Annotated in this window: 55 protein-coding genes and 2 pseudogenes (1 of these 57 only partly in view); 36 read left to right on the top strand and 21 right to left on the bottom strand. The window is 67.4% G+C overall.

Annotation, left to right across the window (positions count from 1 at the left end; all coding sequences use genetic code 11):
- From C664_RS06160 to C664_RS06195, 8 genes and pseudogenes are all read left to right on the top strand, one after another.
- A pseudogene (locus C664_RS06160) lies at positions 1–410 on the top strand (alcohol dehydrogenase); the annotation flags it as partial.
- Between the two features lie 101 nt (positions 411–511).
- On the top strand, positions 512–1,120 hold the full coding sequence (lexA, locus tag C664_RS06165) for a transcriptional repressor LexA (protein ID WP_004255503.1): 609 nt from the start codon (positions 512–514) through the stop codon (positions 1,118–1,120).
- 32 nt (positions 1,121–1,152) lie between these two features.
- Positions 1,153–1,845, top strand: coding sequence for a translesion DNA synthesis-associated protein ImuA (gene imuA, locus C664_RS06170; protein ID WP_004255505.1), 693 nt, complete (start codon positions 1,153–1,155; stop codon positions 1,843–1,845).
- Between the two features lie 6 nt (positions 1,846–1,851).
- A complete protein-coding gene (locus C664_RS06175; protein ID WP_004255508.1) occupies positions 1,852–3,312 on the top strand; it encodes a Y-family DNA polymerase in 1,461 nt (486 codons plus the stop codon).
- Positions 3,313–3,420: 108 nt separating this feature from the next.
- The gene (locus C664_RS06180) at positions 3,421–3,999 is read left to right on the top strand and encodes a hypothetical protein (protein WP_038011104.1); all 579 of its coding nucleotides are present in this window, start codon (positions 3,421–3,423) and stop codon (positions 3,997–3,999) included.
- Positions 3,996–5,423, top strand: a complete 1,428-nt coding sequence (locus tag C664_RS06185; protein ID WP_004255515.1) for an MATE family efflux transporter — start codon at positions 3,996–3,998, stop codon at positions 5,421–5,423. Before C664_RS06180 ends, C664_RS06185 begins: the two co-directional genes overlap by 4 nt.
- Positions 5,420–5,785, top strand: coding sequence for an arsenate reductase (glutaredoxin) (arsC, locus tag C664_RS06190; protein WP_004255518.1), 366 nt, complete (start codon positions 5,420–5,422; stop codon positions 5,783–5,785). The genes C664_RS06185 and arsC overlap by 4 nt, the downstream gene beginning before the upstream one ends.
- A 242-nt stretch (positions 5,786–6,027) precedes the next feature.
- Positions 6,028–6,234 carry a hypothetical protein gene (locus C664_RS06195; RefSeq protein WP_157354007.1) on the top strand — a complete coding sequence of 69 codons (207 nt, stop codon included), beginning with the start codon at positions 6,028–6,030 and terminating at the stop codon, positions 6,232–6,234.
- 72 nt (positions 6,235–6,306) lie between these two features.
- Here the strand turns inward: C664_RS06195 and C664_RS06200 are convergent, their stop codons facing one another.
- The 4 genes from C664_RS06200 to trmA all read right to left on the bottom strand — a co-directional run bounded on the left by C664_RS06200 (position 6,307) and on the right by trmA (position 10,178).
- A complete protein-coding gene (locus C664_RS06200; protein WP_004255525.1) occupies positions 6,307–8,121 on the bottom strand; it encodes a M61 family metallopeptidase in 1,815 nt (604 codons plus the stop codon).
- A gap of 70 nt (positions 8,122–8,191) precedes the next feature.
- Positions 8,192–8,437 (bottom strand): VF530 family DNA-binding protein, encoded by a 246-nt coding sequence (locus C664_RS06205; RefSeq protein ID WP_004255528.1) that lies wholly within the window; start codon positions 8,435–8,437, stop codon positions 8,192–8,194.
- Positions 8,434–9,036 (bottom strand): lipocalin family protein, encoded by a 603-nt coding sequence (locus tag C664_RS06210; RefSeq protein ID WP_004255531.1) that lies wholly within the window; start codon positions 9,034–9,036, stop codon positions 8,434–8,436. The genes C664_RS06205 and C664_RS06210 overlap by 4 nt, the downstream gene beginning before the upstream one ends.
- Positions 9,037–9,083: 47 nt before the next feature.
- Positions 9,084–10,178 (bottom strand): tRNA (uridine(54)-C5)-methyltransferase TrmA, encoded by a 1,095-nt coding sequence (gene trmA, locus C664_RS06215; RefSeq protein WP_004255534.1) that lies wholly within the window; start codon positions 10,176–10,178, stop codon positions 9,084–9,086.
- Between the two features lie 115 nt (positions 10,179–10,293).
- Here trmA and C664_RS06220 point away from each other — a divergent pair, with 115 nt between their 5' ends.
- The 9 genes from C664_RS06220 (at position 10,294) to C664_RS06260 (ending at position 18,262) form a co-directional block, all read left to right on the top strand.
- Entirely contained in the window at positions 10,294–10,530 is a 237-nt protein-coding gene (locus C664_RS06220) for a DUF2789 domain-containing protein (RefSeq protein WP_004255537.1), read from the top strand.
- A gap of 237 nt (positions 10,531–10,767) precedes the next feature.
- The gene (locus C664_RS06225) at positions 10,768–10,953 is read left to right on the top strand and encodes a periplasmic nitrate reductase, NapE protein (protein ID WP_004255539.1); all 186 of its coding nucleotides are present in this window, start codon (positions 10,768–10,770) and stop codon (positions 10,951–10,953) included.
- Between the two features lie 73 nt (positions 10,954–11,026).
- The gene (gene torC, locus C664_RS06230; RefSeq protein WP_038011107.1) at positions 11,027–12,250 is read left to right on the top strand and encodes a pentaheme c-type cytochrome TorC; all 1,224 of its coding nucleotides are present in this window, start codon (positions 11,027–11,029) and stop codon (positions 12,248–12,250) included.
- A 16-nt stretch (positions 12,251–12,266) separates the two neighbouring features.
- Positions 12,267–14,786: a trimethylamine-N-oxide reductase TorA gene (torA, locus tag C664_RS06235; RefSeq protein WP_004255544.1), complete on the top strand. Its 2,520-nt coding sequence runs from the start codon at positions 12,267–12,269 to the stop codon at positions 14,784–14,786.
- Positions 14,783–15,481: a molecular chaperone TorD gene (gene torD, locus C664_RS06240; RefSeq protein ID WP_004255546.1), complete on the top strand. Its 699-nt coding sequence runs from the start codon at positions 14,783–14,785 to the stop codon at positions 15,479–15,481. Before torA ends, torD begins: the two co-directional genes overlap by 4 nt.
- A gap of 75 nt (positions 15,482–15,556) precedes the next feature.
- The gene (locus C664_RS06245) at positions 15,557–16,717 is read left to right on the top strand and encodes a GGDEF domain-containing protein (RefSeq protein ID WP_004255549.1); all 1,161 of its coding nucleotides are present in this window, start codon (positions 15,557–15,559) and stop codon (positions 16,715–16,717) included.
- A 340-nt stretch (positions 16,718–17,057) separates the two neighbouring features.
- Positions 17,058–17,351, top strand: coding sequence for a BrnT family toxin (locus C664_RS06250; RefSeq protein WP_004255551.1), 294 nt, complete (start codon positions 17,058–17,060; stop codon positions 17,349–17,351).
- The gene (locus C664_RS06255) at positions 17,341–17,631 is read left to right on the top strand and encodes a BrnA antitoxin family protein (RefSeq protein WP_004255553.1); all 291 of its coding nucleotides are present in this window, start codon (positions 17,341–17,343) and stop codon (positions 17,629–17,631) included. The genes C664_RS06250 and C664_RS06255 overlap by 11 nt, the downstream gene beginning before the upstream one ends.
- 52 nt (positions 17,632–17,683) lie before the next feature.
- A complete protein-coding gene (locus tag C664_RS06260; protein ID WP_004255555.1) occupies positions 17,684–18,262 on the top strand; it encodes a flavin reductase family protein in 579 nt (192 codons plus the stop codon).
- 65 nt (positions 18,263–18,327) lie between these two features.
- Here the strand turns inward: C664_RS06260 and C664_RS06265 are convergent, their stop codons facing one another.
- Entirely contained in the window at positions 18,328–19,509 is a 1,182-nt protein-coding gene (locus C664_RS06265) for an aminotransferase-like domain-containing protein (protein WP_004255558.1), read from the bottom strand.
- A gap of 92 nt (positions 19,510–19,601) precedes the next feature.
- Between C664_RS06265 and C664_RS06270 the strand changes: the two genes are divergently transcribed.
- Positions 19,602–20,033: a MarR family winged helix-turn-helix transcriptional regulator gene (locus C664_RS06270; protein WP_038011111.1), complete on the top strand. Its 432-nt coding sequence runs from the start codon at positions 19,602–19,604 to the stop codon at positions 20,031–20,033.
- Between the two features lie 20 nt (positions 20,034–20,053).
- Here the strand turns inward: C664_RS06270 and C664_RS06275 are convergent, their stop codons facing one another.
- Complete coding sequence (locus C664_RS06275; protein ID WP_004255562.1) at positions 20,054–21,850, bottom strand: EAL domain-containing protein; 1,797 nt, start codon at positions 21,848–21,850, stop codon at positions 20,054–20,056.
- Between the two features lie 203 nt (positions 21,851–22,053).
- On the opposite strand from C664_RS06275, the gene C664_RS06280 reads away from it, so the two are divergent.
- From C664_RS06280 to C664_RS06305, 6 genes are all read left to right on the top strand, one after another.
- The gene (locus tag C664_RS06280) at positions 22,054–23,064 is read left to right on the top strand and encodes a patatin-like phospholipase family protein (protein WP_004255563.1); all 1,011 of its coding nucleotides are present in this window, start codon (positions 22,054–22,056) and stop codon (positions 23,062–23,064) included.
- An 87-nt stretch (positions 23,065–23,151) separates the two neighbouring features.
- Positions 23,152–26,178, top strand: coding sequence for a hypothetical protein (locus tag C664_RS06285; RefSeq protein WP_004255565.1), 3,027 nt, complete (start codon positions 23,152–23,154; stop codon positions 26,176–26,178).
- 16 nt (positions 26,179–26,194) lie between these two features.
- Complete coding sequence (locus C664_RS06290) at positions 26,195–27,418, top strand: hypothetical protein (protein ID WP_004255566.1); 1,224 nt, start codon at positions 26,195–26,197, stop codon at positions 27,416–27,418.
- Positions 27,419–27,638: 220 nt separating this feature from the next.
- Positions 27,639–29,657: a cation:proton antiporter gene (locus C664_RS06295; RefSeq protein WP_004255568.1), complete on the top strand. Its 2,019-nt coding sequence runs from the start codon at positions 27,639–27,641 to the stop codon at positions 29,655–29,657.
- Positions 29,654–30,370 carry an alpha/beta hydrolase gene (locus tag C664_RS06300; protein WP_004255570.1) on the top strand — a complete coding sequence of 239 codons (717 nt, stop codon included), beginning with the start codon at positions 29,654–29,656 and terminating at the stop codon, positions 30,368–30,370. The genes C664_RS06295 and C664_RS06300 overlap by 4 nt, the downstream gene beginning before the upstream one ends.
- A gap of 90 nt (positions 30,371–30,460) precedes the next feature.
- Positions 30,461–31,381 (top strand): DMT family transporter, encoded by a 921-nt coding sequence (locus tag C664_RS06305; protein ID WP_004255572.1) that lies wholly within the window; start codon positions 30,461–30,463, stop codon positions 31,379–31,381.
- Positions 31,382–31,519: 138 nt separating this feature from the next.
- Here the strand turns inward: C664_RS06305 and C664_RS06310 are convergent, their stop codons facing one another.
- A complete protein-coding gene (locus C664_RS06310) occupies positions 31,520–32,023 on the bottom strand; it encodes a CIA30 family protein (protein ID WP_004255573.1) in 504 nt (167 codons plus the stop codon).
- Between the two features lie 66 nt (positions 32,024–32,089).
- Here C664_RS06310 and C664_RS06315 point away from each other — a divergent pair, with 66 nt between their 5' ends.
- Both C664_RS06315 and C664_RS06320 read left to right on the top strand, forming a co-directional pair.
- Positions 32,090–35,344, top strand: coding sequence for a response regulator (locus tag C664_RS06315; protein ID WP_004255575.1), 3,255 nt, complete (start codon positions 32,090–32,092; stop codon positions 35,342–35,344).
- Positions 35,341–36,300 carry a diguanylate cyclase domain-containing protein gene (locus C664_RS06320; RefSeq protein WP_004255578.1) on the top strand — a complete coding sequence of 320 codons (960 nt, stop codon included), beginning with the start codon at positions 35,341–35,343 and terminating at the stop codon, positions 36,298–36,300. Before C664_RS06315 ends, C664_RS06320 begins: the two co-directional genes overlap by 4 nt.
- Before the next feature lie 111 nt (positions 36,301–36,411).
- Here the strand turns inward: C664_RS06320 and C664_RS20610 are convergent, their stop codons facing one another.
- The 4 genes and pseudogenes from C664_RS20610 to C664_RS06335 form a co-directional block, all read right to left on the bottom strand.
- On the bottom strand, positions 36,412–36,666 hold the full coding sequence (locus C664_RS20610) for a hypothetical protein (protein ID WP_157354010.1): 255 nt from the start codon (positions 36,664–36,666) through the stop codon (positions 36,412–36,414).
- A 61-nt stretch (positions 36,667–36,727) separates the two neighbouring features.
- Positions 36,728–37,171 (bottom strand): bacteriohemerythrin, encoded by a 444-nt coding sequence (locus tag C664_RS06325; protein WP_004255583.1) that lies wholly within the window; start codon positions 37,169–37,171, stop codon positions 36,728–36,730.
- A 38-nt stretch (positions 37,172–37,209) separates the two neighbouring features.
- Positions 37,210–37,782, bottom strand: coding sequence for a hemerythrin domain-containing protein (locus C664_RS06330; protein WP_004255586.1), 573 nt, complete (start codon positions 37,780–37,782; stop codon positions 37,210–37,212).
- Positions 37,783–37,813: 31 nt separating this feature from the next.
- Positions 37,814–38,248: pseudogene (locus C664_RS06335) on the bottom strand (ABC transporter ATP-binding protein); the annotation flags it as partial.
- Between the two features lie 21 nt (positions 38,249–38,269).
- Here C664_RS06335 and C664_RS20520 point away from each other — a divergent pair.
- Together C664_RS20520 and C664_RS06340 are read left to right on the top strand one after the other, a co-directional pair.
- A complete protein-coding gene (locus C664_RS20520) occupies positions 38,270–38,437 on the top strand; it encodes a Rid family hydrolase (protein WP_004255592.1) in 168 nt (55 codons plus the stop codon).
- Positions 38,438–38,443: 6 nt separating this feature from the next.
- A complete protein-coding gene (locus C664_RS06340; RefSeq protein ID WP_004255595.1) occupies positions 38,444–39,676 on the top strand; it encodes a benzoate/H(+) symporter BenE family transporter in 1,233 nt (410 codons plus the stop codon).
- A 29-nt stretch (positions 39,677–39,705) separates the two neighbouring features.
- Here C664_RS06340 and modB read toward each other — a convergent pair whose 3' ends face one another.
- Complete coding sequence (gene modB / locus C664_RS06345) at positions 39,706–40,386, bottom strand: molybdate ABC transporter permease subunit (protein WP_004255599.1); 681 nt, start codon at positions 40,384–40,386, stop codon at positions 39,706–39,708.
- A gap of 8 nt (positions 40,387–40,394) precedes the next feature.
- Complete coding sequence (gene modA, locus C664_RS06350) at positions 40,395–41,141, bottom strand: molybdate ABC transporter substrate-binding protein (RefSeq protein ID WP_004255602.1); 747 nt, start codon at positions 41,139–41,141, stop codon at positions 40,395–40,397.
- A gap of 71 nt (positions 41,142–41,212) precedes the next feature.
- Here modA and C664_RS06355 point away from each other — a divergent pair, with 71 nt between their 5' ends.
- A complete protein-coding gene (locus C664_RS06355) occupies positions 41,213–41,983 on the top strand; it encodes a TOBE domain-containing protein (RefSeq protein ID WP_004255604.1) in 771 nt (256 codons plus the stop codon).
- A 103-nt stretch (positions 41,984–42,086) separates the two neighbouring features.
- On the top strand, positions 42,087–42,902 hold the full coding sequence (locus tag C664_RS06360; RefSeq protein ID WP_004255607.1) for a DODA-type extradiol aromatic ring-opening family dioxygenase: 816 nt from the start codon (positions 42,087–42,089) through the stop codon (positions 42,900–42,902).
- Positions 42,903–42,935: 33 nt separating this feature from the next.
- On the opposite strand, the gene C664_RS06365 is transcribed toward C664_RS06360, so the two are convergent.
- The 6 genes from C664_RS06365 to C664_RS06390 all read right to left on the bottom strand — a co-directional run bounded on the left by C664_RS06365 (position 42,936) and on the right by C664_RS06390 (position 48,827).
- Positions 42,936–43,748, bottom strand: a complete 813-nt coding sequence (locus tag C664_RS06365) for an ion transporter (protein ID WP_004255610.1) — start codon at positions 43,746–43,748, stop codon at positions 42,936–42,938.
- 72 nt (positions 43,749–43,820) lie between these two features.
- On the bottom strand, positions 43,821–44,783 hold the full coding sequence (locus C664_RS06370) for a TerC family protein (protein ID WP_004255612.1): 963 nt from the start codon (positions 44,781–44,783) through the stop codon (positions 43,821–43,823).
- Between the two features lie 263 nt (positions 44,784–45,046).
- The gene (locus C664_RS06375; protein WP_004255617.1) at positions 45,047–46,375 is read right to left on the bottom strand and encodes a ferredoxin reductase family protein; all 1,329 of its coding nucleotides are present in this window, start codon (positions 46,373–46,375) and stop codon (positions 45,047–45,049) included.
- A 10-nt stretch (positions 46,376–46,385) separates the two neighbouring features.
- Positions 46,386–46,877, bottom strand: coding sequence for a diheme cytochrome c (locus tag C664_RS06380; protein WP_004255620.1), 492 nt, complete (start codon positions 46,875–46,877; stop codon positions 46,386–46,388).
- A 22-nt stretch (positions 46,878–46,899) separates the two neighbouring features.
- Entirely contained in the window at positions 46,900–47,316 is a 417-nt protein-coding gene (locus C664_RS06385) for a DUF1924 domain-containing protein (protein ID WP_004255623.1), read from the bottom strand.
- Between the two features lie 170 nt (positions 47,317–47,486).
- The gene (locus C664_RS06390) at positions 47,487–48,827 is read right to left on the bottom strand and encodes a ferredoxin reductase family protein (RefSeq protein WP_004255626.1); all 1,341 of its coding nucleotides are present in this window, start codon (positions 48,825–48,827) and stop codon (positions 47,487–47,489) included.
- Positions 48,828–49,052: 225 nt separating this feature from the next.
- Here C664_RS06390 and C664_RS06395 point away from each other — a divergent pair, with 225 nt between their 5' ends.
- The 5 genes from C664_RS06395 to C664_RS06415 all read left to right on the top strand — a co-directional run bounded on the left by C664_RS06395 (position 49,053) and on the right by C664_RS06415 (position 54,003).
- Positions 49,053–49,325 (top strand): hypothetical protein, encoded by a 273-nt coding sequence (locus C664_RS06395; protein ID WP_004255629.1) that lies wholly within the window; start codon positions 49,053–49,055, stop codon positions 49,323–49,325.
- Between the two features lie 101 nt (positions 49,326–49,426).
- Positions 49,427–50,095: a response regulator transcription factor gene (locus C664_RS06400; protein ID WP_004255632.1), complete on the top strand. Its 669-nt coding sequence runs from the start codon at positions 49,427–49,429 to the stop codon at positions 50,093–50,095.
- Positions 50,064–51,410, top strand: coding sequence for a sensor histidine kinase (locus C664_RS06405; protein ID WP_004255636.1), 1,347 nt, complete (start codon positions 50,064–50,066; stop codon positions 51,408–51,410). The genes C664_RS06400 and C664_RS06405 overlap by 32 nt, the downstream gene beginning before the upstream one ends.
- A gap of 228 nt (positions 51,411–51,638) precedes the next feature.
- Positions 51,639–53,252, top strand: a complete 1,614-nt coding sequence (locus C664_RS06410; protein ID WP_232435071.1) for a phosphoethanolamine transferase — start codon at positions 51,639–51,641, stop codon at positions 53,250–53,252.
- Positions 53,253–53,256: 4 nt separating this feature from the next.
- A complete protein-coding gene (locus tag C664_RS06415; protein WP_004255641.1) occupies positions 53,257–54,003 on the top strand; it encodes a phosphatase PAP2 family protein in 747 nt (248 codons plus the stop codon).
- Between the two features lie 35 nt (positions 54,004–54,038).
- On the opposite strand, the gene C664_RS06420 is transcribed toward C664_RS06415, so the two are convergent.
- The gene (locus C664_RS06420) at positions 54,039–54,596 is read right to left on the bottom strand and encodes a cytochrome b/b6 domain-containing protein (RefSeq protein ID WP_004255643.1); all 558 of its coding nucleotides are present in this window, start codon (positions 54,594–54,596) and stop codon (positions 54,039–54,041) included.
- 58 nt (positions 54,597–54,654) lie between these two features.
- The gene (locus tag C664_RS06425) at positions 54,655–54,912 is read right to left on the bottom strand and encodes a PepSY domain-containing protein (protein ID WP_004255646.1); all 258 of its coding nucleotides are present in this window, start codon (positions 54,910–54,912) and stop codon (positions 54,655–54,657) included.
- 211 nt (positions 54,913–55,123) lie between these two features.
- Here C664_RS06425 and C664_RS06430 point away from each other — a divergent pair, with 211 nt between their 5' ends.
- Positions 55,124–56,409 carry the 5' portion of a cation-translocating P-type ATPase gene (locus C664_RS06430; RefSeq protein ID WP_004255649.1) on the top strand. 1,273 nt of this gene lie beyond the right edge of the window, so only the first 1,286 of its 2,559 coding nucleotides appear in the window; its start codon is at positions 55,124–55,126; its stop codon lies off the right edge, out of view.

Raw genomic sequence — 56,409 nt, forward strand, 5'->3', positions numbered from 1 at the left:
CCCGCCGCGCGGACGTCGCCAGCCGCGACTTCGCCCGCGCCCTCGGCGCCTGCTGGACCGGCGCCTCGGACGAGCGTCCGCCGCAGCCGCTGGATGCAGCGCTGATCTTCGCCCCCGCCGGGGAACTGGTGCCGGCCGCGCTGCGAACCCTGTGCAAGGGCGGCATCGTCGTGTGCGCCGGCATCCACATGAGCGACATCCCGTCCTTTCCCTACGACATCCTGTGGGGCGAACGCCGCATCGTGTCGGTCGCCAATCTCACCCGGCACGACGGCGACGAGTTCCTCGCCCTCGCCGCGCGCGTGCCGGTGCGTACCGAGGTGACGCGCTTCGCGCTGGCCGACGCCAACCTCGCCCTCGACCGCCTGCGCCGCGGCGAACTGCAGGGCGCGGCGGTGCTGATTCCCTGAGGCAGGCACGCACGCCGCCGGAAGTCGCGCCAAACCGGGCAATCAGTGCTTGCCGTTGGCCGATAACTGTTTAAAATTACAGCCACCACAAGGAGGCTGTCATGAGCGCCCGCAGCGAAAACCTCACTGCCCGTCAGCAGGAAATTCTCGACTTCATCCGCAGCACCGTCGAAAGCGAGGGCCGTCCGCCCACCCGCGCCGAGGTGTGCACCGCCTTCGGCTTCCGCTCGCCCAACGCCGCCGAAACCCATCTGCGCGCGCTGGCCGCCAAAGGCGCCATCCTGCTCGAGGAAGGCCGTGCCCGCGGCATCCGCCTGGCCGAGGCGCTCGGCCTGCCGCTGGTCGGCCGTGTCGCCGCCGGCAGCCCGATCCTCGCCGCCGAACACGTCGAGGCCCGCTTCCAGCTCGACCCCGCGCTGTTCTCGCCGCGCGCCGACTACCTGCTGCGCGTGCGTGGCATGAGCATGCGCGACGCCGGCATCCTCGACGGCGACCTCATCGCCGTGCATCGCAGCGCCGAGGCCCGCAATGGCCAGATCGTCGTCGCCCGACTGGACGACGACGTCACCGTCAAGACCCTGCAGCGCAAGGGCCCAGTGGTCGAACTGCTGCCCGCCAACCCCGACTTCGAACCCATCGTGGTCGACACCCGGCACGCGCCGCTGACCATCGAGGGCATCATGGTCGGCCTGATCCGCAAGGATCGCTGACGACCCTCCCCCTTCATTGCACGGAGCACATCGTGGGCCAGGTTCTCGAGCGCCTGCCGGCAGGCCTCGTGTGGCAAGGCGCGCGGCTCGCCGATGCACGGGGCGCCACCCTCCATACCGGCTTTGCCGAGCTCGACGCCGAACTCCCGGGCGGCGGCTGGCCCGCGGGCGCGCTCATCGAACTGCTCGCCGAGCATCCCGGCGTCGGCGAGATCTCGCTGCTGCTGCCGCTGATGCAACGTACGCCGCCCGAGCGCTGGATCGCCTGGATCGCCCCGCCGCTGCTGCCCTACGCCCCGGCGCTGGCCGCAGCCGGCGTACCGCTCGAGCGCCTGCTGCTGATCCAGCCCGCCACTGCCGACGAAGTGCTGTGGGCCACGCGCCAGGCCGCGGCCGGCGGCAGCTGTGCGCTAGTGCTGGCCTGGCCCGCACGCCTGGACACCGCTGCCCTGCGCCGCCTGCAGCTTGCCGCCGAAGAGAGCGCCACACCGCTGTTCCTGTTCCGCGCGCCGTCCGCCGCGCGCCACGCCTCGCCCGCAGCCCTGCGGCTGCAGCTGTCTCCGACTGCAAACGGCCTGCGCATCGACATCCTGAAGCGGCGCGGGCCGCCCGCTGCCCATCCCGTCCACCTCGCCCTGCACAACGGTTCGCTGCAGGAATCGCCGCAGGAGCGACCCGCAGCGCCGGTCCCGGCGCCGCCACCCCGCCTGACCCTGGTCGGTTGATGCGTCATGCTCTGGCTCGCCATCCTTGTCCCCGACCTGCCGCTGCAGGTTTTCACCCGCGGCCTGACGCACACCGACACGCCGTTCGCGGTCGTCGACCGGATGGGCGCAGCTCGCATCCTGTGCGCCAATGCCGCAGCCCTCGCCCTCGGCGTGCAGACCGGCCAACCGCTGTCCACCGCGCAGGCGGTCGCCCCTGCGCTGCAACTGCAACCGTGCCAGCCTGAGCGCGAAGCCACCCTGCTGGCCGAGATCGCCTGCTGGGCAGGGCGTTTCACGCCCCGCATCAGCCTGGCCCCGCCCGACACGGTACTGCTCGAAATCCACTCCAGCCTGCGCCTGTTCGGCGGTCAGTCCCACATTGAGGACCAGCTCAAGGAAGGCCTCGCGCAGCTCGGGCTGCGTGCCCGGTTCGCCTGCGCCCCCACCCCGCTCGCCGCGCGCTGGTTCGCTGCCTGCGGCCAGGGCCTGCCCGCGCGCGGCGACTGGCGCTGCGGACTGGACGCCTTGCCACTGGCGGTGCTCGGCAGCGAAGGCGACTGCTCCGCCGCCACGCTCGAACTGCTGCGCGGCCTCGGCGCACAGCGCCTGGGCGATGTCCGTGCCCTGCCCGCCGCCGGCCTTGCGCGCCGGCAGGCCCAGTCGGTCAGTCTGCTGCTGGCCCGTGCGCGCGGCGAGCAGCCAGACCCGCGCCTCTGGTTCGCGCCGCCCGAGCGTTTCCACCACGAACTCGCGCTGCCCGCCCCCACCGACAGCAGCGAAGCCCTGCTGTTTGCCGCCCGCCGCCTGTTCGCCAGCCTGGCATCCTGGCTGCAGGCCCGGCACGCGGCCATCGATCATTGCCGCCTGCGGCTGCTCCACGAGCGCCAGCCCGCCACCGTGCTCGAGATCGTCCTCGGCCAGGCCGCCAACGACGAAGCCCACCTGGCCCTGATTGCCCGCGAACGACTCGACAGCCTGGCGCTACCCACGGAAGTCTGCGCGCTCGGCGTCGACGCCGATCATCTGTTGGCCCACGTGCCTCGGGCCGACGACCTGTTCGGCGCTCCGGGCCAGGCGCGTGACCAGGCCATGCGACTGGTCGACCGCCTGCGCGCACGCCTGGGCGAGAACGCGATCCGCCATCTGGCCCCGGTCGCCGACCACCGCCCGGAAGCCGCATGGCAGACCCAGGGGCGAACGCAGCACGGCCGCCAGCGCCCGGCGACCTCGAAGGCAGCATCGAATCCGGAAGCCGTCCTCCCCGACCGCCGGCGGCCCTTCTGGCTGCTGCCACACGCAACGGTGATCAGCCCTCAGCACTACACCCTGCTCGGCGACGCCGAACGCATCGAGAGCGGCTGGTGGGACGACGGCGACATGCGGCGCGACTACTTCCTGGCACAGCGCAGCGACAACACTCTGTGCTGGATCTACCACGAACTCTCGCCACCGGGCGGGTGGTACCTGCAGGGCTATTTCGGCTGACGCGCGCGCGCTCGCACAACACGACGCCCCGCCCCGGGGCGGGGGCAGCGAACGTAGTAAACTGCGGGCTGCCCCACACGCACCCGGCCTGCCGGGCACAAGAACACGATGTCCTCTCCTTCCCAAGCTTCCATCCCCGCTCACACCACGCGCCAAAGTGCCCTCAAGGGCGACATCGCCCGCCGCCGCGCCGGGTTGGGCCTGCTGGTTTTCCTCGTCGCGCTGCCCGTGTCCTGGTGGCTGTTCAGCCGGCTCGAACCCATCTGGTCCGAGATCATGCCACTCGAAGGCGTGGCCTTCATGGCCGCGGCCACCCTGCTCGGCGCTGCGCTGGCCATCGCGCCGCTGGCCGCCGGCATCGGCTTCCTGCTCGCGATCTGGTTCGGCGTCGACAGCGTCTACCAGCCACGCACCCGCGGCTGCGCGCTGCTCGACCGCGTCATCATTGCCGCCGGGCTCGTCGTGTGGTTCGCGCCCGTCCTGGTCGCCCTCGGCTCGGCCGGCCGTGCGCTGTACGAAGGACGGGTCCATTTCGTGCGCCCGCCACGCGACTACTTCCTCGCCACCGACCCGATCGCCTTCTGGCAGGGTGTCGGCTTCTGGCTGATCATGGCCGGCCTGTTCGGCTTCCTCGCCTGGCGCTACTGGCGCCCGCGCCTGCTCCCGACCGCTGCGGCTCAGGATTGAACCCCGCCACAGTTCAGGGCAGCGCGCTGCCTGCCCCCTCCGCCGGCGCGATCACGCGCCAGCTGCTGCACCACGCCTGGCCGGTGCTCGTCGCGCAGATCCTGTCGATGAGCATGATGATCGCCGATACCCTCATCGCCGGTCGCTACGGCACGGCCGACCTGGCCGCGGTCGCAGTGGGCAGCGGGCTCTACATCTCGGTGGTGATGCTGCTCGTCGGCATCCTGCAGGCCGTGGCGCCCACGGTGGCGCACCTGTTCGGCGCCGGTCGCCTGCACGCTATCGGCCCGGCCCTGCAGCAGGGTTTCTGGCTGGCCCTGATGCTCGCCGTGCCCGGCACCCTGGTCCTCGGCTACCCGGAGCACCTGCTGCAGCTGGCCCGCGTTCCGCCGGACATCGCCGAGGGCGCCGGCGCCTACATGCAGGCTGCCGCGTTCGGCCTGCCGGCCGTGCTGCTGTACCGCACCTTCTACGCCTTCAACAACGCCGTCGGCCGGCCACGCGTGCTGATGGCGATCAGCTTCGTCGTCACCGCCACCCACATCCCGCTGGCCTGGGCACTGACCAACGGCCTGTTCGGCTTCGCCGGCCTGCCGGCGCTGGGCGGCACCGGTTGCGGCGTCTCGACCGCCATCGTTGCCTGGCTGGGTCTGATCTGCGGGTTTACGCACCTGGTCCGCAGCCCGGCCTACCGACCCTACGCGATCTTCTTCGACTGGCGCCCGCCGCGCCTGCGCGAAATCGGTACACTGCTGCGCCTCGGCGTGCCGATGGGCTTCTCGACCTTCATCGAGATCACCTCCTTCACCCTGATCGCGCTTTTCGTCGCCCGCCTCGGTGCCGAGGCCGTGGCCGGCCACCGCGTCGTCGCCAACCTCGCCGCACTGGTCTACATGCTGCCGCTGGCGATGTCGATCGCCACGCTGGTGCTGGTCGGCCAGGCCGCCGGCGCGCACGACTGGGCGCGCGCACGTGCGACGGTGCGTGTCAGCCTGTACCTGACCGCAGGCTTCGCCACCGCGATCGGCATCGGCCTGTGGCTGCTGCGCGAGCCGGTGATCGCGCTGTCCTCCACCGACCCCGCGGTGCGCGCCGTGGCGCTGGGCCTGGTCGCCTACATCTGCATCTACCAGCTCACCGACTCGACCCAGACCGTGGCCGCCCACGCGCTGCGCGGCTTCAAGGTGACGCTGCTGCCGATGTTCCTGCACACGCTGTGCTTCTGGGGCGTGGGCCTGGGCGGCGGCTACTGGGCCACCTATCACGCCTTCGGGCGCGAGACCGCGCCCACCGTGGCCGGCTTCTGGGAGGCCAGCGTGGCGGCCACGGTGCTCGCGACCGCGCTGTTCGGCTGGCTGCTGTATCGCGTCATGGGCCGCCAGGGCGACTCATGGCCGCCCCACTCAAGGAATCGAACCCCATGACCGACATCACGATCTACCACAATCCGCGCTGCGGCTCCTCCCGCAACACGCTGACGATGCTCCGCGACCGCGGCATCGAACCGCGCGTCGTCGAGTACCTGAAGACACCGCCCAGCCGCGACGAACTCGTCGCGCTGATCGAAGCGGTCGGCCTCGGCGTGCGCGGCATCATGCGTGAAAAGGAAGCCTTGTTCGCAGAACTCGGTTTGGGCGATGCGACCCGGACGGACGATGAACTGATCGACGCAATACTGGCCCATCCGATCCTGCTCAACCGCCCCATCGTGGTCACGCCGCTCGGCACCCGCCTGTGCCGGCCGCCCGAAGTCGTGCTCGAAATCCTGCCCGGCACGCAGCACTGAACGCCGCCGTCCGCTGCGCAATGATCGACCGCGCAGCGGGGGTCATTGCGGCCGTTCTGACCGTTCGACATCGAGTCGTGGCGTATTTCACCGCTTCGGCGGCGGCTGCGTCGTAGCCTTTCATCTGCGCAGAGCGGCGTGGCATTGCCCCGGACCGGCGGTTTTCCGCCTCGCCCCGCCTGCGCGAGAGGAAACCTGCCAGCCTCCGGCGCATGCTGCGCCGGCCACCCGCAACGGACGACATGACGAACGCAAACACTTCTGACCGCCGCTCAGGCAACGACCGACGTTCAGGCCAGGACCGACGGTCGACGATCGGTGGCCCGCCGAACGGAATCGGCGAGCGGCGCAAGCGGCCCGAGCCGCGTCTGCCCGAGGTCAGCGAGCTCGCGCTCTCCGACGACGAATGGCAGTCGATGTTCGGCCCGAGGACACCGCAGACGCGGTGACCCCGTCCCGTCCTGATCCGGACTTGATCGGGTTCCCGAAGCGAATCGATGTAGCGGCCGCCCGCGTTTCGCTCAGGCCGCGCCGCCCAGCCAGCCCCGACGCAGCTTCGATGCGACGGCACCGGCCTTGATCGCAGGCTTCAGGCTCACCTTGTCCGCCGGGGCCTCGGCCAGCACCACGCTGAAGCTCATCAGTTCGTCACGGCGGAACACATGCAGCTTGACCGCGTCGCCCGGACGGCGGCGCAGCAGCATTTCGTCCAGGCTCTTGCTGCCCACCTTCAGGCCGTCCAGCGCCACCAGTACGTCACCGGCCGACAGTCCAGCCGCCTGTGCCGGTCCGCCGTCGAACACGTTGGCGAGCTTTGCCTCGCCATTGCCGGCGGCCAGCTTCACGCCCAGCCAGGGTGCCTTCGACGCCGGCTCGGCGTGGTACTCAATGCCGAACCCCTTCAGCAGCCTGGCCAGCGGCAGGTCGTCCGTACCCTCCACCGTCTTCTGCAGCCAGCGCGCCAGCTTCGGTCCCAGGGTGTCGCCGCCCACCTCGCGCACCGCCTCGAAGAGGCCCGTCTCGGCCACGCCCTGCCCGGTCTGGCCGTGGCGCAGCCAGAGCAGGCGCATCACGTCGTCGAGGCTCTTGTTGCCGTCGCTGCCGGCGCGCAGTTGCAGGTCCAGCGCCAGCGCCACCAGCGCCCCCTTGGCGTAGTAGCTGACGATGGCGTTGGGTGCGTTCTCGTCCTGGCGGTAGTACTTGGTCCAGGCGTCGAAGGACGACTCCGCCACGCTCTGCTTGGTCCGCCCGTTGCCCTTCAGCACGTTCGACACCGTCTTGCCGAGCAGGCCGAGGTAATCGTCGGGCGTGATCACGCCGCTGCGCACCAGCGCGAGATCGTCGTAGTAGGAGGTGAAGCCCTCGAAGGCCCACAGCAGGCGGGTGTAGTTCTCCTGCGTGAGGTCGTAGGGCGTGAAGGCCGCCGGCTTGATGCGCTTGACGTTCCAGGTGTGGAAGTACTCGTGGCTGCACAGGCCGAGGAAGGTCTTGTAGCCGTCGGGAAGACCTTCCATGCCCTTCCACGGCAGGTCGGCGCGGCTGCACAGCAGCGCAGTCGAGGCGCGATGTTCCAGCCCGCCGTAACCGTCGCCCACCACCATGGTCAGGAAGGCGTAGTAATCCATCGGCGGCGGCGCACCGAACAGCGCGATCTGCCACTCGCACACGCGGCGCAGGTCCTCCGCCAGACGCCCGAAATCGCAATCGTGGCGGCCGGTCAGCACGATGTCGTGCGTCACCCCCGCCGCCTCGAAGTGGCCGAGCGTGAACGTGCCCATTTCCACCGGATGGTCGATCAGCTCGTCGTAGTCCGCCGCGCGATACACGCCGAAGCCGTAGGGCCGCGCAGCACCGCGGACCCCGCGCGCCAGCGGCAGCGCGGTCGCCACCTTCCAGTCACGGTAGCCGGCGCCCTCCGGTCGCTCGATGTCGACGAGGCAGGCGCGGTCGGTACGCCCCTCGACGGCCAGGAAAACGCTGGTGCCGTTGAAGAAACCGTGGGTCTCGTCGAGATGCGCGGCGCGCACCGACAGATCCCAGGCATAAACCTCGTAATGCAGGCTCAGCGTGCCGCCGGCCCGCAGCGGCGCGGCGCGCCAGCTGTGCTTGTCGAGCTTCTCCACGCGCCACGGCTGGCCATCGACCTCGGCCCGCAGGCTCACGATGTTGCGCGCGAACTCGCGGATCATGTAGCTGCCCGGAATCCACGCCGGCAGGCGGAACACCTGGCCAGCCGGATCGGGATCGCGCACGGTGCAGCTGACCTCGAACAGGTGGGCGCCGGGATGGGCGGGACGGATGCGGTATTCGATGGGGGGCAGCGCGGCGGAAGGCATCGGGCAGGAATCGGGCGAAAGGACGGGTTCAGGGCATTACGGAAGCAGCAGATGGCGGCAGGGGCGCGACTCAGGCACCGCCGCGGGGGCGGGAGCGCAGCATGTCGAGATACAGCGTCTCGACCTGCTCGCGCGCCCAGGGCGTGCGCCGCAGGAACTTGAGGCTCGAGGTGATGCTGGGCTCGTGGTTGAAACAGCGGATGTTGACCCGCCGTCCGAGTTCCGCCCAGCCGAAACGCTCCACCAGGGCGGTGAGCATCCGTTCGAGGGTCAGGCCATGCAGCGGGTTGTTGGTCTGGGCTTGAGGCTGGGTCATTGTGCCTTCCCGGCCGTCGGCACTTGGTCCTGGGGCGCAGCGGCCTGCAGCGTCCGTTCCAGACGCGCCGGATCGAACCCGCGCGTCTCCAGCCGGCCGAGCAGTCGCGCGTAGGCCTGCGCATCGACAACCGGCGTCCGCGACAACACCCAAAGGTATTCACGGCTGGGCTCGCTCACCGCGACGAGCTGGTAGCCCGGATCGAGATCGATCACCCAGTAGTCACCCCACACCATCGGCAGGAAGGACAGCGAGGCGGGCGCGAAGCGGACTTCGAGCCGCGGCGAGTCGGCCGGCCCGAGCTGGCGCGCCTGACCGATCGCCTCGGACAGGCTCCCGTCCTCTTCACGGCAACGGTTGATGACCTGTATCTGTCCGGTCGGCTGCAGGCTGTAGTCGGCGCGGGTGTCGCCGACGCACTTCTTCTGGAACCAGTTGGGATACTTGGCGATTTCGTACCACGTGCCCATGTAGCGCTGCACGTCCAGCGCGGCAATCGGCTGCAGCGGCTCGACCGCGGTCGCCCCTTCAGCGGCCGCCGGTCCCGGCTGCAGGCCGAGCGCGAACGCAAGCATTGCGAATGTCGTCTTGATCTTCATGGCGTCTCCGACTGGTTTGCTTCGCCCGCGTTCCCTGCGGCCAAGGCTCAGGCCCGGCGCTTCAGCAGCAGCCCGCTTTCCAGATGGTGCGTGTAAGGGAACTGGTCGAACACCGCTGCGGCGGCGATCTCGTGCGTGTCCTGCAGCGCAGCGACGTTGTCGCGCAGCGTGACCGGATTGCAGGAGATGTAGAGGATGCGGTCGAACCCGCGCGCCAGTTCCACGGTGGCCGCATCCAGCCCGCTGCGGGGCGGATCGACGAACAGCGTGGAGAAGCGGTAGCTGTCGAGCGCGACGTCCTTCATGCGGCGGTACTCGCGGCCACCGGCGAGCGCGTCGCTGATCTCGTCGCTCGACATGCGCACCATGGTGACGTTGCTCACGCCGTTGGCGTCGAGGTTGTAGTGCGCCGCACGCACCGAGGACTTGCTGACCTCGGTCGCCAGCACCTTGTCGAAGGCCGGCGCCAGCGCGATGGTGAAGTTGCCGTTGCCGCAATACAGCTCCAGCAGGTCGCCACCTGCGTCTGCCACCTGGCGGCAGGCCCAGCCCAGCATCTGGCGATTCACGCTCACGTTGGGCTGCGTGAAGCTGCCCTCGATCTGCTGGTAGCGCAGCGTGCGGCCATCCAGTTCGAAGGACTCGAGCAGCCAGTCGCGCCCTAGCACGATCTTCTGCTTGCGGCTGCGGCCGATCAGCTGCACGCCGAAGCGGTCCGCCAGCGCCTGCGCGGCTTCCACCCAGTCGTCGCCAAGCGGGCGGTGATAGATCAGGCACACCATCAGCTCGCCGCTGTGCGTGGCCAGGAACTCGACCTGGAACAGCTTGCGCTTGAGCACCTCGCTTTCCTGCAGGGTGTCGCGCAGGCGCGGCATCAAGTCGCAGATCGGCTTCGCCGCGGCGGGGAAATCGTCGATCAGCACGACCTTCTTGCTGTCCTCGCCGCTCTCGAACATCGCGTAGTCGATGCGTCCGCCGTGATGCCACAGCCGGAACTCGGCGCGCATCCGGTAATGCAGCGGCGCCGAGCGGAAAACCTCGGGCTCGGGCAGTCCCAGCCCGGCGAAGTCACGCCGGAAAGTCGCGAGCTTGTCGGCCAGCTGGGATTCGTACTGGGCGGGGTCGATGCGGTCGAGGGACATGGTGGCGGCTGCGGCGGCGGGGCAAAACGGAGGGGGCGGAGTATAACCCGGGCTGGATCGCGTCCCGGACACGGCTATGATTCGAGGGCACCCGCTTTCAAAGAAGGAGCGCAGCATGGAAAAGAGCACGCACAGCATGAAGGATCTTTTCGCCCAGCTCGGCCTGCCCAATGGCGACGAGGACATTGCCGCCTTCATCAAGGCGCATTCGCCGCTGCCCGAGTTCATCAAGCTGCCCGACGCCCCGTGCTGGACCACCGCGCAAGGCGCCTTCCTGCGTGAGGAACTGGCCGAGGACGCAGACTGGGCTGAGGTGGTGGATCAGCTCAACGCGGCACTGCGAGGCCGCTGAAAGCCTTCCGCCCCCAACTCTTCCCCCTTCCGCTCCCCAGACTCGGCGCCTGCGTTAACCGCATTAACACAGGCGCCGCAGCCGTTCACAAATCTCCCACCCGCGTTAACACCACATGACTATGATTAGAACGTGGTTTTTCCACCGGGCTGTCCCGGCCTGTAACGCAGGCCCCGCGCGCATCGGCATGACGCAGCGGTTCTTGTTCGGTGAAAACGTGAACACGGAGATCGAGACGTGAACAATCAACCCAGCGGGCGTGCCGCCCCGTCCGGTGCAGAGGCCTCCGGGCGCAAGAACGAGTGGCCGAGGTTCCTGCTGCTCGCCTTCGTTGGACTGCCCATCACGATGACCCTGGCAATTGCAGCCTACGGCTTCGTGGTGTGGTTCCTGCAGATCCTTTTCTTCGGACCCCCGTCCTGATCTGCCCAATCGGGACTCAGGGGCATGCGCTGCCGCACCCCCCAGGCATCGGACAACACGCAGGAGCAACATCATGAGAAACCTACTTCGGTCCCTGAGGGACCTCTTCCTCAAGCCATCGGTCAGGATTGGCCTCGGCGTGCTGGTCACCGGCGGCTTCATCGCCGGCGTGCTCGCGTGGCAGGGTTTCAACACCGCCATGGAAGCCACCAACAAGGAGGAGTTCTGCATCAGCTGCCACACGATGCACGACAACCTCCTTCCCGAACTGCAAAAGACGGTGCACTGGAACAACCGCACCGGCGTGCGTGCGCGCTGCCCGGATTGCCACGTGCCGCACAACTTCACTGACAAAGTCGCCCGCAAGATGCAGGCCAGCCGCGAAGTCTGGGGCCATCTGGTCGGCACCATCGGCACCCGCGAGAAGTTCAAGGAGCACCGCATCGTGCTGGCGCAGCGCGAATGGGCCCGCTTCTCGGCCAATGGCTCGAAGGAATGCCGCGCCTGCCATGACTACAAGGACATGGACTTCGACAAGATGCGTCCCGCCTCCCAGGTCGCGATGCGCAAGGCCGCCGAGCGCAACCAGAGCTGTGTCGACTGCCACAAGGGCATCGCCCACCAGCTGCCCGAGATGAAGGGCGCGCGCAACCCGGCCTTCGACACCCTGGTGTCGTCCGCCGCCGGCCAGAGCGTCGATACCGGCAAGGACTATTTCCTGGTCGTGCCGCAGGATCTGTACGCCGATGAAGGCATGACCAAGCGCATCGGCTCGATCGAGGTCGCCACCCAGGTCAAGGTGCTCGAGACCAAGGGCGACGCGCAGCGGGTCGAACTGGCGCTGTGGCGCAAGAACAAGGGCTACGCCCGGGTCTGGTACAGCCACTTCGGGCTCAACATCACCAGCGCCATTCTCGACAAGGACATCGCGCAGGACGCGGGCTTCGTGAAGGTGCTCGACACCAAGGAAGATCCGATGACCGGCCTCGAATGGCAGCAGGTCACCGCCACCGCCTGGATGCGCAAGGGCAGCGTGCTCGACAGCGTCGAACCGGTGTGGTCCATCGCCCGCGCCAGCTACAGCAGCAGCTGCAGCGTGTGCCACCGCCAGCCGGACGAAGCGCACTTCGACGCCAACACCTGGCCGGGCCTCTTCGGCGGCATGGTCGGCTTCACCAGCATGGATGACGACACCGCCCGCGTGGTGCTCAAGTACCTCCAGACCCATTCGTCCGATTTCAGCAAGTCGCACGGCGCCGGTTCGCCCGATTCCGCCCTGCAGACCGCGCGTCCCTGATCAGGAGTTGAACACCATGAACTACTCTCGGCGAGGTTTCCTCAAGGCCATGGCGGCCATGTCGGGTAGCGCGCTGGTCGCGCCCGGCCTGCTCACCGCCGCCCCAGCCTTCGCGGCTGGCGAGGCCACCGCAGTCAGCGACGACATCACCACCTGGAAGATCAGCGGCTCGCACTTCGGCGCCATCCGCGCCAAGGTGGTCGGCGACCGCGTGGTCGACATCCGTCCCTTCGAGCACGACAAGCACCCGACGGAAATGATCAAGGGCCTGCTCGGCCTGATCTACAGCCCGTCCCGCGTGCGCTACCCGATGGTGCGCCTGGACTGGTACCGCAAGCGCCACCTCAGCGACACCAGCCAGCGCGGCGACAACCGCTTCGTGCGGGTGAGCTGGGACGAGGCGCTCGACCTGTTCTACGAAGAACTCGAACGCATCCAGAAGGACTACGGCCCGTGGGCCCTGCACACGGCCGGCGTGGGCTGGCGCTCAGTCGGCCAGGTGCATAGCTGCGGCAACCACATGGTGCGCGGCATCGGCATGCACGGTCGCAGCGTCGGCACCATCGGCGACTACTCGACCGGCGCCGGGCAGATGATCCTGCCCTACGTGCTCGGCTCGACCGAGGTGTATTCACAGGGCACCTCCTGGGACGTGATCCTGCAGGAGAGCAAGCTCGTCGTGTTCTGGGCCAACGACCCGATCAAGAACCTGCAGGTGGGCTGGAACACCGAGACCCACGAGTCCTACGCCTACTTCGAACAGCTCAAGGCCAAGGTCGCCGACAAGTCGATCCAGGTGATCTGCATCGACCCGGTCAAGAGCAAGACGCTCAACTACCTCGGCGCCGCCGAGCACCAGTACATCAACCCGATGACCGACGTGCCGCTGATGCTCGCCATCGCGCACACGCTGGTCAAGGAAGGCCTGCACGACCAGAAGTTCCTCGACACCTACACCCTCGGTTTCGACAAGTTCCTGCCCTACCTCGAAGGCAAGACCGAGGACCAGGCCGAGAAGACGCCCGAGTGGGCGGAGAAGATCTGCGGCGTGCCCGCCGATCGCATCCGCGAGCTCGCACGCCTGATGGCCAAGCATCGCACCCAGCTCATCTTCGGCTGGGCGGTGCAGCGCCAGCAGCACGGCGAGCAGCCCTACTGGATGGGTGCAGTGCTGGCGGCGATGCTCGGCCAGATCGGCCTGCCCGGCGGCGGCATCAGCTACGCACACCACTACAGCTCGGTGGGCGTGTCCTCGTCGGGCGCGGCCATGCCCGGCGCCTTCCCGCTCAACCTCGATCCGGGCCGCAAGCCCAAGCACGACAACACCGACTACAAGGGCTACAGCGCGGTGGTGCCCATCGCGCGCGTGATCGACGCCCTGCTCGAGCCGGGCAAGGAGATCGACTTCAACGGCGGCAAGGTCAAGCTGCCGCCCTACAAGATGGCGATCTTCAGCGGCTGCAACCAGTGGCACCGCCAGCCCCAGCGCAACCGCATGAAGGAAGCCTGGCGCAAGCTCGAGACCGTGGTCGCCATCGACTACAACTGGACCGCGACCTGCCGCTTCGCCGACATCGTGCTGCCGGCGTGCACGCCCTTCGAGCGCAACGACCTCGACGGCTACGGCTCGTACAGCAACCGGGGCATCATTGCGATGCAGAAGCTGGTCGATCCGCTGTTCCACTCGCGCACCGACTTCGAGATCTTCCGCGGCCTCACCCGGCGCTTCAACCGCGACGCCGAATACACCCGCGGCATGGACGAAATGCAGTGGGTGGAGAAGATCTACGAGGACTGCCGCAAGGAAAACGGCCTCAAGGACATCGCCATGCCGCCCTTCGCCGAGTTCTGGAAGCAGGGTTACGTGCTCTTCCCCGAGGGCAAGCCCTGGGTGCGCCATGCCGACTTCCGTGACGACGCCGAGGTCAATGCGCTCGGCACGCCCTCGGGCTTCATCGAGATCTTCAGCCGCAAGATCGACCGCTACGGCTACGCCGACTGCAAGGGCCACCCGGTGTGGATGGAAAAGACCGAGCGCTCGCACGGCGGCCCCGGCTCCGACCGCTTCCCGCTGTGGCTGCAGTCGGTACACCCGGACAAGCGCCTGCACTCGCAGCTTTGCGAATCCGAGCCGCTGCGCGGGACCTACACCATCGCCGGCCGCGAGCCGGTGTTCCTCGGCCCCGAGGACGCCGCCGCGCGCGGCATCAAGCATGGCGACCTGGTGCGGGTGTTCAACGACCGCGGCCAGTTGCTGGCCGGCGCCCACGTGTCGAACAACTTCCCGCGCGGCGTGGTGCGCATCCAGGAAGGCGCCTGGTACGGACCGACCGGACCGGAAATCGGCGCACTCGACACCTACGGCGACCCCAACACGCTGACCCTCGACATCGGCACCTCCAGCCTGGCGCAAGCCACCAGCGCCAACACCTGCCTGGTGCAGATCGAGAAGTTCGTCGGCACGCCGCCGAAGGTCACCTCGTTTGGCGGACCGATCGAGGTCGATCCTGAAGGCAGGGAGGTCAAGCCCGCATGAATGCCCCCGAGCAGACCACCCTCGATCGTACCGAGTGGCAACTCGCCAGCGCACAGCGCGGCCGGCTCTACGGCTGGTTCTCCGCGCTGTACGCGCTGGAGGTGTCCGAGGAGATGTTCCACACCCACTTCGCGAACGGGCGCTTCGCCCCGTTCGCGGGCCTGGGCGAGCTTGGCCTCGCGGCCGAGCTGACCCGCCTCGACACCGCCATCGCCTCGCTGCGCGCGCTTCCCCTGCCACGGCTCGAGCTGGCTGCCGATTACGCCCAGCTCTTCCTGCTCGACGCCAAGACCGGCGCCCTGCCCTATGCCTCGGCGTATGAGAGCGAGGACGCCGCGGCCCCGCTGTATGGCGCAGCCGAAGCGCGCATGCGCGAATTCCTTGCCGCCCACAAGCTCGCGATCGAACCGGGTTTTCGCGAACCCGCCGACCACCTCGCCGTGCCGCTCGCCTTCATGGCCGATCTCGCCGAACGCGACGCCACCCGTGACGACATTGCCCGTGCCGCGCAGGAGCAGGCCGACTTCCTGCGCAGCGCGCTGCTGGGCTGGCTGCCCCGCTTCGCCGAACGCTGCCGCCAGGCGGGGCCGCAGTTCGATTTCTACCCGGCCCTGGCGATGCTGCTGCTCGGCTTCGTGCGCGCGGACACGCTGTTTCTCGACGACGTCGCCGGTAACGTGCGGCCTGCGGCCTGAGCCGGCTGCGGGCCCGCTCCGGACGCCCCGGAACGGGTAATATGCGACGGTTTCGCACTGCGGGCGGGAAAGCACATGGAAGCATTCGTCTGGGACCAGAACTTCGTCACCAGGCTTACACAGGTCGATGAGCAGCACCAGGAACTGGTGAACCTGTTCAACGCGCTCAACGACTCGCTGTTCTCGACCGACGTTCGCCGCGAAGCCCTGCTCGAAGAAACCTACCGCAAGGTTATCGACTACACCCAGCACCACTTCCGCGACGAAGAACAGGTGATGCGCGACGCCGGCATCGACGCGCGGCATCTCGAAGCGCATCAGGCATTGCACGCCCAGTTCGTCGAGCAGCTTGGCGCCATATGGAGCCAGCGCGCCACACTGGTCGAGCACCCGGAGACCATCGTCGGCTTTCTCACCTCCTGGCTCGGGCTGCACATCCTGGGCGTCGACCAGTCGATGGCGCGCCAGATCGTCCTCATCCGCACCGGTGTCGCGCCCGCGGTCGCCTTCGATCAGGAAACGGCCGCGCACGACCGTGCCACCCGGGCGCTGATCCAGCTGGTCGGAAAGCTCTATCAGGTCCTCACCCTGCAGAACACCGAACTCGCCAAGGCCAACGCACGACTGGAAGAACGGGTGCAACAGCGCACCGCCGAGCTCGCCCAGTCCAACGCGGAGCTTCGCGAAGCCAACGAACGCCTCGAGCTCTTTTCCCAGACCGACGGACTGCTGCAGATCGCCAACCGCGGCTACTTCGACAAGCGCCTCGTGGAGGCCTGCAGCGATGCCTTCCGCTCCCGCTCGCCGCTGGGCCTGCTGATGATCGACGTCGACTTCTTCAAGCGCTACAACGACCACTATGGCCACCAGGCGGGCGACGCCTGCCTCAAGCTCATCGCCGCGACCGTCAGCGGCGCCATGCTGCGCGGCACCGACCTGCTTGCACGCTACGGCGGCGAGGAACTGGTCGTGATCCTTCCCGACACCGACTGGCAAGGCACGCAGCAGGTCGCCGAGCGCGTCCTCGATGCCGTGACTGCGCTCGCACTGCCGCACGCGCGCTCCGACGTCGCCGGACACGTCACCGTCAGCATCGGCGGCACCAGTCGCATTCCGTCCTATGGCACCGCGGGCGAAGCCCTGTTGACGGAGGCCGACGCCGCCCTCTACCGGGCGAAGGAAGCGGGCCGCAACAGGGTGGTAATGGCCGCCGCGGAGGCAGCCGGCGCAGCATAGCGCAAGCCTTCATCGCGACGGGCCGGCTACAATCCTCCGGCCCAATCCCATATGCATGGCTGCCCTGTGACTTCGCCATCCGCCCCGCCCCAATCCGCCGACGCCGCGGCCCCGCAAGCAATCGACGCCTTGATCGCCCGCTGGCGGCACGCCGGCTGCACACTCACGCCCCGCGCCCGCGTGCAGGCAGCGCTCGATGCGACGAAAAAGGCTGGGCATGCTGGCCCAGGAGGACGGAACGTATTAGCTGCAGGGGGTGACGGAGCTTCTTAGGGTGTTTAAGTGCATCTACAAAAAACTTGCATTCACAAATTAACGTATCTACATTAAAATAATCAACATGCGGCTGATCTGGGATGAGGCGAAGCGCCAGGCCAATCTGACCAAACACGGGCTGGATTTTTCCGCAGCAGGCGAGGTGCTTGAGTCGCGCTATCGGCTGGATATTCCAGTTCGACGCGCAGGCGAACGCCGCATGATGTCGATTTCTTACGCACTAGGCTTTCTGGCGGTACTGACGGTGGTACATATCGGGCGCGAAGGTGCAACGCGTGTGATCAGCTTTCGCCGGGCAAGTCGGGAAGAACGCGAGGTATACGATGAGTGGCTCGAAAACGAATGCGATGAAGCGTAAGGCAGTGCTGGAGGCGGTCCGTGCCATGGCGCCGGCGCAGGATTTTGTGTGGGACGGTTCGGATGAGGATGACCGCCCCGCTACTGCTGCCGAGTTGGCCACGGGAGTCGAGGCTTCACGACGGAAGCGCGGACGTCCGGCCGGCTCGGGCACCAAGGAGCAGGTCGCTATCCGCATCGATCACGACATCCTCGAGGCCTTCCGCTCAGGCGGACCTGGATGGCAGACGCGAATGAATGACGCGCTGCGCGAGTGGGTCAAGACGCATCCAGCGCCTTGATCGGCCGATCGGTCACGCATCGTCCCCAACTCCTGCACACCAAGTTTGCGCCATGACCACCCCCTTCCTCCCCGTCGCCCTCGAACACGCCAGCCGCCTCATCAACCACGGCCCCACGGTGCTCGTCACCAGCGCCCATGGCGGGCGGCGCAACATCATGGCGGCGGCGTGGTCGATGCCGGTGGAGTTCACGCCGCCGCGGATCGCCATCGTGATCGACAAGCACACCTTCACCCGCGAGCTGATCGCGGCCAGCGGCGCCTTCGGTGTGTGCATTCCGGGCGCGACGCTGGCCGACCTGACCTATGCAGTGGGCAGTTGCAGCGGGCGTGAGAGCGACAAGTTCGCACGCTTCGGCATCGACGCGGCGAGCGGCCCGGTGCTCGGCGTGCCAGTGCTCGAGGCGGGCTGCGCGGCGTGGATGGAATGCCGCCTGATTCCCGAGCGCCACACCGAAGACGCCTACGACACCTGCTTTGCCGAAGTGGTCGCCGCCGCGGCGAAGCCGGCGGTGTTCTCCGACGGCAAGTGGAACCTGCACGCCGATAACGCGGCGCTGCACACCCTGCACCACCTCGGCGCCGGCAATTTCGCCTGCGCGGGCACGGTCATCCAGGCCAGGCCCTTGTAGGCGTGGCGTGGCGCCTCGCGCGCAGGCGCCCTTCCGCCTTCCAGCCCACAGCGTATTGACGCGGTTCAGGCCTCGGCCAGGCCGGCCACAGGAAGCTCGATCCGGCAGCGGACCAGTTCGGCGAGGACGGCCAGCCCACGCTCGATGCCGTCCTCGTCCGCGTGGCTGAAATTCAGCCGCAGGGTGCCGTGGGCGGGCACCTCGCCAGCGAAGAAAAGTTCGCCCGGCATGAAAGCCACGCCGCGCTCGATCGCTTCGGGCAAGAGCGCGCGGGTATCGATCGGGGCCAGCAGGTCGAGCCAGAAGAAGAGCCCCCCGGGTGGCGTCTGCCAGCGCGCGAGATCGCCGAAGTGGCGCTGCAGCGCAGCGGCAAAGAAGTCGCGCTTGCGGCGATAGGCGTCCACCACCCGCCGCATGCGCTCGGCGCGGTCCGGCGAGCGCAATTGCGCCAGCACGACATGCTGGCTCACGCGGTTACTGTGCAGGTCGGCCGCCTGCTTCAGGCGCACCAGCAGCGGCATCAGCTCGGGCGAGGCCACCAGGTAGCCCAGGCGCAGGCCCGGCGCGAGCGTCTTGGAGAAGGAACCCTGATAGATCCACGGCGCGCGTTCGAGCCGCGCGCACACTGGCGTGCGCTCGCAGGCATCGTAGGCCAGGTCGCGATACGGGTCGTCCTCGAACAGCGGCACGCCCAAGGTGTCGCAGGCGCGCGCCAGGGCGTCGCGCTCGGCGGCGTCGTAGCAGTGACCGGTGGGGTTCTGGAAGCTCGGGATCGCGTAGGCCAGCGCAGGCGGCGCATCGGCATCGAGTCCGGCCAGCGCCTGCCGTGGCCGCAGCGGCGCAAAACGGGCGCCGAAGAAGCGGAAGACCTGAAGCGCGGCGAGATAGGTCGGTTCTTCCACCGCCACCATCGTGCCGGGGTCGATGAAGAGCTTCGCCACCAGGTCGATGCCCTGCTGCGAACCCGACAGCACAAGCACCTGTTCGGCCGTGCAGCGCAGGCCGATGGCGTTCACCTCGGCCGCGATCCGCTCGCGCAACGCGGGCTCGCCTTCGCTGGCCCCGTACTGCAGAACCTCGCGCGGCAGCGGCAGGCCCGACAGGTCCGGAAAGCTCTCGGCCGACGGCAAACCGCCTGCGAACGAGATCATGCCGGGGCGATCGATGACTGCGAGGATCTCGCGGATCGCGGAGGGCTGGAGGCGTTCCACCCGCTCGGAGAGCTTGGGCTGCTGTCGGCTGTTCATGGTTAAACGTCAATGTTGTTGACCTTTTTGCACGATAGGCGTGCCCGACCTATCATGTCAACATGATTGACCCATTATTGCCTGCATCCTTGATGCCTGACCCATTCGACGACAGGGACCCGCGCCGCGCGATCGAGCGCTTCTATTTCGCCTACCGCGCCTTCACCGCCGGTGCCGACCGCCTGCTGGAAGCGCGCGGGCTCGGGCGGGTCCATCACCGCATCCTCTACTTCGTTGGCCGCAATCCGGGGATGTCGGTCGGCGCGCTGATCGACGCCCTGGGCGTGAGCAAGCAGGCGCTCAACGCGCCGTTGCGCATGCTGCTGGATAACGACCTGATCCGGGCCGAAACCTCGCCCGATGACCGCCGCGTGCGGCAGTTGTCGCTCAGCGCACAGGGCCAGGCGCTCGAAGCGCAACTCACCGCGATCCAGACCGACCTGCTCGGCCGCGCCTTCGCCGATTGCGGCAGCGCTGCGACCGATGGCTGGCATGCCGTCATGACACGGCTCGCCGCCAGCTGAACCGACCGGGCGCCGGCATCCTAGCCGGTCGCCATCATCAGCACCTGCGCACGCTCGCCGCCGGCGACCTTGACGCCGCTGCCCGACTGCTTTGCCGCCTTCTTCGCGGCCGCTGCGGCGGAGGCGACCTCCTCCGGCCCCAGGAAGCGGCCGTCGCTGACCGGCACCACCCCGGCAGCGATGGTGGTTAGCGGGAAGAAGACCTTGAAGCCGCGCCGGTCCTCGCTCTCGAAGCCATTGCGGGCCAGTTCGCTGTCATCGAACAGTTCCCGCGCGCGGCGGTTGAAGCTGTGCACGATGCGCTCGCAACGCAGGTGCCAGTCTTCGCTCTGGAACAACACCACGAAATCGTCGCCGCCGACATGGCCGACGAAGTCCTGCGACAGGTCGGCATGCGCCACGATCAGCTGCGCCGCGAGCTTGATCATCTCGTCGCCGCGCCAGTAGCCGTAGAGATCGTTGTAAGGCTTGAAGTTGTTGAGGTCGAAATAGGCGGCGGCAAAGCTCACGCCGGCGTCGAGCAGGCGGCGGATGTGCTCGGTGATGGGGATGTTGCCCGGCAGGAAGGTGAGCGGGTTGGCGTGGCGCGCTGCCTCGATGCGCCGCTCGGTGACTGCGCGCACTAGGCTTTCGCCGGTGGCCAGCCCGGCGTAGCGTCCGTCCTCGGTGAGGATGAAGCCTTCGTACAGGTAGCGCTGGTCATCGCCCGTCAGCACCGCGATGAGCGAGTCGATCGGTGCGCTGGCTTCGACACGCAGCGGCGTGGCGTTCATGAACAGGGTGCAGGGTCGGCGGCCGTAGATCTCACGCGAGTAGCGCTGCGCAAACTTGTCCACGAAGTTGCGCCGGTTAACCAGACCCACGGGATAGTACTTGTCGACCACCGCCACCGCCTGCAGATCGGGATGGTCGGTGAAGAGCTGCATCAGGTCTTCGTTGCAGGCGCTCGCGGCAATGGTGGGCGCGGGCACCTTCAGGCGCCCGACCGTTTCGGCCATGTCCGGCCGCGGCGCGGAATTGGGCAGCACCGAGATCTTAGACGACTGCAGCACCGCCCGTGCCGCCTGGCAGAAGTCGGCGTCGGGACAGGCCGTGGGCCGCCCGAACAGGTAGCCCTGGCCGAAATGGCATCCAAGGTCGCGCAGCACGGCCAGTTCTTCGGCCTCCTCGACCCCTTCGGCCACAAGCGGCGTGCCAAAGGCCGTGCACAGGTTGAGGATGGCGCGCACGACTTCGACGTTGCGGCTGTCACGATGGATGCCGCGCACGAAGAACTTGTCGAGCTTCACCACCTGCGGCTTGAGCTGTGCCCACAAGCGCAAGCTCGAGCGGCCGTCGCCGAAATCATCCAGCGCCAGTCCCACGCCCTGCCCGGCCAGGGCCGCAAAGGCGGTCTGCAGGGCGGCAGTGTCTTCCACGCGCTCGTGTTCGGTCAGTTCCAGGATCAGGCGCGCGGGTGACAGCCCGGCATCCACCGCGCACCGCAGCAGTTCGCCGCCGCCTTCGCGGCCAAACGCGGTGATGAGCGGCGCGCTGAGGTTCAGGAACAGCTTGCCCGGAAGCTGCAGCGCGGAGAATTCGCGAATGGCGCCCTTGCACGCGGCGATCTCGAGTTCGCTGGCCAGCCCGCAGTGCTTGGCCACCCGCAGCAGGTCATCCGGCCTTTCGAGCGCGCTGCCCGCCGGGCCGCGCATCAACGCCTCGTAGCCAAGCACCGTCGAGCGCGCCATATCGACGATGGGCTGAAAGACAAAGTGCAGTTTCTGCTGCTCAAGCAGCTTTCGCAAAGTTACGGCGAGTCCCGCATTGTGCAACATGTCTTTTCCGGTCTAAGAGGGACGCCGAAGTGTGCCGTGGTCAAATTAAGTTTCTATGACCACAGCCCGCGCCGGGTCGACCAGCAGCATCGTCACCGTGACGTCCTTCACGCCGGCTTTGCTCCCGCAGCGCTTGTCTCCTACAACTGAAACATGGTGCGCAGGCCTTGCTGCACCGGAAAACACAGACACGGGAGGGGGCGATGACGATTCAGGTCGGCGGTCAATCGAAGCGGATCGGGCTGGCGCTGTCGGGCGGGGGATTTCGGGCAGCGGCGTTTCACCTCGGCGTGTTCCGCAAGCTGCAGGAAGCGGGCCTGCTGTGGAAGCTCGACCTGCTGAGCTGTGTCAGCGGCGGCAGCATCGCCGGCGCCTTCCTCGCCAGCCACTGGGGCGAGGACGACGCGCTGGACAAGCTGGAGCGTTATCTCGCGAGCACGTCGATCGCGGTCTCCTCGGTGATCGGCGGCGTGCTCGACCCCTTCCACAGCCGCCTCGACAAGCTGGCCGCCAGCTACGAGCGCGACCTCTACGGCAAGCGCGCGCTGGGCACGCTCAAGGACGGCCCGCGGCTCTACATCAACGCCACCAACCTCGGCACCGGCAACATGTTCTTCTTCGTCACCGGCGGCAACCTGCCGGCGGAGATGGGCGAATGGCAACTGGGCGCCGCGCCCGCACACGACTTCCGCCTGAGCCGGGCGGTGGCGGCCTCGTCGGCCTTCCCGCCGGTGTTCCCGCCGCTGCGGGTCGACCAGAGCGAATACCCCGCGGCCGGCGTCGACTACGTCACGCTGTCCGACGGCGGCGTGTACGACAACCTCGGCGTCAATCCGCTGCTGCGTGCGCGCAATGCGCTCGACTACGTGATCGTCAGCGACGCGGGCAAACCCTTCCGGATCGACGAGCGACCGACCGAAGTCGGCTCCGCCGTGCTGGTCGCCGCGCTGGACATCATGATGGAACAGGTGCGCGGCCTGCAGTTCAAGCGCCTCGAGTTGAACGCGGCCAAGGCGGGCGGCGCAAAGCCGGCGTGGTTCTCGATCGACAGCGAGGAAGGCCAGGCGCAGCCGGGCGATGCGGTGTTCGCTTCATCGATCGGCACCAACCTGAAGAAGCTCGCCCGTGCCGAGATCGACGTGCTCACCCGCCACGCGGGCGCGCTGCTGACCCATCGGCTGCACACCTACATGCCCGAACTGCTGGGCGGCTGAAGGCACAGGCACACGCTGACCGACGGCACGCCCCGCAGCGGCGGCATGCCGTCGCCCACCCCGATCCCGCCTGCAGGAGAGACTGCGATGGACGACGATTTCGACTCCGCCCTCGTCGAGCCGCTGCTCCAGTTCGCCCATGCCGACCCCGAGCCGCAGGTCTGCCTCGCTGCGCTCGAGGCGGTCACGCACTTTCCGCTCGACCGGCACCAGTGGCAGTCGGTTGCGGATGCGGCGTGGCGCGTCGTGCAATCCGAACCCGCTGCCTCACCGGCGCGCCGGGACGCGCTCGCCTTCGCCGCGCGAATTCCGCTGCGCTCGCTGCGCGAGCACCTGCGCAGCCGGGCCAACGACGACGCCGAGCCGGACCGCGACATCATCGCCGAGGCCCTTGCAGTCGTGGCCGACCCGAGCCGCATCGCGCCGCTGGTGGCCGGACTGGCTTCGGGGCATATGGAAAACTATCGCCCGCTGGCGGCCATGCCGCTGGAGGACAGCGGCGTGTCAGCCGCGGACCTGCCCGCACCGGGGCCACAGTACGGCGATGACGCGCACTTCTGGCGCGCCCTGTGCCTGGCGCGGCTGGGCGACTTCGCCGAACTGGGCGCGGTGTTCGCCAGCGACGACATCCTGCCCCCCCTGTTCTGGGGCGCGCCCTGGACCGCCTATGCCGCGGTCGAGGCCGTTCGCCCGGTTCCGGACGCAATGCGCGACCACCTGCTTGCCGTGCTCGCCCAGGTCGACGCCGACGAAGCCGCCGGGCGAATCAGCAACGGCGTGGCGCGCGCACTGCGCCTCACGGCCTGGGCCGCAACCGGAACGGCAGACGCCGAAGGCGGAGCGATGCGGCCACCGCATCCGCCGCACCCGGTCAGCCTGCCGCCCGAGTTCGACCCACCCGCGAAGGCGGCCGAGCTGGCTGAACGACAGCTGCAGGCAACCGCGCCCGGGTTCGACGACGCCCAGGTGGGCTGGATGATCGCTCGCGAATCCGCAGGCGACTACATCCCCGCCCTGCTCGCCGTCGATCGCGCCAACCTGGCGCCCGAGGCGCGCGTTCGCCTGATACAGCTGATCGGATTCGCCGCCGATGCCCAGACCGGCCGCGCCCTGTCGCCCTATCGTGGCGCCGGCCCTGCCGCAGGCGGCGGCGAACGCCCTGCGCTGATCGAGGATCAGCACCAGGCTGCGGCCCCACCCATGGGCGGTCTGGATGAGTTCAGGGTCGCGGAAGAGGAAGGCGGCGGCAGCGGCTTCGAAAGTCTGGACGAGGGCTTCGATGACCGCGATGCCGGCTGTGTCGTGGACCTGGACGGCATCGGCGCATCCGTCTCACGCGGCGGCCATGTCGCCACGGGGCACGTTGCCGCCGGACAGGTGACGGCGGACGCGACATCGCTGCAGGAGCAACCCGACGCGCAGGACAAGCGCCGCGTCAACGCCCTGCTGCTGCATGACGAGCGCAGCCACCACTACTTCGTCGCCGGTGCCACCAACACCGTGCGTTGCTGGATCGGCCTGCCGCAGGCCGGCATCCCGACCGCCAACGCCACGATTCCACAGCTGAGGCTGCCGCCCGAAGGCCTGGAGCTGGTCGTCGAGCTATGCTGGATCGGCAAGCGCGATGGCCAGCCCGACCGCCACGGCAACGGCCCGGCCGGCCGTCTGCATCTGCCGGCCAAGCGTACCGCGCGCAGCGAGGACTGCGATCTCGGCATCAACGTCCCCGCCGACATCGACCGGCTCGAGGCGGACATCGTGTTCACCTTCATGGGCAAGGTCTTCGAGGCGGTGCGCGTGAGTGCGCCGGTACTGCCCGTCGGCACCACGGAAGACGGACTGGCCGCGCCGTCGATCGAGGTGCAGTTCGGTCAGCGCGAGGTGATCCGCCTGCAGGAACGCACACCGGTCAGCGCCACGCTCACCTTCGGCCCCGGCTACATGCAGATGTTCGACGGCAGCGGCGGCAAGATCTTCGACCTCGGCAACACGACGCCGCTCACCACCTTCCTCAACGAACAGCTGTTCCTGAAGGAAGCCTCGCTGGTGCGCCGCCGCAGCCAGCAAGGCGTGCAGGAAGGCGAGGCGCTGCTCGACGTCGACGACCCGGACGTGATCGAGCTGTTCGGCAACCTCGCACGCCACGGCGCCGCGCTGTACCAGAAGCTGCGCGGCCAGGGCTTTAGCGACCCCGGCGACCGCATCCAGCTCATCAACAAGGACGAGAGCCGCCACGTGCCGCTCGAGTTCGTCTATGACCGCGGTTTCCCCAAGAAGGGCGCGCGTTTCTGCAGCGGCTGGCGCGAAGCGCTGACCGGCGACGGCTGCCGCTGCCCGAGCTGCGATGCCACAAGTACGACCGCCGGCGGCAGCTGGAGCGAAACCATCTGCCCGCTCGGCTTCTGGGCGATCCGCAAGGTCATCGAACGCTTCGACAGCGCGCACCTGCAGGATCTGTCGCTGCCCGCATGGCGCCGGCGCGACCTGCGCCCGCTCGACGCCGCGCTGTGCGCCAGCACCGACCGCGTGCCCGCCGAGGAACGCGCCGCCCTGCGCGAAGCGCTTGCCCAGAGCGTCACGGCCCCCACCATTGCCGCGGACTGGGACGAGTGGGAGCGCACGCTCGCGTCGAAAAGCCCGCCGCTGCTGATCCTGCTCGCCCACCACGATCTCGACGCCGGTCTCGACTACCTGGAGATCGGCGACAAGACGCTCGACGAACACCGCCGCTGGCGCTACCGCCCGCAGCTCAATGAGGCGCTGATCAACCCCGCCGCCATCGAACCCGGCCCCATCGTGCTGCTGCTCGGCTGCATGACCGCGACCGATGTCGCCGAGACCGGCTATGGCAGCCTTGCCAGCAACTTCAAGGATTTCCACGCCAGCCTGGTGCTGGGCACCATGGCCAAGGTGCTCGGCCGCCACGCCGGTCCACTCGCCTGCGAACTGCTCGCCGAACTGGCGGCGGTCGACACGCCGGACGCCGACTTCGGCAGCGTGCTGCGCCGCGTGCGGCGGCGCATGCTGGCGCACGGCTTCCTGATGGTGCTCGCCCTGGTGGCCATGGGCGACGCCGAATGGCACCTGCCCACACGCCACCCGGCAACCCACTGATTCCGGAGCCTGCGCCATGCTGCGTCTCGAGATGCTTCCCGCCGCCCACGGCGACTGCCTGTGGATCGAATACGGCAGCGGCACCGCCGTCCACCGCATCCTGATCGACGGCGGCCCCGCCCACACCTACCCTGCGCTGCGCGAGCGCATCCTGCATCTGCCGGCCAACGAGCGGCGCTTCGACCTGCTGGTGATCACGCACGTCGACGCCGACCACATCGAAGGGGTGATCCGCCTGCTGCTCGACGCCGAAGCCCTGCACTGCCGCTTCGACCGCATCTGGTTCAACGGCCGCGACCAGCTCAACGCCGTGCCCGACCCGGCGGGCGAACCGCTGGGCGCGCTGCAGGGCGAGATCCTCGGCGTGCTGATCGCCGACTACGAGGCCCGCACCGGCAGCGCGGTGTGGAACCTGGGTTTCGACCAGGCGCTGGCCGCCATCGACCGCCGGCAACCCACCTTGCCCACGGTCGACCTGCCCGGCGACTGCCGGCTGACCCTGCTCTCGCCCGACCACGAGCGCCTGCTGTACCTCAAGGACCGCTGGAAGAAGGAGCTGGACCGTGCCGGCATCGCCTCTGGCGACATCGCTGCCCTGCGCGCCCGACTCGCCGCCAGCCGCAGCCTGCGCCCGCTCGGCGACGCGCTCGGCGCTGAGGACGAAGACGACGAAGTCGAAGCGATGAGCGGCCGCCACGAACTGCCCGAGGACGACGACAGCGACCTCGGCGCCGAGCTGGAGGACACCCTCGGCCGCGGCAGTGGCGAGCCGGGTGCCGACGCTCCCTTCGGCGGCGACACCAGCGCGGCCAATGGCAGCAGCATCGCGCTGCTGCTCGAATACCCCGCGACCGCGCCCGAAGTGCGCCTGCTGCTGGCCGGCGATGCCTGGCCGGGCGTGCTCGAGACCTCGCTCGCCACCCTGCTCGGCGATCCGGCAAAACGCTTCACGCTGGACGCCTTCAAGCTGCCCCATCACGGCAGCGTCGCCAACCTCAGCCCCAGCCTGCTCGACCGCCTGCGCTGCAGCCATTACCTGGTGTCGACCAGCGGCGCCCTGTTCCGCCACCCGCACAAGCGCGCGCTCGATCTGATCCTCGAGCACCATGCCGCTCCGGGGCGTCCCACGCTGCACTTCAACTACCTCACGCGCTGCACCGCCCCGTGGAGTGACACCGCCGACCAGGCACGCCGCGGCTACCGCGCCCTCCACCCGAAGGGCCATGCCGTTTCATTCTGAACCCGTCCGACGCCGCCCCGCCAACCCCTGAGTCAACACCCTGCCCCCGAAAGCCATGCCGCTGATCGGGGGACGTCAATCGTCGCTCCAGAACTGTCGACGGGCGGGAAAAGTACAGCAGCCGGTATCGATGCCCGTTTGATCCGTGTTCATACCCGCGGCGGCGGAGTCGGGAGATCAGGTTAATATCCGGCGTCACGTATTTGCGGCAATGCAGCATATGAACGATTTCTTCCCGATCACGAACCCGGTCGTGGTCTTCGCCCTCGTCGCCGTCATCATCCTGCTCGCCCCCATCGTGATGGGGCGCATGCGCATGCCGGGCATGATCGGCTTGCTGCTGGCGGGAGCGATCCTGGGGCCCAACGCGCTCGGCGTGCTCGAGCGCGACCAGTCCTTCGTGCTCTTCGGCACGGTCGGCCTGCTCTACATCATGTTTACGGCGGCACTCGAGATCGATCTGGCCATCCTGAAGCGCTACAGCGTTCACAGCGTGGTGTTCGGCCTGGTCACCTTCGCGATCCCGCAGGGCCTGGGCATGCTGGTCGCGTACTACGTGCTCGGCTTCGCGTGGCCGGCGGCGATTCTGCTGGCGAGCATGTTCGCCTCGCACACCCTGCTGACCTACCCCATCGTGAGCCGGCTCGGACTGACACGCAATCAGGCCGTGACGACCGCCGTGGGCGGCACGATCGTGACCGATACCCTGGCGCTGCTGGTGCTGGCGGTGATCGCCGGCATGACGCGCGGCGAGGTGGACGAGAATTTCGCATGGCAGCTGGGGCTCAGCCTGACGCTGTACGTCGCGGCGATCCTCATCGGCCTGCCGCTGCTGGCACGCTGGTTCTTCCGCCGCGTCGCGCGCGATGGCGTGGCCGAGTTCGTGTTCGTACTGGCGACCGTGTTCGGCTGCGCGGCGCTATCGCATGTCGCCGGCTCCGAGCCCATCGTCGGCGCCTTCCTCGGCGGGCTGGCGCTGAACCGCCTGATTCCGCACAACAGCACGCTGATGAACCGGATCCAGTTCACCGGCGATGCGCTGTTCATCCCCTTCTTCCTGCTCTCGGTCGGCATGCTGCTCGACCTGAGCGTTTTCGCCGGCGGCGCCCGGGCGTGGCTGGTGGCCATCTGCATGCTCGCCACGGTGCTGGTGGCAAAGTGGCTGGCGGCGGAGACGACGCGCCCCCTGCTCGGCTACAGCCTGGATCAGGCCCGCGTGGTGTTTGGGCTGAGCGTTCCGCAGGCGGCGGCAACGCTCGCCGCGACGATCGTCGGCTTCGAGATCGGACTCTTCGACGACACCGTCGTGAATGGCGCCATCGTCATGATCCTGGTGACCTGCTTCTGGGCCCCCATCGTCGTCGATCGACACGGGCGCAACCTCGTCCAGGCGGAGGCCGGACTTGCGGCTGAAGCGCCAGTGGCCAAGCAGCGGATCCTGGTGGCCTGCTCGACGGAAAGTTCGGCCCGCCCCCTGATCGATCTGGCGATCCTCATGCGCGATCCGGCGCAAGCGCAGCCGGTGTACGCGCTCAACGTCGTCGAAGACGGCGACGACGCGGTCAGGGGCGTCGCCGCGGCCGAGCGCATGCTCGACGCGCTCGTCCCGCAGCTTTCGGCAGCAGGCGTCCCGGCGCAGCCGGTCACCCGCATCGACCTGAACACCGCGGCGGGCATCCTGCGCGCCCGGCGCGAACTGCACGCACGCAAGGTCATCGTCGGCTGGCGCAAGCGCAGCATCGGCACCGAGTTCTTCTTCGGCTCGATGGTCGAGCAGCTGCTGCAGGACGGCCAGTACCTGCTGATCGCCAGCCGTCTGCGCGAACCGCTCAACACCTGCAAACGCATCGTGATTGCGCTGCCACCCCACGTCGAGAATGAAGACGGCTTCATCGACGGGATGCGGACCCTCGGACACCTCGCGCGGCAGCTCGGCGTCGGCATGCTGATCCTGTGCGAGACCGCGCATGAGGCGGGCGTGCAGCGTCGTCTCAAGGCGCTGCGTCCGGCAATCGAGTTCAAGCTCCAGCCGATCGCGGCGTGGAGCGGCGTGCTGCGCGCCCTGTCCGAGCTGGCGCGCAAGGATCAGCTGATGGTGTTCGTCGGCGTCCGTCCCGGCGGCTACGCCTGGCGCACCTCGCTCGGCACCCTGCCGGAGCGGGTGAGCCGGCTTTCGCCGGACTTGAACATGCTCGTGTTCTACCTGCCCGAGATGAACGAACCGGACGACCTGGCATGACGATCCACGACACCCTCCCCGACACCCCGGCGCTCGAGATCGAGACGGGTCCGAACCCGCAGTTCACCGTGATCTGGATGCACGGGCTGGGCGCGGACGGCAGCGACTTCGCGCCGATCGTCCCCGAGCTGAACCTGCCCGAATCGCCTGCGGTACGGTTCATATTCCCGCACGCGCCCTACCGGCCGGTGACCTGCAACGGCGGCTACGTCATGCGCGCCTGGTACGACATCGTTTCCCTGGCGCCCGGCAACCGCGAGATCGACGAACCCAGCCTGCTCGAGTCGCGCGACAGCGTCCGCCAGCTGATCGCGCGCGAAGCGGCCCGGGGCGTCCCGAGCGAGCGCATCGTCCTCGCCGGCTTCTCCCAGGGCGGCGCCGTCGCCTACCTGGCCGGCCTCACGCACCCCGCGCCACTGGCCGGCATCATCGCCCTGTCGACCTACATTCCGAGCCCCGCCCTGCTGCTCGCCGAGTTCGCCGCGCCGAACGGCCGCATTCCGGTCTTTGCAGCGCATGGCACCGACGATGACGTCGTCTCGCTCGAGCTCGGCGAACAGGCGCTCGAGGTGGTGCGCGGGATCGGCGTTGCGCCCGAGTGGCGCACCTATGCAATGCCGCACTCGGTGTGCCTGGACGAGATCGCCGACATCGGGACCTGGCTGGCGCGCATCATCACCGAGGCGTGCCGGCCCGCGGCTGCTGCTCCCTGACGCGTCCTGGCGGGGCCAGAATGGCACCCGCGGCTACAATCGCTCCCCATCCTCCCTCCAACACTCAGAACCCCAAAACAAGAGGAAGCCGTGCGCAGTCGTTTCGTCGAACTATCCGACACAAGCAAGGGCCTGCTGGCCGCGCTGGTCGTGGTCATCTGCTGGTCGGGCTTCAATATCGTGTCGCGCTTCGGCAGCACGGCGACCTTCACACCCTTCGATCTCGCCGCGATGCGCTATGGCGTGTCGGGTACCCTCGCGCTGCCCTTCTTCCTCAAGCTCGTGCCCCCGCGGGAGTGGCCGCGCCATGCGGTACTGGCCCTGGTCGGCGGACTGGGCTACGGCCTGCTGGTGTATTCGGGCTTCGCTTTCGCACCGAGCGCACACGCGGGCGTGTTCGTGAATGGTGGCATCCCGTTCTGGACCGTCGTCATCGTCGCCGTGATGGCGGGCTTTCACGTCGCGCGCCAGACCGTGATCGCCTTGCTGCTGTCGAGCGCCGGACTCGTGCTGATCGGATTCCAGAGCCTGTTTTCCGCATCGGCCCAGAACGAATGGATCGGTGACGGACTCTTCCTCGCTGCCGCACTGAGCTGGGCCGTGTTCGGCCTGTTGATGCGGCGCTGGCAGATCCGTCCGCAGCTAGGCATCCTCGGCATCGCGAGCTTTTCGCTCGTCACCTACATGCCGGTCTACCTGCTGTGGCTGCCGGGCAACATCGCCAACGCCGGCTGGGGCGAGATCGGGCTGCAGGCGGTCTACCAGGGCATCATCGCCGCGCTGCTGGCGGCGGGCATGTACAGCTACGCGAACCAGAAGATCGGCGCCTGCCAGGCGTCGATGATGCTCGCGCTGGTGCCGGCATTCTCCGCGATCGGCGGTTGGCTGATCCTGGACGAAGCACTGGGCATCACCACCGTGATCGGCATCGTCGTCGTCTCGCTGGGCGCCCTGCTCGGCGCCTCGCCGCCGGGCTCGATGGCACGTCTGTTGTCTTCGGGATCGCGATGAGCGCCGCCAGCCTCCGCCCGGACCCGCCGGGTCGCTGCGATCCCGCTCGATGCAGCGCGCGGCATTTCCGCCCGGATGCAGGCCCCTGACGTCTTCGCCTGACAATTCGTCGGAGCCCGCATCACATGACAGCCAGGGTCACTCGCGCCGCGCCCAGATCCCTTGGATCGCCAGTTCGAATCCCCCGAACTGGCGATCCGCGATCATCAGCCCTACCTGTTCGATAGTCGCACCGCGCAGCGCCGGCGCGTCCGGGACCGCGCGACCGCGCCAGGTGGGCAGAAAGTCGGCCAGGGCCAATGCCTGCCGGATCCAGCGTCCAGCGGGAGGCGCGAAGGCGGCTTGGTAATTGACACCATCGAAGCCGCGATCGATGCGCAGGTTGAGCTTGTAGCGGCGGCCGTCCCCGCGCACGACGAGCTCGATGGCTTCGATGTCCCGCGCCGATGGCGGCGAAACCGATGCACGCACCGAGGCGAAGCCGCCGTTGTTGTCCGGCGAAACCTGCCCGCCGAACACGGCATGGCCGGCCGGATCGAAACGCAGCGTGCTGTGCGACACACCGCCCATGACGCGATCGTCGATGGCGGACCAGGCAGAGACCGCTTCGGGGCGGTCGAAGAGGAAGAGCGTTTCGGGCATGGCGGGATTATCGCGTCACGAACAGCATGAGCAACTTTCAGTAATACGGAGCGTTACACTTCAAAGATGTCCGACACCAAACGCGCCATCCCTTTGTCCCGTTACGCAATCGAGTGGCTGCAGCTCGGGAGCGCTTTGCTCGTAGTTGCGTTGATCATCGGCCACTTCATGTCCGAAATGCGCAAGGACATCGAGACTCGTGAACGTGATCGACTCACGGTGCAGGCGCGCGTGATTCACGATGCGCTGGAGCGTCAGATCGACACCATTAACCGCACGCTTGTCGGCATTCGCGACGAATTGCCGCAGTGGCGCTCGGAGCCGGGCGGCATGCTGCAGGCCCAGCGCAGGCTCAAGGCTTTTGCCGACGCCATGCCGGCGGTGCGTACGCTACTGATACTTGATGCCAAAGGTAACGCGATAGCCTCCAACCAGGACGCGCTCATCGGCAGGAATTTCGCTGAACGCGACTACTTTCAGGTTGCTGCGCGCAACCCAAATGTCGACACACTCTATCTCGGCCCGCCTTTCAAGACCGTCCTTGGCGTTCTCGGCATGAACATGGTGCGCATGGTGCGCGGCCCGAACGGCGAATTCGCCGGCATCGTCAGCGCCACGCTCAGCCCGGACGAACTGACGCGCACGCTCGAATCGGTACGCTATGCCCCGGACATCTGGGCCGCACTGGTCCATGGCGATGGAAAACTGTTCCTGATTGCCCCGTTGCGGGAGGAATGGCTGGGGGCCGATCTTAACAAGCCCGGCTCGTTATTTTCTCGCCACCGCGACGGCGGGCAAACGACCAGCATCATGACTGATACGGTGATGCTGACCGGCGAGCGGCGCATGATGGCGCAACACACCGTGCAACCGCCGGCACTGAAGATGGACAAACCCATCATCGTCGGCATCGGTCGCGATCTCGGTGCGATGTACGTCCGATGGCGTGAAGAAGCCACCTTGATCGGTGGCATCTATGCGCTACTCGTCGCGATCACCGTACCCGGCCTGTACCTGACCCAGCGTCGCCGTCGCGAGGCAGACGCGGAAACCGAGGCTGCACACGCCGCACTGGCCCAGCGTACCCTCGAGGCGGAAGCGGCCAGCCGCGCCAAGAGCGAATTCGTCGCCAACATGAGTCACGAGATTCGCACGCCGATGAACGCCGTATTGGGCTTGCTGCAACTCATGGAACTCACCGGCCTGGACGTGCGCCAGCGTGACTACGTTCACAAGGCCGAGGGGGCGGCACGTGCGTTGCTGGCCATCCTCAACGACATCCTCGACTTTTCCAAGGTCGAGTCCGGCAAACTGGAACTGGACGACACCCCCTTCCGTCTCGACGAACTGCTGCGCAATCTTTCCGTGGTGTTGTCTTCAACCTTGCAGCACAAGGAGGTTGAAGTGCTGTTCCAGCTGGACCCCGCCGTGCCGCGCGCACTGCGCGGCGACGGCCATCGCCTGCAGCAGGTGTTGCTCAATCTGGCCGGCAATGCCATCAAATTCACCGAGCGTGGCGAGGTAGTGATCGGACTTAGGCTGCTTGACCTCACATCGGACCGTGTGCGTATCGAGTTCTCGGTGCGCGACACGGGTATCGGCATTGCCGCCGACCGCCTGGCTGCCATATTCGAGGGCTTTACTCAGGCAGAATCCTCGACCACGCGACGGTTCGGCGGCACCGGTTTGGGCCTGACGATCAGCCGTCGCCTGGTGCGCCTGATGGGGGGGGATCTGGTGGTGGAAAGCACGCCCGGCCAGGGCAGCCACTTTCATTTCACCGTCGATTTCCGCCGCGACGCAGCAACCAGCGCATTGGAACGTACGGTGGCGGCGGAAAATGACAGGCAACCTGCCTTGCGTGTGTTGATCGTCGATGACAATGCCACGGCTCGCGAAGTACTCGCCGCCATGGTCACCTCCTTCGGCTGGCAGGCAGAGACGGCAACGAGTGGTGCCGAAGCCATCCAGCGGCTGGAAGCGGCAACCGCCGCAGGACAGTCGTTCGACATCCTCTGCGTCGACTGGATCATGCCCGGCATGGACGGTTGGGAAACCATCCAGCACATTCGTGCACGTAATACGGGACGCCTGCCGGCAATCCTGATGATCACCGCTCATGGTCGCGAACTGATTGCCGAACGGCTCGGCGAGGCAACGAATCCGCTGGACGGTTTTCTCGTCAAACCGGTCACGCCCTCGATGCTCTTCGACGCCGTGGCGCAGGCAACGCACGGCGCATCGGTGACGGTGGATCGTCGTGCCGCGTCAAGCTTGCAGGCCGGCCAGCCGCTTGCCGGCCTGCGCATCCTCGTGGTCGAGGACAATCTGCTCAACCAGCAAGTCGCCCGTGAACTACTTGCCCATGCCGGGGCCGAGATCGAGGTGGCCGGCGATGGTGAGCAGGGTCTCGAGTGCGTCCGTCGTGCCGCGGTGCCTTACAGCGCGATCCTGATGGACATTCAGATGCCGAGAATGGACGGTTACACCGCAACCCGGGTACTACGCCAGGATATGGAGGTCGTCACGCCGATCATCGCGATGACCGCCAATGCTCTGCCGTCCGACCGCGAGGCGTGTCTAGCCGCTGGTATGTCTGACCATATCGGCAAGCCCATCGATGCTCGCGAGCTGATCGGTCTGTTGCTGCATCATTGCCGCAATGCAACTGTGGGGAACGATGCTCTGCCTGCATCGGCATTTACCGCGCCCCTGCCAGAACTGCCGCCCCAGCCGGAAGGCTTCGATTTCGCCGCCGCGCTGGTGCGCCTTGACGGCAATTCTTCCCTGTTTGCCAGTCTTGCGCGGCGCTTCGGAAAGGATTGCGCAGCCCTTATTGCAGCCGCGCAGATCGCGCTCGCGCAAGGTAACCGAACAGCCATCGCGCGTGAAATGCACACCCTCAAGGGGCTGGCAGCAACGCTCGGCGCCACGGCTCTGGCGCGCCAGGCTGCCGCAGCAGAAGCCGCCTTCACCGCACCCAGCGGCACCAGCGACGACACAGGACACCTTGCACAACTCGCTATCGAAATTGATGCGAGTGTTGCCACCTTAATTGCCGCGGCCGACGCACTCGACCCACCGCACCCCGTGGAAAGTGTGTCGCTCGACAGGGAGCGGCTGCTCGAACACCTTGCCGAACTGGATGCCTTGCTCGCCGAACAGAACATGCGCGCACTCGATGTCTTTGTCACCCTCAAGCGCGAGGCGGACGATACGCTTGCCGACAGCCTGGCAAGCCTCGACGACGCGTTGTTCAAGCTCGATTTTGCCGCTGCACGCGAAACGACGGCCAATCTGAAGGGAATACTGTCGCAATGATGCCTGCCTACAATCTGCCACCGGAGTTTCGTGCGCTGGCGCCGCTGCCGGAGCGCCCGCGCCTGCTGGTGGTTGATGACCAGCCAATCAACATCCAGACGCTCTACCAGATTTTCCACGCTGATCACGAGGTGTTCATGGCGACGAGCGGCGAACAGGCGCTCGCCTTTTGCCGCGATAACGTGCCCCCTGACCTGATTCTCCTCGACGTGATCATGCCCGGCATGGATGGCATCGAAGTCTGTCGCCGCCTCAAGTCCGACCCCGCACTCGCTGATATTCCGGTGATTTTCGTCACGGCCCGCTCCGAACCAGCCGACGAGGCCGGCGCGCTGGCAGAGGGCGGTGTTGACTTCATCGCCAAGCCGGTGAATCCGGCCGTAGTGCGTGCTCGTGTCAAGACTCATCTCACGCTCAAGGCGCAGACCGATCTGCTGCATTCGCTGGTCTTCATTGACGGACTGACCGGCGTGGCCAACCGTCGACGCTTTGACGAAGCCTTGCAGATCGAGTGGCGCCGTTGCCGGCGCAGCAACACCCCGCTGACGCTATTGATGATCGACATCGACCATTTCAAGCGTTACAACGACCATTACGGCCATCAGACAGGCGACGCCTGCCTGCAGAAAATTGCCGCCACCCTCAAGGCCGGCCTCAGACGTGCGCATGACCTGGTGGCGCGCTACGGCGGTGAGGAGTTTGTCTGTCTGATGCCCGAATGTGATTACCCTGCCGGCCAGAACAAGGCCGAAGAACTTCGCGCGGCCATAGCTGCGCTGGGTATTCCCCACGCCGATTCGCCGACTGTTAGCCGTGTGACACTGAGCATCGGTACCGCCGTCATGCACCCCAACGGCGAAAATAGCCCTGATGCCCTCATCGCGGCGGCCGACGCGGCGCTCTATGAAGCGAAGAACCGCGGCCGGGACAGGGTATTTGCTGCACCTCCAGCGTAAGGCAGGCGATTTCCTAGTCCGACAAGCATACTCAGACTTTATGCCAGCTTCGTGGAGTGGATCTGAATCGCGCTCCTCCCCCACAACGAATCGCTCGCCGCAGCCGACGGCTCAGGCGCGATGCGAAAGCAGCCGCATGCAGAAGATCTCGCCCTTGTGTTCGAGCCGGCGCGGCTCACCCCCCGCGAGCAGTGCGCCAACTGCGGCGATGCGGCCGTCCGCCTTCTCCACCAGCATACGGATGGCCGGCGTGCGCAAGGAATGCACTGCACTGATCGCGAGGGTCTGAGTAATCGCGTAAAAAAACGGCCCGCCGAAGCGGGCCAAACCCGAAATCACCCCCGCGCCTTGCGGCGCGAGAGGCAACCACGACGCACATCCTGATTTCGGGAAGGGAGAACTATTCGGGCGCGACGCTGCCTCGGACTCAGGCCTTGGCCGAATCGCGCCGGAACACCAGCGGCGCGCCCCCGTGCGAACGCTTGACCATCCACTGCGCGAGCGCCGAATCCATGTAGTCGGCGTGACCGGGGAACCAGTCCATCAGCGCCTGCGCCAGTTCGCGCACGATGCCAGAATTGCCGTCGGCGAGCGCCTGCTGTACCTCCCGCACCGAGGCCAGCACCCTGGCGTGCTCGTCGATGTGACAGTCCCCAGCCGGAAAGTCCGTCGTCCGCATCCAGCCGTCCTCCTGCTCGAAGTGGGCCACCGCATGCGCGGCAAACGCGTCCAGGGCGTGCGCCAATCCGTCGTCCGGCGTTGTCAGCAGGGCATCGACCAGCGTCACGAACTCGCGATGGGTGTCATCCATCGCCGCGTAACCGAGCAAATACCTGTCCGTCCAGTCGAATCCCGCCTGCATTTCCGTCATGTCTGTCTCCGAAGATCGCCGGACGCCTCGCCCGGCTGTCAGCCGCCGAGCCCCAACGGAGCTGGCGCCATGTTCACGATGCGGGTGAACAGCGCGGCATACTCGCCGGCCGCACCCTGCCACGGATTATCGTTGGCCAGGAAGGCGGCGTCGATCTCGGCCCAGTCTTCGGCGGTGAGGTGCTTCCGGGCGAGGGGAAAGACCAGGTGCTCCTCGGTGTTCATGTGCTGCCACTCGAACTCGATGTAGGCCTTCAGCGCCGCCTGGTACGCAGCAAAGGCCGACTCGCCCTCACGACGGTAGGTTTCCGGCGCTGAACGCAGCGCGGCGATGCGGGCGTCGCCCTGCGTGTGTTCCTGTTCGAGCTGCTCGATGACGGGCAGCACCTCGTCGCAGCGCTGGCGCAGCCTGGCGAACAGGTAGGTGTTCTCCTTCGGGTGGTGCACCTTCTCGGGCACGTTCTCGATGTAGTCGATCATCGACGTCATCAGTTCGAAGTCGGGCGTCAGCCGCCCGGCCTCGATCCCGCTGGCGAGCGCGCGCAGGCCGCTCAGCATCGCCGCCAGGGCGCGGTGCTCGTCGTGGATAATGTCCAGGGATTTGTTGCTCATGGTTGGGTTCCTTGCGAACGCGGTTCGGGACTCAGACGCCGAGGTGCTTCTGGATCAGTTCGGGCTGGGCGCGGATCTCGTCGCTGCTGCCATCGAACACCACCTGCCCTTTCACCAGGATCATCGCGCGGTCGCAGATGCGGGTGACCGCGCCGTGGTTCTTGTCCACGATCACGGTGGCGATGCCGGTCTTGCGGATCTCCTTGACGATGCGCCAGATCTCCATCGCGATCAGCGGCGCCAGGCCTTCGGTAGCCTCGTCCAGGATCAGCAGGTCCGGGTTGGTCATCAGCGCGCGGCCGATGGTGAGCATCTGCTGCTCGCCGCCCGACAGCTGCCAGCCACCGTTGTTGATGCGCTCGCCCAGGCGCGGGAAGGTCGCCATCACGCGGTCGAAGGTCCATTCGCGGCGGCCGTCGATGCCGGCGCGCGCCGACATCAGCAGGTTCTCGCGCACGGTCAGGCTCTTGAGCGCGACCTGGTCCATGTGACCATCTACGTGGTCGGCCTGCAGCCCGAGCAGACCGCGCGCATCCGCGAGATCCGCTCGGCCTACTTCGATCCCGAGAGCCCGCCCGCCGTCACCCTGCTCGGCATCGAGCGCCTGGCCTTCCCCGGCCTGCGGGTCGAAATCGACATCATCGCCGCACAGTAAGTCCCGATGATCGCGCACCTCGAACGCCCGGCCGGGCCCGCGCCGGGCGGGCGTCGTCTGCTTGCCGACCTCGGCCCGGGCTACCTCGCCAACGGCCTCATCGGCTTCATCTTCTCGGCCACCGGACCGGTGGCGATCATCCTCGCCGTCGGCACGCGCGGCGGCCTGACGCAGGCCGAGCTGGCATCCTGGGTGTTCGGCGTGTTCTTCATCAACGGCCTGCTGACGCTGGCGATGAGCTGGCGTTACCGCATGCCGCTCGGCTTCGCGTGGACCATTCCCGGCACGGTGCTGGTCGGCCCTGCCCTGCAGCACCTGAGTTTTGCCGAGGTCGTCGGCGCCTTCTACGTCACCAGCGCCGTGGTGCTGCTGATGGGCCTGAGCGGCTGGGTCAAGCGCTTCATGCAGGCGCTGCCCATGCCCATCGTCATGGGCATGGTGGCGGGCGTCTTCCTGCGCTTCGGGCTGGATCTGGTGCGGGCGCTGCACAGCGACGTCGGCATTGCCGGCCCGATGGTGATCGCCTTCCTGCTGCTGTCGGCCGTTCCTGCCCTGGGTCGCCGCCTGCCGCCGGTGATCGGCGCCCTGCTCGCCGGCGCGCTCGCCATCGCCGTACTCGGACGCATCGACGCCGCAGCGCTGGGCAGCTTTGCTCTGGCCCGACCGCTGGTGCAGGCGCCGGTCTGGTCGGTCGCCGCGATGGTCGAACTGGTCGTGCCCCTGGCCATCACCGTGCTGGTGGTGCAGAACGGCCAGGGCGTCGCGGTGCTCAAAGCCGCCGGGCATGAGCCGCCGGTCAACACCATCGCCGCCGTATGCGGCATCGGCGCGGCCCTCAGCGCGGCAGTCGGCGCCGTCAGCACCTGCCTCACCGGCCCCACCAACGCCTTGCTCACCTCCTCGGGCGAGCGTCACCGCCACTACATCGGCGCCCTGTGTTTCGGCACCTTCGGCGTGCTTTTCGGCCTGATGGCGCCCACCTTCACCGGCCTGATGCTGGCCGCGCCCGCCGAGTTCATCATGGTGCTGGGCGGCCTCGCGATGTTGCGCGTACTGCAGGGCGCCTTCCTCGCCTCCTTCGGCGGCAAGTTCTCCCTCGGCGCCCTCATCAGCCTCCTCGTCACCGTCGCCGATATCAGCCTGCTCAACATCGGCGCGGCGTTCTGGGGCCTGGTGGCGGGCTTTGCCGTGTCATGGTTGATGGAGAAAGGCGACTTCGTGGCGGCTGCCCGCGGCTAGCTTCAAGCCGAACCGGTCGGTGTCGCCTTTCAGCGCATCACGCTCGCGCCGTTGCGCTTGAGCAAGGACAGGCACAGCAGCACCAAGAAGGAGAAGACCACCATGCCGCCCGCCAGCCAGTGGGCCTGCGCGTATTCCATCGCTTCGACGTGGCCATAGATCTGGGTCGAGACAACCCGCGTCTTGCCCGGAATGTTGCCGCCGATCATCAGCACCACGCCGAACTCGCCGACCGTATGCGCAAAGCTGAGGATGGCGGCGGTGAGCAGACCGGGGCGCGCCAGCGGCAAGGCCACGCTGAAGAACGCGTCGAGCGGGCTGGCACGCAGGGTTGCCGCGGCCTCCAGCGGCCTTGCGCCGATGGACTCGAAGGCGTGCTGGATGGGTTGCACGGCAAAGGGCAGCGAGAAGAGGATCGAGCCGATCAGCAGGCCGGTGAAGGTGAAGGACAGCGTGCCCCAGCCCAGGGCCAGGGTCAGTTGTCCCAGCGGCCCCTGCGGCCCCATCAGCACGAGCAGATAGAAGCCCAGTACCGTGGGCGGCAGCACCAGTGGCAAGGTCACGACCGCGCTGATCGGCGCCCGCCAGCGCGAGCGCGTCTGCGACAGCCACCACGCCAGCGGCGTCGCGATGATCAGCAGCAGCAGGGTCGTCAGCGTCGCCAGTTCCAGCGTGAGCCAGATGGCCTGCCAGGCATCGGTGTCCAGCATCGTGACGCTCAGAGTCCGTAGCCGTAGGAACGGATGATGGCCTTCGCCGCATCCCCCCGGAGATAACGCATCAGTTCGGGCGCTGCAGGGTTGTCCTTGCCCTTGGCCAAGACGATCGCGTCCTGGCGGATCGGCTCGTAGAGCGTTTCCGGCACCATCCAGGCCGAACCTTCCGTCAGGCGGCCCTCGGCAAACACCTGCGACAGCGCGACAAAGCCCAGCGGTGCGTTCTGGGTGGCGACGAACTGGTAGGCCTGGCCGATGTTCTCGCCCTGGACGAACTTGCTGCCGAGCGCATCGGCGAGTTCGAGCTTGCTCAGGGTCTGCATCGCCGCAGCGCCATAGGGCGCGAGCTTGGGATCGGCCAGCGCGATACGCTCGAACGCGCCCGTTCGCAGCACTTCGCCCTGCTCGTCGACCAGGCCCGGCTGCTTGCTCCACAGGACGAGCTTGCCGATGGCGTAGGTGAACCGGGTGCCTGCCACACTCTGCCCTTCCTGCTCGAGGCGTGCAGGCGTCTCATCATCGGCGGCGAACAGGACCTCGAAAGGCGCCCCGTTCTTGATCTGCGCATAGAACTTGCCCGTCGAGCCGTAAGACAGCACGAGCTTGTGCCCCGTCTCCTTCTCGAAGGCCTCGGCAATCTTCTGCATCGGCGCAGTGAAGTTGGCGGCGACGGCCACGCTGAGTTCGGCCGCGTGCGCCGGCGCGCACAGGAAAAGACCCGTCATCAGGACGGACACAAGGGGTTTCATCGGCAATCTCGCTATTCACAACAGGAATAGCGAGTATAGCCAAGCTTTCGCCACGAGGCGACAATCCGCACATGAACGAATCACCTCCCCTTCAGCTTGAAGCTGCACTTGGGCACGACGCCACCGACAAGCGCATCGACGTGCTGCGCCGCATCGGCAGGGCCGGCTCCATCTCCGAAGCGGCGCGCGGCGCCGGCATCAGCTACAAGGCCGCCTGGCAGGCGATCGAAACCCTCGGCAACCTCGCGGGTACGCCACTGGTGGAGAAGGCGGTCGGCGGCAGCGGCGGCGGCGGCGCGCAACTGACGGCGGCGGGACACCGGCTGCTACGGGCCTTCGATCTGCTCGCGGCGGCCCGTCTGGCAGTCCTCAGCCAGCTCGACAAGGAGGGCGGAGCCAACCCGCTGTCCCCTGGCCTGGCCGGGCTCGGGCTGCGAACCAGCATGCGTAACCAGTTGCCGTGCGTTGTGGCCGATGTGAGCCACTCGGGCCCGGCGGTCAGGGTCGAACTCGCGCTATCGGATGGAACGCGGCTTGCGTCACGCATCACCCAGGAGAGCGCGCAACTGCTGGACCTCGAGAAAGGCAAGGCGGTCCTCGCCTTGTGCAAGGCGACGGCAGTCAAGGTCAGTGATGCGGGCACCGCCGCCCACGCGGCCAACATGCTGCGCGGTCAGGTCGTTCGCATCTCCGAGGATGCCGGGGCGGCCGAGGTGAGCCTGACGCTCGACTGCGACCTGTCGATGGTCGGATTCGCGGTCGATACGGGAAGGCTCAGTGTCGGTCAAGCCTGTGTCGCGCAGCTCGATGAGTCGTCCGTGGTCATCGCATTGCCAGGCTGAATCTCCCGATGAGTGGGGAGTGAAGGCCGTATTCAGCGGAATATCGTTCGTAACGATCCAGGCGATACTCTTTCCGCGCAATTTCACTCCGCGGAGCGTGACCATGACCGCCAACAGCACCACTCGCATGCCCACCCTGTTCGTGCCCCACGGCGCCGGGCCCTGCTTCTTCATGGACTGGAATCCGCCCGACGCGTGGAACGCGATGGGGGATTTCCTGAAGAACGTGGCGAGCACCCTGCCCGCGCGCCCCTCGGCCATCGTGGTGGTCTCGGCCCACTGGCTGGAGCCGGCCTTCAGCGTCACCAGCGGACCGCAACCGGATCTGTTCTACGACTACTACGGCTTTCCCCCGCATACGTACGAACTGCGCTATCCGGCCCCCGGCGAGCCGCAACTGGCGGCGCGCATCGCCGGCTTGCTCGGCCAGGCGCAACTGCCGGCCCGACAGGACCCCTCGCGTGGCTTCGATCACGGCATGTTCATTCCGCTGACGCTGATGTTTCCCGACGCCGACATCCCGGTGGTGCAACTCTCGCTGCGCCATGACCTGGACCCGCAGGTGCACCTCGATGCCGGCCGCGCGCTGGCCGCGCTGCGCGACGAAGGCGTACTGATCGTCGGCAGCGGCATGAGCTTTCACAACATGCGCGCCTATGGAGACCCGCGTTTCGGGCCGATCTCCGACGCGTTCGACCGCTGGCTGGTGCAGACGGTCGAGTCCCCGGCGCCGCAGCGCGAGCAGGCCCTGGCGACCTGGGAACAGGCGCCATCGGCCCGGCTGTGCCATCCGCCGCGCGCCGAAGAGCACCTGCTGCCGCTGATGGTGGTGGCCGGCGCGGCCAGCGAGGGCGCCGGTCAATGCGTTTTCAGCGACCGGGTGATGGGTACCACGCTGTCGGCGTTCCGATTTGACTGACCCATCGGGCGGCAGCGCGCATCGGCAAGCGCGTCAAGATCGCGCGCCGTGCCGCGCGGCTGCCTGCTCCTTTCGCAGCACGGCCAGTTCCGCTCGCAGCGCCCTGATCTCGACGAGCACCTCGTTGTGATCGACCTCGACCAGATCGCGCGTTTTCGCCTGCTCTTCCTGCTCGACCGCGCTCATCGCGTCCACCACGATGGCGATGAAGAGGTTGAGCACCGCGAAGGAGGTCAGCAGGATGAACAGGACGAAGAACACCCAGGCATAGGGATGCGCCTCCATGACCGGGCGGGCGATGCCCATTGACCACGACTCCAGCGTCATGACCTGGAACAGGGTGTAGAACGATGCCCCGATGGTGCCGAACCACTCCGGAAAATCGGCGCCGAAGAGCTTCGTGGTCATCACCGAGGCCACGTAGAACACCAGCAGCAACAGCGTGACCACCGAGCCCATGCCCGGGATGGCCTTGAGCAGGGCGCTCACCACCTTGCGCATCGAGGGCACCACCGAGACGAGCCGCAGCGCACGCAGGATGCGCAGCGAGCGCAACACCTGCAGGCCTTCTCCCGTGGGGGCAAGCGTGATCGCGACGATGGTGAAGTCGAACACGTTCCAGCCGCTGCGGAAGAAGCGCTGCCGGTAGACGATCAGCTTCATGGCGATCTCCACGACGAAGATGAACAGCGCCGCCCGATCGAGCGCCAGCAGAAAGCCGCCCGCCTCGGCCATGACCGACGGCGAGGTCTCGAGCCCCAGCGTGATGGCGTTGATGACGATGACGGCGATGATGAAGCGCTGGAAGCGCGCGGATTCGACGAGGCGTTGTAGCGTATCGACCATGTCAGGTATCGAAGGGATCGTTGCATTGAGGGCCCCGCGCCACCCCGGCGTGGCGCGGCGCGCGGCATCCGGTCAGGCGTTCGGTTTCGCCTTGCGCGCCGTGTACCAGAGGCTGGCGAACACCGAGCACGCCAGGATGGTGGCGACCACCGACAGCGACACCAGCACCGGGATCTTGAACCACTCGACGATCAGCATCTTGGCGCCGATGAAGACCAGGATCGCGGCCAGGCCGTACTTCAGCAGTTCGAAGCGGTCGCCGAGGTCGGCCAGCAGGAAGTACATCGCGCGCAGGCCGAGGATCGCGAACAGGTTCGAGGTCAGCACGATGAAGGGGTCGGTGGTGATGGCGAAGATCGCCGGAATGCTGTCGACCGCGAAGATCACATCCGAGATCTCGACCAGCACCAGGGCCAGGAAGAGCGGCGTCATCATGCGCACGCCGTCGCGCATCACGAAGAAGCGCTCGCCTTCGAGCTTTTCGGTAATCGGATAGTGGTTGCGGATCCAGCGGATGAAGGGGTTCTTCTCGAGGTCCGGGTCGTGCTCGGAGAACCACGCCATCTTGATGCCGGTGATGACCAGGAAGGCGCCGAAGATGTACAGGATCCAGTGGAACTCGCTGATCAGCCAGCTGCCGGCGAAGATCATGATCGTGCGCAGCACGATGGCACCGATGATGCCGTACAGCAGCACGCGGCGCTGCAGTTCGAGCGGCACCGCGAAGAAGCTGAAGATCATCATCCAGACGAAGACGTTGTCGACCGCAAGCGACTTCTCCACCAGATAACCGGTGACGAAGGCCAGCGTCTTCTCGTTCGCGAACTCGCGCCCGACGCTGCCGTCCAGGTACCACCACAGCCCCACGGCGAACAGCATCGCCACCGTCACCCAGGCGAGCGACCACCCCGCCGCTTCCTTCAGCGACACCCGATGCTGCTTGCCGCCACCGAAGGCGAAGAGGTCCACCAGCAACATCGTCACCACGATGGCGGCAAAGGCCGCCCACATCCACCACGTTCCGATCGATTCCAAAGCGCGCTCCGCACAAAAAGAAAAAGGGCCTGTTCCCGAAGGACACAGACCCTTGCATGCTTTGCGCGCACGGACCTTGCCCTCGGGCAAGGTCTCGCTTGCAACGGAATCGTTGCCTGCAGCACCGGGAAGACGTCTTGCGACGGTCTGCCGTGATGACGATGCTGCAGCGTGAAAAGCTACTCCCCTTGATGGAGCGCGAGTGTAGGTTGCGTCACGGCAAAGTCAAGGGGGCAGGCGGCAGGGACCGGGTGGCAGGACGTTCAACGCATCTCGAACGCCTCCTGATGAAAGCGGAAACGGCTGACACCCATTTCATGCAGCCCCTTGCGCAGGCTGTCGGCCAGACCCCGGGGGCCGCAGAACCAGACCTCGGTGACGGCCTCCTTCCGCGCCCGATCATCCAGCATCGCCGCGCTCAGTGTCTGCTCGTGCGCGCTGCTGATGACCTGCAGGCGAAGCGACGGAAGCTGCGCGCACAGGGTATCCAGGCGGGCGACGAACGGATCGGATTCGCGGTCGCGCACGCAATAGTAGAAATCTGCCTCGGGCGCCTGCTCCGGCGCGGCCTGCAACGCCTCCAGCCAGGCAATGAAGGGGGTCACGCCAATGCCGCCGGCAATCCACACCTGATCCCGTTCTTCGTGTCCGGTGGGCAGATTGAAGCAGCCGTATGGCCCTTCGAGCTGCATCGCCTGACCGGGCTGAAGGCGTTGCGCGAGGCCCCGGGTGTAGTCGCCCAGCGCCTTGATCTGGAAGGTGACGCGGCGGTCGCCCCGGTCGGCGCTGGCGATCGTGAACGGATGCGCGCCTTCGGAACGTTCGAAGCTGGCAAAGGCGAACTGGCCTGGACGGTGTCCGCGCCAGCCACCATCCAGTCGGCAGCTCACCGCGGTGACGCCCTGTCCCGGTTCGGCAACGGACTCGACCACCCCACCGACGCGACGGCCCTGACCGATCCAGCCCATGAGGGCCCGCACGCTGGCAACGGAACCGGCGACGATCAGCGCTGCCAGCATCAGTCCCACCGGCTGCGTCCAGTAGTCGAGCGGCGCCAGGAAGGCGGTATGGAAGGCGAGCGCCAGGTACAGCACCGGCATCACCTTGTGCAGGTAGCGCCACATCCTGAAGGGGACGCGCTTCCAAAGCGTCAGCACCAGCATCCCCAGCAGCGCGTAGATCGCGAACTCGCCGAGCTCCTCGGCGACGTCGCGCATGGCTTCCAGCACGCTGCTGCCGTGGTCCTTGGGCAGCCGCCCTTCCCGCCCCCACACCGCCTTGATGAGGCCGTCCGACATCTCGACCAGCCAGTGCAGCGCGGCGAACGCGATGGCGAGGATGCCCGCCCATTTGTGGACGCGGTAGATCCGGTCCATGCCGCCGAAGGGTCGCTCAAGCCAGACGGGCCGCGTGGCGAGCACCATCGTCAGGGACATCAGCGCGAAGGACCACAGGCCGGTCAGAGTGAGCGCGTGCTCACGCGCCACCCATGCGTTGGCGGGCACGCCGACAGCGCTGCCCGCGTTCGAGCACAGCTGCCACGCCCAGGCCAGCGTGACCAGGGCGATGAAGGCGGACAGGAATCGCTTCATGGACGCCCCCTCAATCATCCTCGAAGTAGCCCTTCTCGGCGTCGATGTGGCAGGCGGCGCAGTTGGCCTTGCTGCCGACGTCCTTGCGCGTCCAGTCGGATCGCGGCACTTCGTCGTGCTCGCGCACCCACTTCGGCAGTTCGGTGATGCGAAGCGGTGCATCCGCTGCACGCAGGCCCCGCAGCAGCTTGCTCGCCTGTCCGGGCGCATCCCCGGCATGATCTACCAAATAGCGCGTGATCGCGGCGGTGGTCTCGGCGTCGAGGCTGGCGTCGTCGCCGAAGTGCTGGTCGAGCCCGCCCATCATGCGTTTCCACGACGCCGCCGGCAGCATCGAGGGCGGAAACGCGATGTGGCAGCTCGCGCATTCCTGCAACGTGCGTGCATCGGTGACCGGCGCGTAGTAGTCGTCGTCGCCGGCCTGGGCGCGGCCGAACAGCAGCACGGTCACGGCCAGGGCCGCGACACCGAGGGCAAGGGGGCGAAGGGTGGTGGCTTTCATGTTCTGTCTCCGGCAGCGTTGCTTATTGGCTCGTCATCCAGGCGAGCCAGTCGCCCTTCTCGCGCGGCGTGCATTCGCGGCCGAGCACCTCGGTGCAGTTGCGCTTGAACCATTTCTCGACCTTGGCCGGGTCGCTGTAGCGCGTGGCCACCACGGATAGCGCCATCGGCTCGATGGCCTTGCCGGTTCGGGTCTTGCCGGGCGCGCGGACATCGTCGCCATGGCACGAAGTGCAGGCGGGCGTATCGGGCTTGCCGAGGCCGTAGCGGGTGCGGTGCAGGGTTTCGCCGCGCGCGGCGGAGAAGCCCGCGAAGGCCGGGTCGGCCGCGCGCGCTTCAGCGGTGTAGCGGTCGATGAGGTCGGCGGGCTGGGCCGCGAGTACGCCGGCGCTCGCGCCGAGGCAGCACAGGAGCGCAATCGCGCGCAGTTTGCAGTTCATGGTTCGTTCCTCGATCTGGGCAGATGGCTTGACCGGACGGGCATCTCGGATGCCCTTCGTCCTGAATCGGTGCCCAGTGTGCAAGTGCGCGAATGAATCGAACCTGAACGGGAGAGATCAGTGCCGCACGGCGGCGGACGGGAGCGCGGACCCGCGCCCCGGCGCGGTACTCAGCGCATGTCGAACAGTTCCTGATGGAAGTCCTTCGCCGCCAGCCCCCTGGCGAAGAACCCTTCGCGCAGGGCCTGGCCGAAACCGCCAGGCCCGCAGAACCAGACGTCCGCCTCGGCCCATCCCGGCACCGTTTCGCAGATGCGTGCGACATCGAGGCGGCCGTCGCGCGCGCTGACCAGGACATGCAGTTTCACGCCCGCCGCCTGCGCATCGCGCTGCAGCCGCTGGATGAACTCGTCGTCGGGTTCGGCGGTGCTGTAGAAGAGATCGACCTCGCGCCCATCGGGCATCACGGCCAGCGCCTTCATGCGGGCGATGAAGGGCGTGATGCCGATGCCGCCGCCCACCCAGATCTGCCTGCGCTTGTCGCTGGCACCGGCGTTCGCGAAATCGAAGCGGCCATAAGGCCCCTCAACCGTCACGAGGTCGCCGACCCGCAGCAGTTCGGGCAAGCGGGCGGTGTAGTCGCCGATGCCCTTGATCAGGAAGAACAGCCGGCCATCCCCCTGCCAGCCCGACGAGATGGTGAAGGGGTGCGCCCCTTCGTCCGTCGAGAAGGTCACGAAGGCGAACTGCCCCGCCTCGTGCCCAGGCCAGCGGTCCTTGAACCGGATCGCCACCTTGAGCACCCGGTTGTCGGCAAAGTTCACCAGTTCCTCGATCTCGCCGACCGCCTTGCGCCGATGACCGACGCGCCCCGTCAGCGACACCACGGCGGCAACGCTGCCCCCGGCCATCAGAAGGGCGAGCACGACGCCCATCGGCTGGGTCCAGTAGCCAAAGGGCGTCAACACCACCGAGTGGAACACGAGCGCAAGATAGGCCAGCGCCAGCAGGCGGTGGGTCTTGAAGAAGAGCCGGTAGGGGAAACGCTTGACGAGCGCGATCACGATCAGCGCCACGGCTGCATAGAAGGCCCACTCGCCGACCGATTCCGCCAGGCCGCGCTGTGCGCGCAAGAAGATCTCCACCGGGTCGGTCAGTTCGGGTCTCGGCCCGCGTTCCGGCTTGACCAGCCAGCCCCAGCCTACCGCCCATTTGGTGCCCTGCGCCCACAGCCAGTGCACGACGGAGAAGACGAGACCGGTGATGCCCAGCCACTTGTGCAGGCGGTAGGTCTTGTCCAGCCCGTCGAGCAGGGGCTCGATCCGCACCGGGCGCAGCGCCAGGATCATGCCCACGCTCATCACGCCCATGCCGATCACCCCGGTGTAGTTGATCGCCACGGTGCGCAGGGCGAAGTATTCGTAGCCGTTCGGCAGCAGCGGGTCGGCCAGCCACCACAGCAGGCTCAGCAACAGCAGGAGTCCCGCGTACGCAAACTGGATGTGCTTCATGTCCACTCCATTCGGTTAAAGCGAGCAGCGGATTCGCCGCTGCGGGTCGCCCAACCAACAGGCGATCCGGTGGAAGTATTCACGATGCTCGTCCATCTCGCCTTGTGAAAAGGCAAACAAGCGCCCGATCCCGGTGTCACGCCGCCAACACAGAACCGGCAGTTCAGCTTCGGTTCAGGGTCGTGGCGTCATGCTCCCGCCGGTCATGACCACGGAGTCCTTTCGATGAAGACCACGACCCTGCTCTCCGCCCTGCTGCTCGCGGGCGCCGCCGGCATTGCCGCTCAGGCATACGCCGCCGAGGACGACCCCGCCCTCCTGTCGCGGGACGCCTGCACCACCGTTCGCCACGAGCTCGACGCCCTGGTCCTGACCCGTAGCGCCTCGCATGGCGATGCGCGCCAACTCGCGATCATGCGGGTCGAAGGCGATCTTCGTCACTACAATGGGGTACTGAAATCACTGGCGTGCCCCACGTCCAGACCAACCGCCCTATGAGCCGATGACATCCTTCACGCCGCCCCAGGCCCTGCCGCTGCGGCGACCGATTGGGCCTGAGCGCCGCGGCCCCGCCCCCCCAACCCTGCCCCCTCGCCCCGATGCACCTGCTGATCATCGAAGACGACCGCACCATCGCCGAGAACATCTACGACTATCTCGAGGCACGCGGCCATCAGTGCGACTACGCCGGCTCGATCGCGGCGGCCTCGACCCTGCTCGCAGGCCCCCTGTTCGATGCCCTGGTCCTCGACCGCAACCTGCCCGACGGCGACGGTCTCACGCTCGCGCGCCGGCTGCGTGCCGAGGGCCGTGCAACGCCGATCCTCGTGCTGACCGCGCGCGACGCGCTGGAGGACAAGCTGCTGGGCTTCGAGGCGGGTGGCGACGATTATCTGGTGAAGCCCTTCGCCCTGCAGGAACTCGAAGTGCGCCTGCTCGCCCTGGCGCGGCGCAATGCCGGGCGGCCGGCCGGTCCGCTGCTGCAGCACGGCGCGCTCGCCTTCAACACCGCAACGCAGGCATTGCACCTTCAGGGCCGCCCGCTGACGCTGCCGCCCAAAGCCCTGCGCCTGGCGGCCGAACTGCTGTCGCAGCCCGAGCGCGTATTCTCGCGGCGCGAGCTCGAGATCGCCGTATGGGGTCATGAGCAGGACAGCAGCGACAACCTGCGCAGCGTACTGCACACCCTGCGTCGCGCCCTCGGCGACGACGCGCCCACCCAGGTGGTGAATGTCCATGGCCTCGGCTACAAACTCGTCAACCGCTGAAGCGGGCACGCGCACGGGCTGGCAGCGCTGGCTGCCGGGCGGCCTGCGCGTGCGCATCGCGATATCGGTCACGGCAATGCTGCTCGTCCTCATCGTCGCGCAGTCGCTTGCCCTGGTGATGCTCAACGAGGAGATGGAAGAGGAGTTCATCGACGGCACGCTCGACGAGCAGCTGCACTACAGCATCGAGCACAGTCGCCGGCTCGGCACCCTGGTCGGGCCGCAGACGCCAACGATGGCGCTCTACCGCTACACCCCGGGAACGGCGCCACCGCCGGGCTTGAGCGCAGACCTGGCCGCGTTGCCGGTCGGCAATCACGAGGACTGGTCATCCGGGCGTGAACTGCACGTCGCGGTGCGCGAGGTCGACGGCCAGCGCTATGTGCTCACCTATGACGAATCGGAACATCGCGAGCGCGAGTCGGCCGTGGTCACCGCGATCGTCATCGGCGGCCTGATGCTGAGCGCCCTGTCCTTCCTCCTCGTCTACGCGATTGCGACCCGGCTCACGCGCGGGCTGGAGACGCTGGCCGAACGCGTCGAGGGCGAGCACGACGGCACGCCTTTCGCCCAGGACGGCCTCGACGCCGAACTCCTGGTGGTGGCGCGGGCGCTGGACCACGCCGAGGCACGGCAGGCTGCCCTGCTCGCCCGTGAGCGCGACTTCAACGCCAACCTGTCGCACGAACTGCGCACCCCGCTGGCCGGCATCCGCAGCGACGCCGAGATGCTGCTGACCGACGCCGCGCTGTCCGACAAGGCCCGACGCCGCGCCGAACGCATCGTCGCCACCACCGACCGTACCGCCACGCTCGCCAACAGCCTGCTGCTGCTCGCCCGCGAGGCCCGGCCGCAGGCGGTCGAGCCGATCAATCTGTGCGCTGCAGTGCGCGACAGTTGGGCACGACTGCACCCGACGGACGCGACGCACGGGGGCCTTACGCTGCACATCGACCCCCGGGCCGAAATCACGGCCGACCCCAGCCTGTTGGCGCTGGTACTGCACAACCTGCTGGAGAACGCCCTGCGCCATGCTGACGGCCGCGAGATCGAGGTGGTACTGGCCGGGCGCTGCCTCGAGGTGCGGGATCGCGGCCCCGGCTTCGGCGCCGAAGACCCGATGCGCTGCTTCGAGCGCTTCCGGCGCGGCGGGACTCGGCCGGGGCACGGGCTTGGCCTGGCGCTGGTAAAGCACATCTGCAGCGCCTGCGGGTGGACGGCGCACGCTTCCAACCGCCCGGACGGCGGGGCCTGTCTGGCAATCGACTTCGGTGCCGCGTCCGGACCGGTTCAGCGTGCGCCGAACGGGCATTGAGCGCACGTCCTCACACTTTCCTCACACCCGCATCACGCTTTCCTCACGCGCGGCTCCGTAGATTGCGCGGATCCTCCCCGGCTCCGCGCGACCATGTCCGAACAGCGTCTGTCCCTTGCATCGCCCCTCAGCCCCGCAACCGGCACCCCGATTGCCATCGAGGCCCGTGCCCGGAGCGCGTCCGCACCCTCATCCATGTGGGCCGCTGCGCGACGCTGGCGCCCCGAGATGTCGATCGAGCGCCTGCTGCTGGGCATCGCCGTCTATTTCACGCTCGCCTGCAACGCACCATTCTGGCGCGCCTTGCTCGCCAGCCGCGGCAGCGAGGGCGGCAGCCTCGCGTACGCGCTCGCAGTCGGCGTTGCGCTCACGGCGCTGAACGTCCTGCTGCTCGCCCCCCTGCTCAACCGCTGGACCACCAAACCCCTGCTGGGCGTGATGACCCTCGTGGCCGCGGTGTCGAGCTACTACGCCGGGCACTTCGGCGTGTATTTCGACCCGAGCATGCTGCGCAACGTGATGCGCACCGACGTCGCCGAGGCGCGCGAGTTGCTGACAAGCGGCTTCTTCCTGCAGGTCGCGGCGCTGGCCCTGCCCCCGCTGTTCGTCGTGCAGCGCGCCCGCCTGCGCCAGCGCCCGCCAGGGCGCGCGCTGGCGATCCGCAGTGCCTTCATCGTGCTCGCACTGATCGTTGCCGCGGGCGCGCTCGGCAGCGTGTTCAAGGACTTCTCGGGCCAGATGCGCAGCCACAAGGAACTGCGCTATCTGATCACACCGGCTGCGCCGCTCTGGTCGCTGGTGCGGGTGCTGACCCGCGACGCGCAGGCGGCCAACCTGCCGCGCCAGCCGGTGGGGACCGATGCCCACCTGGGGGCGAGCTGGACCGCCGCGAAGAAGCCGGCGCTGTTCGTGCTCGTGGTCGGAGAGACCGCGCGCGCCGCCAACTGGGGGCTGAACCGCGGGGCCGGGCAGTCGCCCGCCCACGACACCACGCCCGAGCTTGCCCGGCGCGAAGTCATCAACTTCCCCGAGGTAAGCAGCTGCGGCACCAACACCGAAGTCTCGGTGCCCTGCATGTTCTCGCTGCAGGGGCGGCGCAACTACGACGAGGATGCCATCCGCGGTAGCGAATCGCTGCTCGACACCCTGAAGCACGCCGGCCTGCGCGTGGTGTGGAACGACAACCAGTCGGGCTGCAAGGGCGTGTGTGCCGGGGTGGAGAGCATGCGCCCCGATCCGTCCAGCCTGCCCGGACTGTGCGAGGGCGAGCGCTGCCTGGACGAAGCCCTGCTCGAGAGCAGCCGTGCGCTGCTGCGTGACGCCAAGGGCAATCTCGTGCTCGTGCTGCATCAGCTCGGCAACCACGGTCCGGCCTACTTCCGCCGCTACCCCGACCGTTTCCGCCGCTTCACCCCCACCTGCGACGACGAGGACCTGTCGAAGTGCAGCCGCGAGCAGATCGCCAACAGCTACGACAACGCGCTGCTGTACACCGACCATGTCCTCGCCAGCAACATCGACCTGCTGAAGGAACTGGAGCCGGACTACGACACTGCCCTGCTCTACGTCTCGGACCACGGCGAATCGCTCGGCGAGAACGGCCTCTACCTGCATGGCCTGCCGTACTCGATCGCGCCTGCCGAGCAGACGCGGGTGCCGATGGTGATGTGGCTGTCGTCCGGCTTTGCCGCCCGCAACCGGCTCGATTCCGCCTGCCTGCGCGCTCAGGCTGACAAGCCAGCGGCGCACGACAACCTCTTCCACACCGTGCTCGGCCTGCTCGACGTGCACACCGCGATACGCGACGACGCGCTGGACCTCAGCGCCGCCTGCCGGAGCTGAACCCATGTCGCCCCGTGAACTCACCACCTCTCTGCCCACACCCGCGCTGGATTCGTCGCGCCGGTGGCTGCTCGCGCAAGGCGCGCTGCTCATCCTGAGTGCATGGCTGCTGTACTGGGTCTTCGAAGGCAGCGATCTCGACCGCCAGCTCGCACGCGCGCTGTTCGATCAGGAACTCGGCCTCTTTCCCTTGCGGCGCAACTGGTTCATCGAAGCGGTGATGCACAAGGCGGCCAAGCAGGTCACCTACGTGCTGGTGGCGGCCAGCCTGTACCTGTGCTGGCAGGGCTGGAAAGGTCGGCTGACGTGGCTGCCGCCGCGCAACGCCTTGCTCGCGACGATCGGCATGGTGGCGATTCCGCTCGCAACCTCGACCGCCAAGCTGCTGACGGCACGCTACTGCCCCTGGGATCTGAGCGAATTCGGCGGCTATGCGCCGCATCTCGGGTTGTTCGAGACCGCCCCCGCGGGCCTCAAGGCCGGACAGTGCTTCCCCGCCGGGCACGCGTCCACCGGCTTCCTGTGGATCGTCTGGGCCGTCGCGCTGAGACCGGCGGGACGTCGTGCCGCGCGCCTTGCCCTGCTGCTCGGGCTGATCGCCGGGTCGGTCCTCGGCACGGCGCGCATGCTGCAGGGCGCGCACTTCCTGTCGCACACGCTGTGGACCCTGTGGCTGGCCTGGGGCGTAAGCGTCAGCCTTGCGGTCGCCCTGCGCGCCGACCTCTATCTCGGCGATCGGCGCAGGGATTGAATGGCCCCGGCCGCGGCCCGATGCCCAAGGCAGGCTCAAGGCAGCCGCGACGGATCAGCCGGCCGGCGCTTGACGCCGGTGATCATCGCTCCGACCAGATTCACGCGCTCCAGCCGGCTCATGACGATGGCCACCAGGGCATGAAGCCCGGCGAGGGCGATCAGGATCGACCCGAGCGCCTCATGGATCTCCTGCATCCGCTCGTCACCCCAGAAGGCGTCGGTCGTCTGCAGGAAACCGCTCAGGCCGAGCCCCAGCACCAGCCCCATCAGCGTGAGCATCATCAGTGCGCCGAGCGGGTTGTGGCCAGGATGGAAGGTGTGCTGCCCGCCCCGCAATGCCGCAAGGTGGGTGCGCAGCCTTGTCGGCGTCGGAAAGAAGTTGTCGAAGCGCGCGTACTTGCTGCCGACGAAACCCCAGACGACACGGGCAACGACGAGCCCGGAGGCGATGTATCCGATCAGCTGGTGTGCAGTCTCGCCATCGTCGATGACGAAATGGTTGAGTACGACGCAGCCCACCAGGCTCCAGTGGAAAACGCGTACGAACGGGTCCCAGACCCTTACGGAAAGAGCGGATTTGGCCGAGTCCATGGCGGAAGCTCCTCAGAAGGCGGATGGCAGCCGCGCACGACCGCCATCCGCAGAGAGATCACTTGCGCTCGCGTTCGGCGCCGGTCGCGGGATCGAAGTAGATTTCCACTTTCTTTCCGTCCTTGTCGAACCCGTAGATCTCGTAGCAATTGTCTTTGGTGACCTTGAAAGTCTTGATCTTGTAGCCTTGGGCTTCGATCCTGGCCTTGAAGTCGGCCTCCTTCATCCACGTTTCCTTTGGAGCGGTGCAGGTGGGGCCGGCGAGGGCCGAAGTGGAAACCAGCGCTGCGGCGGCAAGTGCCAAAATGCGGTTCATGATTGCTCTCCTGTCTGTTCATCGAATGCGTTCCGGGCCGGAACACGGACGCAATCTAATCCCCTCAACATGAAGGCAAGCTGAAGCGCGATGGACCGTCGGACAGCGCGAAAACAGATCGATCGAGGTCGCCGTCCGGCCATCGTCCGGCGCCGGACGACCGCGAAGCTTGGCAAGCCGCGAGCCGGGAGCACCTGAAGGGCCTCAGTGAATGAACAGTGCCGGTCGTGCCTCCCCCTCCGGACTCAGCGCCGAACAGGCCGCGCGCCAGCTCGCGCTCGATGGGCCGAACGAATTGCCCCGACCACCACGCCGCACGGGCTGGCACATTCTGCTGGAGGTCGCACGCGAGCCCATGTTCCAGTTGCTGGCGACGGCCGTTGCGATCTACTTCATCCTCGGAGACCGCGCGGAGGCCAGCGTCTTGCTGGCCTTTCTCGGCGTCATCGTGGCCATCACCCTGGTACAGGAGCGCCGGACGGAGCGCGTGCTCGAAGCCTTGCGCGACATGACCAGCCCGCGCGCGCTGGTCTGGCGGGACGGCGTACCCGACCGCATCGCCGGTCGCGAGCTCGTGCGCGGGGATCTCATCGAGCTGGCGGAGGGCGATCGCGTTCCCGCCGACGCGCGGCTGCTGTCGGCCAATGACCTGGCGGTGGACGAGTCGCTGCTCAGTGGCGAATCCCTGCCCGTCGCCAAGACCGCATCGGCTGCCACAGACGGGACCTCCCCGATAACATCGAACCACCTCTTCGCAGGCACGATGATGGTCGCAGGGCGGGCTCTGGCGGAAGTCACCGCGACCGGCGCGCGCAGCGAGATCGGGCGTATCGGGACCGTGCTCGGAAGCATCGAGGCTGAATCGACGCCTCTGCATCGGCAGACGCGACAGCTCGTGCGCTGGTTCTCCGTGCTCGGCCTGGTGGTCAGCGTAGCCGTGGGGCTCCTCTTCTTCATCACCCAGGGCGACTGGCTGGGCGCAACGCTGGCCGGCATCACGATGGCGATGTCGATGCTCCCGCAGGAGTTCCTGCTGATCCTCACGGTCTTCATGGCCATGGGTGCGTGGCGACTGTCGCAACACCGCGTGCTCACGCGCCGGGCGGCCACGATCGAAGCCCTGGGGGCCGCAACGGTTCTGTGCACCGACAAGACCGGCACACTCACGCAAAACCAGATGCGCGTCGAGACGCTGGTGCGCTTCACGCCCGAACGGCCGGTGCGCTGGCAGGCCGGTGAAGGCGACCTGGACGAGCGGTTTCAGCCTCTGCTGCGCCATGGCGTGCTGGCGTGCGAGGAGACGCCCTTCGACCCGATGGAGCGGGCGTTCCACATGCTCGCGCGGTCTGCTCTCGCACCGCTCGCAGAAAGGCCGGTCCTCGTGCACGAATATGGCCTGAGCCCCGAACTGCCCGTCATGGCCCACGTGTGGCGCATGGCGGGTCAACCGGACCAGACCGTGGCGGCAAAGGGAGCGCCGGAGAGCATCGTTCGCCT

This window comes from Thauera sp. 63, assembly GCF_000310165.2.
GTDB lineage: Bacteria > Pseudomonadota > Gammaproteobacteria > Burkholderiales > Rhodocyclaceae > Thauera > Thauera humireducens.

Coding starts and splice junctions, on each gene's coding strand:
- lexA (WP_004255503.1), top strand. CDS start 512: ATGAGCGCCCGCAGCGAAAACCTCACTGCCCGTCAGCAGGAAATTCTC.
- C664_RS06175 (WP_004255508.1), top strand. CDS start 1,852: ATGCTCTGGCTCGCCATCCTTGTCCCCGACCTGCCGCTGCAGGTTTTC.
- C664_RS06180 (WP_038011104.1), top strand. CDS start 3,421: ATGTCCTCTCCTTCCCAAGCTTCCATCCCCGCTCACACCACGCGCCAA.
- arsC (WP_004255518.1), top strand. CDS start 5,420: ATGACCGACATCACGATCTACCACAATCCGCGCTGCGGCTCCTCCCGC.
- C664_RS06195 (WP_157354007.1), top strand. CDS start 6,028: ATGACGAACGCAAACACTTCTGACCGCCGCTCAGGCAACGACCGACGT.
- C664_RS06200 (WP_004255525.1), bottom strand. CDS start 8,121: ATGCCTTCCGCCGCGCTGCCCCCCATCGAATACCGCATCCGTCCCGCC.
- C664_RS06205 (WP_004255528.1), bottom strand. CDS start 8,437: ATGACCCAGCCTCAAGCCCAGACCAACAACCCGCTGCATGGCCTGACC.
- C664_RS06210 (WP_004255531.1), bottom strand. CDS start 9,036: ATGAAGATCAAGACGACATTCGCAATGCTTGCGTTCGCGCTCGGCCTG.
- trmA (WP_004255534.1), bottom strand. CDS start 10,178: ATGTCCCTCGACCGCATCGACCCCGCCCAGTACGAATCCCAGCTGGCC.
- C664_RS06220 (WP_004255537.1), top strand. CDS start 10,294: ATGGAAAAGAGCACGCACAGCATGAAGGATCTTTTCGCCCAGCTCGGC.
- torC (WP_038011107.1), top strand. CDS start 11,027: ATGAGAAACCTACTTCGGTCCCTGAGGGACCTCTTCCTCAAGCCATCG.
- torA (WP_004255544.1), top strand. CDS start 12,267: ATGAACTACTCTCGGCGAGGTTTCCTCAAGGCCATGGCGGCCATGTCG.
- torD (WP_004255546.1), top strand. CDS start 14,783: ATGAATGCCCCCGAGCAGACCACCCTCGATCGTACCGAGTGGCAACTC.
- C664_RS06245 (WP_004255549.1), top strand. CDS start 15,557: ATGGAAGCATTCGTCTGGGACCAGAACTTCGTCACCAGGCTTACACAG.
- C664_RS06250 (WP_004255551.1), top strand. CDS start 17,058: ATGCGGCTGATCTGGGATGAGGCGAAGCGCCAGGCCAATCTGACCAAA.
- C664_RS06255 (WP_004255553.1), top strand. CDS start 17,341: ATGAAGCGTAAGGCAGTGCTGGAGGCGGTCCGTGCCATGGCGCCGGCG.
- C664_RS06260 (WP_004255555.1), top strand. CDS start 17,684: ATGACCACCCCCTTCCTCCCCGTCGCCCTCGAACACGCCAGCCGCCTC.
- C664_RS06265 (WP_004255558.1), bottom strand. CDS start 19,509: ATGAACAGCCGACAGCAGCCCAAGCTCTCCGAGCGGGTGGAACGCCTC.
- C664_RS06270 (WP_038011111.1), top strand. CDS start 19,602: ATGCCTGACCCATTCGACGACAGGGACCCGCGCCGCGCGATCGAGCGC.
- C664_RS06275 (WP_004255562.1), bottom strand. CDS start 21,850: ATGTTGCACAATGCGGGACTCGCCGTAACTTTGCGAAAGCTGCTTGAG.
- C664_RS06280 (WP_004255563.1), top strand. CDS start 22,054: ATGACGATTCAGGTCGGCGGTCAATCGAAGCGGATCGGGCTGGCGCTG.
- C664_RS06285 (WP_004255565.1), top strand. CDS start 23,152: ATGGACGACGATTTCGACTCCGCCCTCGTCGAGCCGCTGCTCCAGTTC.
- C664_RS06290 (WP_004255566.1), top strand. CDS start 26,195: ATGCTGCGTCTCGAGATGCTTCCCGCCGCCCACGGCGACTGCCTGTGG.
- C664_RS06295 (WP_004255568.1), top strand. CDS start 27,639: ATGAACGATTTCTTCCCGATCACGAACCCGGTCGTGGTCTTCGCCCTC.
- C664_RS06300 (WP_004255570.1), top strand. CDS start 29,654: ATGACGATCCACGACACCCTCCCCGACACCCCGGCGCTCGAGATCGAG.
- C664_RS06310 (WP_004255573.1), bottom strand. CDS start 32,023: ATGCCCGAAACGCTCTTCCTCTTCGACCGCCCCGAAGCGGTCTCTGCC.
- C664_RS06315 (WP_004255575.1), top strand. CDS start 32,090: ATGTCCGACACCAAACGCGCCATCCCTTTGTCCCGTTACGCAATCGAG.
- C664_RS06320 (WP_004255578.1), top strand. CDS start 35,341: ATGATGCCTGCCTACAATCTGCCACCGGAGTTTCGTGCGCTGGCGCCG.
- C664_RS06325 (WP_004255583.1), bottom strand. CDS start 37,171: ATGACGGAAATGCAGGCGGGATTCGACTGGACGGACAGGTATTTGCTC.
- C664_RS06330 (WP_004255586.1), bottom strand. CDS start 37,782: ATGAGCAACAAATCCCTGGACATTATCCACGACGAGCACCGCGCCCTG.
- C664_RS06340 (WP_004255595.1), top strand. CDS start 38,444: ATGATCGCGCACCTCGAACGCCCGGCCGGGCCCGCGCCGGGCGGGCGT.
- modB (WP_004255599.1), bottom strand. CDS start 40,386: ATGCTGGACACCGATGCCTGGCAGGCCATCTGGCTCACGCTGGAACTG.
- modA (WP_004255602.1), bottom strand. CDS start 41,141: ATGAAACCCCTTGTGTCCGTCCTGATGACGGGTCTTTTCCTGTGCGCG.
- C664_RS06355 (WP_004255604.1), top strand. CDS start 41,213: ATGAACGAATCACCTCCCCTTCAGCTTGAAGCTGCACTTGGGCACGAC.
- C664_RS06360 (WP_004255607.1), top strand. CDS start 42,087: ATGACCGCCAACAGCACCACTCGCATGCCCACCCTGTTCGTGCCCCAC.
- C664_RS06365 (WP_004255610.1), bottom strand. CDS start 43,748: ATGGTCGATACGCTACAACGCCTCGTCGAATCCGCGCGCTTCCAGCGC.
- C664_RS06375 (WP_004255617.1), bottom strand. CDS start 46,375: ATGAAGCGATTCCTGTCCGCCTTCATCGCCCTGGTCACGCTGGCCTGG.
- C664_RS06380 (WP_004255620.1), bottom strand. CDS start 46,877: ATGAAAGCCACCACCCTTCGCCCCCTTGCCCTCGGTGTCGCGGCCCTG.
- C664_RS06385 (WP_004255623.1), bottom strand. CDS start 47,316: ATGAACTGCAAACTGCGCGCGATTGCGCTCCTGTGCTGCCTCGGCGCG.
- C664_RS06390 (WP_004255626.1), bottom strand. CDS start 48,827: ATGAAGCACATCCAGTTTGCGTACGCGGGACTCCTGCTGTTGCTGAGC.
- C664_RS06395 (WP_004255629.1), top strand. CDS start 49,053: ATGAAGACCACGACCCTGCTCTCCGCCCTGCTGCTCGCGGGCGCCGCC.
- C664_RS06400 (WP_004255632.1), top strand. CDS start 49,427: ATGCACCTGCTGATCATCGAAGACGACCGCACCATCGCCGAGAACATC.
- C664_RS06405 (WP_004255636.1), top strand. CDS start 50,064: ATGGCCTCGGCTACAAACTCGTCAACCGCTGAAGCGGGCACGCGCACG.
- C664_RS06410 (WP_232435071.1), top strand. CDS start 51,639: ATGTCGATCGAGCGCCTGCTGCTGGGCATCGCCGTCTATTTCACGCTC.
- C664_RS06415 (WP_004255641.1), top strand. CDS start 53,257: ATGTCGCCCCGTGAACTCACCACCTCTCTGCCCACACCCGCGCTGGAT.
- C664_RS06420 (WP_004255643.1), bottom strand. CDS start 54,596: ATGGACTCGGCCAAATCCGCTCTTTCCGTAAGGGTCTGGGACCCGTTC.
- C664_RS06425 (WP_004255646.1), bottom strand. CDS start 54,912: ATGAACCGCATTTTGGCACTTGCCGCCGCAGCGCTGGTTTCCACTTCG.